Genomic DNA, 57,671 nt, shown 5'->3' with positions numbered 1-57,671 from the left:
AGCCGCGACGGCGACAAGGCGACGCCGCGCATGATCAAGGATCTGGATGGTCTGGCGCTGGTCTACCCGAAGGGTGAAACCGTGCAGTACTGGGGTGTCTGGGCGGATCATCAGGTGGGCAAGGTCGAGACCAACAGCCAGTGGCTGGGTCAGGCTGACCAGAAAGCCGACAAAGACGGGATCTACCCGGTGCAGTTGATCCGCAACAGCGAACGGTTCGGCACCAGCACGGCGCTCAGCTCGGTGACCAACGACCACAACCTCATCACCTTCCAGGATCAGCCGGTCATCGATCTGCAGGGCAAGGAGATCAAGCGCTGGGTTTTTGATTTCACCCGGACCGGCACCAAGTTCTCCGACAACTCCCCCATCTATTCCGGTTTCAGCGGTCATGTGGCGGTGACGGCCCTGACCACCAAAGCGGTGACCACGGCCAGCTGGAGTGCCACGGACAGCGATGGCTTCAGCAGCGACATGGTGGGCAAGGTGGATACCACCAACAACGGCGGCAAGCTGACGGTAGCGATCGAGTTTCCGGCGGCAGGTTGTACGCTGGTGGGCGAGGGGAGTGCCACTGCCGGGTTGAGCAAGCTGACCATGACCGGATTTGGCAAGTGCAACTTCAAGCAATCCGCTGCCGCCACGCCTATCGAAAACCTCTGGAATGCCGCTCTTGCCCGGGCGATGGATAACAGCGTTGCCTATGTCACCACCTTTACCGCGGATGCCAAAAAAGAGGCGCTGGTCATCGGCTTCCCCGACACCAATGGCTTGCTGATCACCGCTGACAAGCGATAAGCAACCCAACGGCAGGGGCGGGCAAACGCGCCTGAAACAACTAAGGGAGCCAGTGGCTCCCTTAGTTGTTTTCAACGCACGGTTTACAGCAGGAACAGGGTCGCCAGCCCGAGGAAGATAAAGAAGCCGCCGGTATCGGTGATGGCGGTGATCATCACGCTGGCACCGACTGCCGGGTCGCGGCCGAGGCGGGTCATGGTCATGGGGATAATCACCCCCATCAACGCCGCCACCAGCAGGTTGAGCATCATGGCCAGGGTCATCACCGCGCCGAGCGCCGCATCCTGATAGAGCAGGTAGGTGGCAATGCCCATGGTGCCGCCCCACACCAGCCCGTTGATAAAAGCGACGCCGAGTTCCCGCAGCAGCAGGAAGGAGAGGTTGCCCGCCTGAATGTGCTGCAGCGCCAGCGCCCGCACTATCATGGTGATGGTCTGGTTGCCGGTGTTGCCGCCGATCCCGGCGACGATGGGCATCAGCGCCGCCAGCGCCACCAGTTGGGAGATGGTGTGCTCGAACAGACCGATCACCCGCGAGGCGACAAAGGCGGTGCAGAGGTTGATGGCAAGCCAGGCCCAGCGGGTCTTGACCGCCTTGGAGACAGGGGCGAACACGTCTTCATCCTCGCTGATACCCCCCATCCGGCGCAGGTCGGTGTCACTCTCCTCATAGACCAGGTCCACTACCTCTTCGACGGTGAGGCGGCCCATCAGCTTGCCCTTGCCATCCACCACGGCGGCGGAGAGCAGGTCATCCCGCTCGAAGGTGCGGGCCGCCGCTTCGTCGTTATCCTCCGGATCGAAGGTGACCGGATCACGCTCCATCACGTCGCTCACCAGGGTGGCGGGCTTGTGCAGCAGTACAGTGGTGAGGGCCAGCTCCCCCAGCAGGTGGTTGCGCCGATCGATGACGAACAGCTTGTCGGTGTTGGCGGGGATCTTGCCGCGCAGCCGCAGATAGCGCTGCACCGTGGCCAGACTCACCTCGGGGCGGATGGTGATGATCTCGAAGTCCATCATGGCGCCGACGGTGTGCTTGCCGTAGCGGATCACCTCCCGCACCCGATCCCGGTCGGTGGGGGCCATGTAGGTGAGCAGCCGCCCCATCAGGTTGCGCGGCAGGTATTGGCCCAGATAGATCTGATCGTCGATATCCAGGGTGCGCAGGGCGTGCAGCAGCTCCTTGTCGCTCATCCCGCTGATGAGGCTGTCCCACACCGTCTCCGACGCTTCGACCAGGATCTGGCCGCGCTTCTCCTCCTCCACCAGTGCCCATAGGGCATGACGTTCATCGGGCGGCAGCGATTCCAGCGCATCGGCGACGTCGGCGGCGGGCAACCCGTTGACCAGCGTTGTGAGTTCGCTGGTCTGATCGCGTTGCTCGGCATCCTGCACCACCTGCGGATCGAGCAGGCTGTCGGTGAGGGCATCATCGCGCAGCAGCAGGGTGAGAATGCGGGATCTGTCATCCGCGCGCTGCCGGGCGCTGTTCTTGATGGGAAGAGACATGGGATGAATTCCTGAGATGGTAGCCAAGGGCTCAATGCCCATAGGATACCAGACTTAAAACAACAGGTTATGACCGTGATGGGAGAAGAGGGGGGTAAAAGTGAGGCCACCTGCTGGTGGCCTCATGGTGAGTTGCCGAGGATACCTCAGGCGAGGGCTCGCTGGCGCTGCGGGGCCTCGCCAAACCAGGCGAGCCGGTCGGCCAGGGTCACCACGGATCCCACCATGATGAGCGCCGGGCTTTCGACCCCCACCGCCAGTGCGGGCAGCTCATCGAGGGTGCCGCGAATGACCCGCTGGCAGGGCTGGGTGCCGCGCTCGATCAGCGCCACCGGGGTGTTGCCCGCCTTGCCGTGGGCCAGCAGCTGCTCGCGGATGGTGGCGCAGGATGAGAGCCCCATATAGAAGACCAGCGTCTGCCGATCTTTGGCCAGCAGCGGCCAGTCGAGATCCCGGGCGCCCCCCTTGCCGTGGGCGGTGACGAAACGGACGCTCTGGGCGTGATCGCGGTGGGTCAGCGGAATGCCGGCGTAGGCGGCGCAGCCGCTGGCCGCGGTGATCCCCGGCACCACCTGAAAGCCGATGCCTGTGCCGACCAGCGTCTCCAGCTCCTCGCCGCCACGGCCGAAGATAAAGGGGTCGCCCCCCTTCAGCCGCACCACCCGCTGGCCCTTCTGCGCCTCCTCCAGCAAGAGCTGGTTGATCCCCTCCTGCGGCACGCAGTGGTTGCCCGCCTGCTTACCGACGAAGATGCGCTTGGCATCCCGGCGCACCAGCGCCATCACTTCGTCAGAGACCAGTCGGTCATAGACCACCACGTCCGCCTGCTGCATCTGGCGCAGGGCGTGCAGGGTGAGCAGACCCGGATCGCCGGGGCCAGCTCCTACGAGCACCACCTCGCCAGCGCTCTGGTTCTCGTCGGCAAACAGGCTGTCGGCCAGCTGGTGGGCAGAGGCGCTATCGCCCCGCGCCAGCGCCTGCCCGAGCCGATCGGCCCCGAGCAGCCGCTCCCAGAAGCGGCGCCGCTCTCCCATGCTGGCGAATCGCGCCTTGACCCGCTCCCGCAGGCTGCCGGCAAAGGTCGCCACGGCCCCCAGATGTTGCGGCAGCAGGGCTTCGAGTTTTTCCCGCAGCAGTCGGGCCAGCACAGGCGCCTTGCCGCCGGAAGAGATGGCCACCATCAGCGGCGAGCGGTCGATGAGCGACGGCATGATGAAGCTGGAACGTTTCGGGTCATCCACCACGTTGGCAAAGATCCGCGCCTGATTGGCGCTCTGGTAGACCAGGGCGTTCACCTCGCGCCGATCGGTGGCGGCCACCACCAGCCACTTGCCAGCCAGTTGTTCCGGCACAAATTCACCGGCCAGCCACTCTATGCTCCCGTTGGCAGCCAGCTCCGCCAGCTCGGGGCCGAGCTCGGGCGCTACGACTGTAAGGTGGGCACCGGCATCCAGTAGCAGGCGCGCCTTGCGCTCCGCTACCTCGCCGCCGCCGACCAGCAGCACGGGTTTGTTGTCGAGTCGGCAAAAGATGGGCAAGTAGTCCATGGGGCCTCCGGATCAGGCGGTTCGGGTCTGGTTGGCGGTGCTGGTGGTCTCGCTCACTGCAACCGGGCGCTCAGCTTTCGGGGTGGCATACCAGTAGCCGAGGCCCATAAAGAGGACGCCGGAGACGGTGTTGCCCAGGGTTACCCACAGCAGGTTGTGGCCGATGCCGCCCAGGGTGTAAGCCTCCGAGTGGGCGCCAAACCAGGAGAGGGCGAACAGGGTCATGTTGGCGATGGAGTGCTCGTAGCCGGAGGCGATAAAGGCCAGCAGGCACCACCAGATGGCGATGAAGCGGGCGGCCCCTTCGGTGCGCAGCGCCATCCAGATGGCGAGGCAGACCAGCCAGTTGCAGAGGATCCCCTTCATAAACAGGGTCAGGGCCGGGGCCTGGGTCTTGGCGAGCGCCACCTTGTGGGCCAGACTGCCCGCGTCCGGCAGCAGGCTGCCGCCGTAGGAGTAGATCAGCGCCACCACAACGGAGCCAATCAGATTGCCCGCCCAGGTCTGCGGCAGGATGCGCAGCAGGTCGGCCATGGTGATCTTGCCCGTCTTCACCCCGAAGGTGAGGAACATGGTGTGGCCGGTAAACAGCTCGGAGCCGGCGATGATGACGAGCGTCAGGGCGATACCGAAGGTGGCCCCCATCACCAGCGGCCGGATGGCGGGATCCACCAGATTGCCGAGGGTGAAGATGAGGATGATGCCGAGGCCCACATAGGCCCCCGCCATGGCGGAGCTGAGCCAGAAGCCGAGCTTGTCGCTGCGCTCGAAGCGGTTGATGCGGGCCGCGTTGGCGGCGCACTTGTTGATGGTTTCCGTGTACATCTTGTGAGTCCTTGAAAGGGCTGCCCACAGGCAGCCCGAAAGAGAGTGAATTTGGCTTTAGACGGCGACCCAGATCTGCTGGTCGCGTACTTCAACGGGGTAGCTTTGAACCGACATCGCAGGGTTGTCGAAACAGTGGCCATCGCTCAGGCGAAAGCGCTGCTTCTTGAGCGGGCTGGCGACCCAGAGCTCGCCGTCGTGTTCGCAGATCAGGCCCCGCGACAGCACGTTGGCGGCGAAGAAGGGATCCCGGTTGTCGATGGCGAACACTTCGGCGGCCGCGCTCGGGCGGAACAGAGCGATCTGGCGACCTTCAATGAGGGCGCAGACACCGGTTCCCGGCAGGATGTCGTTGAGTTGGCAGGCAAGTTTCATCATTTGGTCTCCACCTCGATCTGGTAGACGGGGATGCGCTCGGCCGGGGTCGCCGGTCGGTGCTGGTCGCGCTCGGCGACGAACTGAACGTCCGGGTCGCGCTTGTCGCTGTTGATGAAGTGGCTGAATCGCTTGAGTGCCTCCTCTTCGTTGAGGGTGCGCGACCATTCGCACTCGTAGCTGTCGATAAGGGTCTGGATATCGCGCTCCAGCGTCTCGGCCAGCCCCAGCTTGTCGTCGACGATCACCTCGCGCAGGTAGTCGACGCCCCCTTCCAGATTGCCGAGCCAGACCGAGGTGCGCTGCAGTTTGTCGGCGCTGGTGACGTAGAACATCATAAAGCGGTCGATCAGCTTGATGAGGGTCTCGCGGTCGAGGTCAGACGCCAGCAGATCGGCGTGGCGCGGCTTCATGCCGCCGTTGCCGCCCACATAGAGGTTCCAGCCCGCGTCGGTGGCGATGATGCCAACGTCCTTGCCCTGCGCTTCCGCACATTCGCGGGTACAGCCGGAGACGCCGAACTTCATCTTGTGCGGGGTGCGAATCCCCTTGTAGCGGTTCTCGAGGAAGACCCCGAGGCCAACGCTGTCCTGCACGCCGAAGCGGCACCAGGTGCTGCCGACGCAGGTCTTGGCCATACGCAGCGCCTTGGCGTAGGCCTGACCTGTCTCGAATCCGGCTGCCAGCAGCTTGCGCCAGATGGCGGGCAGGTCATCCTTCTGAGCCCCGAACAGACCGATGCGCTGGGCGCCGGTGATCTTGGTGTAGAGCTTGTAGTCGCGGGCCACTTCGGCCACCGCCAGCAGCCCCTCCGGGGTCACTTCGCCACCGGCCATGCGCGGGATGACGGAGTAGCTGCCGTCCTTCTGCATGTTGCCGAGGAAGATGTCGTTGGTGTCCTGCAACGGGATGTTGCGCGGGCTCAGCACATGCTCGTTCCAGCAGGAGGCGAGGATGGAGCCGACGGTCGGTTTGCACACCTCGCAGCCATAGCCCTGACCGTGCTTGGCCAGCAGTTCGTCGAAGCTCTTGATCCCCTCCACCTTGACCAGATGGAACAGCTCCTGACGGGAGTGGGGGAAGTGGGCGCAGAGGTGGTTGTTGACCTCGATGCCCTGCTTCACCAGTTCGGCGTTGAGCACCTGACTGATGAGCGGCACACAGCCGCCGCAGCCGGTACCGGCCTTGGTGTGCTGCTTGATGGCTGCCAGCGTGGTGTGACCCTCGGCCACCGCCTTGGCGATGTCGCCCTTGGAGACGTCGAAGCAGGAGCAGATCTGGGCGCTTTCCGGCAGGGCATCCACCCCCAGCGTCGGCTTGGCACCGGCGTAGGCGGGCAGGATCAGGGTGTCCGGGTGGCTCGGTAGCGGCAGGGCGTTGAGCATCATCTGCAGCAGGTTGCCGTAATCTTCCACGTCACCCACCAGCACGGCGCCGAGCAATCGGCTGTTGTCCTCGCTCACCACGATCTTCTTGTAGACGCCAGCCTGATCGTCCTGAAACACATAGCTGTGGCTGCCCGGGGTGCGGCCGTGGGCATCACCGATGGAGCCGACGGAGACGCCGAGCAGTTTCAGCTTGGCGCTCATGTCTGCCCCTTCGAAGCGGCTGTCGCCGCCGAGCAGATGGTCGACGGTGATCTGGGCCATCTTGTAGCCCGGCGCCACCAGCCCGAAGAAGCGGCCCTGCCAGGCGGCGCACTCGCCGATGGCGTAGATGTCGGGGTCGGAGGTGAGGCAGTGATCGTCGATGACGATGCCGCCGCGCTCGGCGATGGCGAGATCACCGTAGCGGCCAAGGGTATCTTGCGGACGAATGCCGGTGGAGAAGACCACCACGTCCACTTCCAGCTGGCTGCCGTCGGCGAAGGCGAGGCGGTGTTTCGCCTGCTCGCCGCCATGCATCAGGATCTCGCTGGTGCTCTTGCTGGTGTGTACCTGCACCCCCATGGATTCAATCTTGCGGCGCAGCAGCTGGCCGCCCTGACCGTCGAGCTGTTCGGCCATCAGCACCGGGGCAAACTCCACCACGTGAGTCTCGAGACCCAGCGCCTTGAGGGCACCGGCGGCTTCGAGGCCAAGCAGGCCGCCACCGATCACCACCCCGCTCTTGCCGCTCCTGGCGGCGCTGCGGATGGCTTTCAGATCCTCGATGGTGCGATAGACAAAGCACTCGTGGTGCTGGCTGCCCGCAATGGGCGGTACCCAGGGGTAGGAGCCGGTGGCCAGCACCAGCTTGTCGTACCCGACCACGGTGCCCTTGTTGGAGTGCACTTCGCGGTTGGCCCTGTCGATTTTTTTCACCGCTTCGCCGAGCAGCAGGCGGATGCCGTGCTTGTCGTAGAAGCCGGGTTTGACGAGGGAGAGATCTTCGCTGGTGTGATGGGAGAAGTAGGAGGAGAGATGGACGCGATCGTAGGCGGGACGGGGTTCTGCACCGAAGACGGTGATCTCGTAGCGGCCCGGGTCGGCCCGCTCGATCAGCTCTTCGATGAAGCGGTGCCCCACCATGCCGTTGCCCACAACGACCAGTCTGACTTTGCTCATGATTGCCTCTAGTTTGGAGTAATAAAACATCATTCTGGGGCTAGGCTACCCAGTCAGTCGGGGCGGGCAATTGATGCAAATCAAGTGTCTATTTATATATCTCGTCAGGGGTAATTCGATAAAATTCAAAGATATACAAAAATAGGTATACCAGTTGATGATTTCTGTACTGGCTTTGGGTGAGGGATGGTGGAGAGCAAGAGCGCTTTAGCAAAAGCTGGGGAGTGAAAACTTCTGGCGGAAAAAGGCCGGCCTCGCGCTGGGCGAGACCGGCATCAGCCGAGCTAGGCTGCGGGTCAGGCGATATGGCGGCGGAACATGGCGAGCGCCAGCGACAGGGTGACGCCGGCGATGGCGAGCAGCGGCCAGAGCAGGGGCCAGGCGGCCGACCAGTCAAACCCCTTGAGGAAGACCCCCTTGAGCAGCACGATGAAGTGGGTGAGGGGGTCGATGGCCGCCAGCCACTGGAACACCTGCGGCATGTTCTCCACCGGCGAGATGTAACCCGAGAGGATCACCGCCGGTACTGTGAAGGAGAAGACTCCGAGAAAGGCCTGCTGCTGGGTCGAGCAGAACGAGGAGATGAAGAGCCCGATCCCGGCCAGTGCCAGCCCGTAGCAGACCATGCCCGCCATCAGCAGGCTGAGGCTGCCGGCAAAGGGGAGGTGAAAGACAAAACGGGCGGCCAGCGCGACTATGCACCCTTGTCCCACCGCCACCATGATGCCGGGCACCGCCTTGCCCGCCATGATCCAGCCTGCGGTGAGGGGCGAGACCAGCAGCTGATCGAAGGTGCCCTCTTCCCGCTCCCGCGCGACCGAGAGGGCGGTGACAATCAGACAGCCGGTGGTGGTGATGATGGCCACCAGCGCCGGCAGGATATGCCAGTGGAACTCGACGTTGGGGTTGTAGAGGTTACGTACCGCCAGCTCGGGTTGCCCCTTGCCCTCACTTTGCCAGCGGGCGATCACCTGACTGATGTAGCCCGCCGCCACCTGACCACCGTTGGAGCGGCGCCCGTCGATGATCAGCTGCACCTTGGCCGGTTCGCCCCGCGCCAGCCGGCGCGAGAAATCCCCCGGAATAATCAGCCCGAGCAGTGCCTGCTGTCCGGTGATGGCCTCGGTCATGCCCGCCTCGCCCTGCACCGGGATGATGGTGGTAAAGGCGGGCATATGGGTGAGGCGCTCCAGCAGCTCGCGGCTCTGGGCACCGCCATCCTGGTTGTAGATGGCCAGCGTGTTGCCGGTCACCTCCAGAGTGGCGGCGAACGGGAAGAGGGCGGTCTGCAGCAGCACCGGCATGATGAGCAGAAAGCGCCCCTGGGTATTGCCCATCAGGGCCTGCAGCTCTTTTCGGATCAGCCACCAGAGTCGGATCAGCATGGGTTACTCCAGAGTGCGCCGCGTCTTGCGGGCGGTCAGGGCCAGCCAGAAACCGGCCAGCAGCAGCAGACAGAAACCGTTGACCAGCAGGATCGAGAAGACACTGCCCGCCTGATAGAGGGTCTGCAGGGAGCTCGCGAAGTAGCGGGCCGGAATGAGGTGAGTGATGGCCCGAAGCCAAGGCGGCATGCTGGCGATCTCGAACACGAAGCCCGACAGCATCACGGCGGGCAAAAAGGCGGCGATCAGCGCCGCCTGCGCGGCGTTGAACTGGCTGCGCATCACGGTAGAGAGGAACAGCCCGAGCCCGAGGGCGCTGCCGAGAAAGACGCTGGTGACCAGAAAGAGCAGCAGCAAGGAGCCGCGCCATGGCACGCCCATCACCGCCACCGAGAAGAGCAGGCAGAGCAGCATGGCGATGATGCCGAGCCCATAGTAGGGCAGCAGTTTGGAGAGCAGCAGCTCCCCCTTGGTGACCGGGGTGGCGAGCAGCGCCTCCATGGTGCCGCGCTCCCACTCCCGTGCCACTACCAGCGAGGTGAGCAGGGCCCCTATGATCGTCATCACCACCGCAATGGAGCCCGGTACCAGAAAGTTGCGGCTCACCAGCGCCGGGTTGAACCAGGCGCGGCTCTCTATCGACACCGGCATGGCGACCCCTTCGCCCTCGAGCCACCCCTGCCAGATCCCCTGCACATAGTTGGTGACGAAGTTGGCGGTGTTGGGCTCGGAGCCGTCGGTCAGCAGCAGCGCCTGCGGCGTGCCATTGCCCTGACCGGCCAGCGCGCGGGAGAAGCCGTCGTCGATCACCAGCAGGCCGCGGATCTCGCCACGGGCAAGACTGGCGAGCAGGGACGCCTTGCTCGGGCCGCTGTGGATCTCCAGCGCGGTAGAGCCGCGCAGGGCCTGCTCCAGCCGCACCGCCGGGGCACCGCTGTCGGTACGCCAGATGCCGAGGCGCAGATGGTCCACATCCAGATTGATGGCGTAACCCATCACTACCAGCAGTACCACCGGCATGATGAAGGCGATGAGGATGCTGCTCGGGTCACGGACGATTTGCAGCGTCTCCTTGCGGCAGAGGGCCAGCAGTCGCCGACGGTTGATGCTCATGCGTCCTCCTCGCTGGCCCGCTCGACCAGGGTGATAAAGGCCTCTTCCATTGTTGGCAAAGAACAGGTCGGCAAGGAGCCGGTTGGCAAAGAGGTCGCCGCCTCTTTGGCGGCCAGCCCCTTGAGATCGTCCGGGGTGCCGAGCGCCAGCAGCTTGCCGCGATAGATGAGGGCGATGCGGTCGCAATACTCCGCCTCATCCATAAAGTGGGTGGTGACCAGCACGGTGACGCCGTGGTCGGCCAGCGCGTTGATGTGCGACCAGAACTCGCGCCGGGTCACCGGATCGACCCCGGAGGTGGGCTCGTCGAGAAACAGCAGCGGCGGCTCGTGCAGCAGGGCGCAGGCGAGTGAAAGACGCTGGCGCAGGCCGAGCGGTAGGGATTCCGCCTTCTGATCGAGCCAGGGGGTGAGGGCAAAAGCGGTCACCATGGCGTCGATCCGCGTCTGCTGGTGGCGGCCGAACAGGCCGTAAATACCGGCGAAGAAGGAGAGGTTCTGCGCCACGGTGAGCTGCTTGTAGAGGGAGAATTTCTGCGCCATGTAGCCGAGGCGCTGGCGCGCAGCCGACGGACTGTGGGCCAGATCGATGCCGGTTACCAGTGCCTGCCCCTCGCTCGGGCGCAGCAGGCCGCACTCCATCTTGAAGGTGGTGGACTTGCCCGCCCCGTTGGGGCCGAGCAGGCCGAAGATCTCGCCGCGGCGCACCGCAAAGCTGACATCATCGGTGGCGGCAAAATCGCCGAAGCGCTTGGTGAGGTGGCGCGCCTCGATCACCGCCTCGGGGGAGACCCCCTGCGGCAGTTCGGCTTCCCGCATCCCGGCCGCCAGACTCGACTCCCCGCCGGGGCCGCCGCCGAGCAGGTCGATAAAGGCATCCTCCAGCCGGGGCTGAGCCGGTTGAAAGGCGCCGTTGGTCAATTGCAGCTCCGCCAGCGGCGGGGGCGTCATGCCCGGGTGCAGCAGCAGGCGAACCCGCTCCCCCGCCACAGCGCCATCCATCACTGCCGGGTGAGCCAGTGCCCGGCGCAGCAGGGCGCGTCGCTCGCGGCCATCCAGTTGCCCCGCCTCCAGCAGCCAGCAGCGGCTGGCCATGGCCCCCATCAGATCGGCTGGCGTGCTGCTGGTGCGCACCTCGCCATCTGCCATCAGCAGCACGTGGTCGCACAGCTCTGCCTCGTCGAGATAGGCGGTACTCCAGAGCACCGTCATCCCCCCCTTGGCCAGCTCCCGCACCATCTGCCAGAGGGCGCGGCGGGAGATGGGATCGACCCCGACCCCGGGTTCGTCGAGCAGCAGCACATCCGGGGTGCCGAGCAGGGCGCAGGCCAGCCCGAGTTTCTGCTTCATCCCGCCAGAGAGCTTGCCGGCTGGCCGCGCGGTGAAGCGGGCAAGATCGGTGAAGGCGAGCAGCCGCGCGAAGGTGGGCGTGCGTTCGGGCTCCAGTACGCCGCGCAAGTCAGCGTAGAGGGTGAGGTTCTCCAGCACGCTGAGATCTTCGTAGAGGCCGAACTGCTGGGGCATGTAGCCGAGGCGCTGACGCAGCAGATCCCCCTCGCTCACCGGATCCAGCCCCAGCACCCGGATGGTGCCCGCTTCCGGGATCAGCAGACCGGCCAGCAGGCGTAGCAAAGTGCTCTTGCCGGCGCCGTCGGGGCCGACCAGCCCGGTGATGCCGCCAGCCGGAATGGTGGCCGAGATGGCGTTGAGGGCGACCCGATCGCCAAAGCGTTTGGTGAGCCCCTCGAGGGAGATGGCGCAGCTCATGGGGCCAGCCTGACGGTGACCGGCATCCCTTGGCGCAGGGCAGGGTCGGGATCCTGTACCACGATGCGCAGCCGGTAGACGAGGTGGGTGCGAAGATCGGGCGTTTCCACCGATTTCGGAGTGAACTCGGCGGTGGGCGAGACAAATCCCACTACTCCGTGATAGGGCTTGTCCGGCCGCGAGTCGGTGGTGAGGGTCACCTTGGCGCCGCTCGGGAAGTGGCCGAGCCAGGGCTCCTCCACATAGGCGCGCACCCAGACCGGCGCGGTCAGGGAGAGGTTGAAGGCGGTCGCTCCGCTCTGCACCATGCTGCCGTTCTCGATGGCGCGGCTGATGATGATGCCGTCGCTGGGGGCGGTCAGGCTGGCATCCGCCAGCGCCAGCTCGGCACTGGCGAGCGCCGCTTTGGCCCCTTCCAGCTGGGCATCGGACTGGGCAATCTCTTCCGGGCGGTAGCCGGTTTCGAGCTGGGCGAGCTGCTCGCGGGCGGAGCGTACCTGCGCCCGGGTCTGATCTCGCTGGGAGCGGGCGGTATCGAGCTGACCGCGGGAGATGGCGCCGGTGGCTGCCAATGCGCTCTGGCGGCGCCACTGCTGGTCGGCTTCCAGTGCAGCGGCTTCGGCGGCGGCCAGTGCGGCCCGGGCGCGGTCGGTCTCTTCGCTGCGATAGCCTTTGTGGATCAAGGCGTTGGCGGCAGTGAGCGCAGCCAGATTGGCGCGGGCGCTGTCGCGGCTGTGGGTGAGGGGAACCGGATCGAGGCGGGCCAGCAGTTGACCGGCTTTTACCCTATCCCCCTCATCAACCAGCACCTGATCGACGCGGCCGCCGACCCGAAAGGCCAGATTGACGTCGCGAATATCGACGTTGCCGTAGAGGATGGATCCGTCAGCCGGGCGCCCCTGCCACCAGAGGTAGCCACCGATAACGGTTAGCAGCAGGGCTACGATTGCAATGCGTTGCTTCATACCGCTTCTCCTTGAGGATGGCTCTGCAACCAGAGGTAACCACTGAGAACCGCCAGCAGCAGAGCTACCATCGCGATGCGTTGTTTCATGCCGCTTCTCCTTCTTTCATGTCGGTGGGGCGCAGGCCGCGCAGGGCCCATACCAGCCGCTGTCTGGCGGCCTCGGGGTTGTCTATCTGGCTGAGAAAGGGGGCGGCCTGTTCGGGCAGCCAGCCGAGCTGACGACCGCTGCCGGCGATCACCAGCGGCAGGCCGACCGACCCCATGATGAAGATCATCAGCTGGAGCGGGTGAGCCGCGACCAGCGACCCTTCTACCTGTGCCATCCGTACCTGCTCGATCAGCAGCAGGGGATGACGGCGCGGCAGGCTGAGCAGAAAGCGCTGGGCCGCCCCTTCGCCCGCCAGCGCATCGCCAAACAGGTGGTTGATAAAGCCGCGCTGGCGCGCCACCAGCCCGATCAGCGCCTCCATGGTGGCCTCGAACATGGCGATGGCAGAGGGGTAGGAGCCTTTGGCTGCCACCGCCTTGAGCTCGTCATAGAGGGGGGCGTACCAGAGCTCGACCAGCTCGTCGATAAAGGCATCGCGGTTGCCGAAGTGGTAGACGAAGGAGCCGAGGTTCACCTCGGCCGCCGCCGCCAGCTCGCGCACCGTCAGGCCGCGCAGCCCCTTCTCGGTGGCGATGGCGAGGCCGGTATCGAGCAGTTTCTGCCGGGTTGGATTCATCTTTCTGGTTCCTGCTGCACAGATTTTGATCTGATTTATACGTATGTATAAATCAGCCACCGAGAATAGGAAAGATCTTTTTTTGAGCAGATTTCAGCGGGGATGAAAAACGGCGGGCGTTCGCAAGGAGAGGTTTGGAAACGGTTTTGGATTGAACTGGTTGCCGTAGGTGTGGGCGCTGGTGGCGAGATGAAGGAGGCGATTGAGAAATAAAAACGCCTCCGCGAAGGGAGGCGTTTTTCATCGTGATGGCTGGGCGAGCTTACAGAATAAAGCGGCTCAGATCCTCATCCTCGACAAGCGCACCGAGATGGGCGTTGACGTAGTCGGTGTCGATGACAAAGGTCTCGCCGGACTTCTCGGAGGCGTCGTAGGAGATATCTTCCATCAGGCGTTCCATCACTGTGTGCAGGCGACGGGCACCGATATTCTCGGTACGCTCGTTGACCTGCCAGGCCGCTTCGGCCAGACGGCGGATGCCATCCTTGGTGAACTCGATGTTGACCCCTTCGGTGGCCATCAGCGCCTTGTACTGATCGGTCAGGGAGGCATTCGGTTCGGTCAGGATGCGCTCGAAGTCATCGGTGGTCAGCGCGGTCAGCTCGACCCGGATCGGCAGACGGCCCTGCAGCTCGGGGATGAGGTCAGACGGCTTGGCGATCTGGAAGGCGCCGGAGGCGACAAACAGGATGTGGTCGGTCTTGACCATGCCGTGCTTGGTGTTGACGGTGCAACCTTCAACCAGCGGCAGCAGGTCGCGCTGTACCCCTTCACGGGAGACATCGGGGCCCGAGCTCTCGCCGCGCTTGCAGATCTTGTCGATCTCGTCGAGGAAGACGATGCCGTTGTTCTCGACCGCGGCGATCGCTTTCTGCTTCAGCTCTTCCGGATTGACCAGACGGGCCGCTTCCTCTTCGATCAGCGCCTTCATCGCCTCTTTGACCTTGATCTTGCGCTTCTTCTTCTGGTTCTGGCCCAGATTCTGGAACAGCCCCTGCAGCTGGTTGGCCATCTCTTCCATGCCCGGCGGGGTCATGATTTCGACGCCCATCGGGGAGGCGGAGAGCTCCAGCTCGATCTCCTTGTCATCCAGCTGACCTTCCCGCAGTTTCTTGCGGAAGATCTGGCGGGTGTTGGAGTTGTCGGCTTTCTCTTCCTCACCCCAGGTGTTGCGCGGGTTGGGCAGCAGGGCGTCGAGAATGCGCTCTTCGGCGGCTTCCTCGGCGCGGTATTTCATCTTCTCCATCTCGGTTTCGCGCACCAGCTTGATGGCGGCATCGGTCAGATCGCGGATGATGCTGTCCACTTCCTTGCCGACATAGCCCACTTCGGTGAACTTGGTCGCTTCCACCTTGATGAAGGGGGCGTTGGCCAGCTTGGCCAGACGACGGGCGATCTCGGTCTTGCCGACACCGGTCGGGCCGATCATCAGGATGTTTTTCGGGGTCACTTCATGGCGCATCTCTTCGTTGAGCTGCATCCGGCGCCAGCGGTTGCGCAGGGCAACGGCAACGGCGCGCTTGGCATCGGCCTGACCAATGATGTGACGATCCAGCTCGTGGACGATTTCTCTCGGGGTCATCTCGGACATGATGGTGTTCCTGTATCCGGGGCGGGCAGTGCCCACCCCTTGGGAAATTGGGTTTGGCTGGCGGCCTTATTTGGCGGCGTAGTCCAGCACTTCGATGGTGTGGTTGCCGTTGGTGAAGACGCAGATGTCGCCCGCAATCTTGAGGGACTTCTCGACAATGCTCCTGGCATCCAGCTCCGTGTTTTCCAGCAGGGCGATGGCGGCGGACTGGGCGAAGTTGCCGCCGCTGCCGATGGCGATGAGATCGTGCTCCGGCTGGACCACGTCACCGTTGCCGGTGATGATGAAGGATTTGTGTTCGTCGGCCACGGCCAGCAGCGCTTCAAGGCGGCGCAGGGCGCGATCGGTGCGCCAATCTTTGGCCAGCGCCACGGCGGCGCGCTCCAGATTACCCTGATGGGCCTGCAGTTTTGCTTCGAAACGCTCGAGCAGGGTGAAGGCGTCGGCAGTACCGCCAGCAAAACCTGCCAGCACCTTGCCGTTATAGAGACGATGAACCTTGCGGGCGTTGCCCTTCATGACGGTGTTGCCAAGAGAGACCTGGCCATCGCCACCGATGACGACCTGACCGTTGCGGCGAACTGAAACTATGGTAGTCACTTTACTTACCTCGCTTGAGCCGAATAACGGCCTGACTGTGCATGGCAAGAAAGATGGGGATGGCAAACGGGCTTTTCAACCCTGCCTTTGGTCGGGATAAACGGGGTAGCAAACAGGGGGGGGCGAGTGGCACCAAAAGAACAGGGCCGGGTGTTGCCACCCGGCCTTGCGTCATCGGTATGCGGATTACCCTTTCTTGGGAATGCAGCCGCTGATGCCGGAGCTCTGCAGCTTGCCGTTGGCCGCGTCGGCGGCCGCCTTGCCGTTGAAGGGGCCCACCATCACCTTGTAGACGGTGCCGTTGGCCGTGTTGACCACCTGCAGGCTGGAAGAGAGACCGGCGGTGAAGGCGATACGTGCCTTGAGCGACTCTGCGGAATCCTGCGAGCGCAGAGCCGCGCACTGCATCATATAGCGACTGCTGTCGGCGGCTGCGGTCTGGGCTGGTGGGGTAGCCGCTTTGGCCTTGGCTGCTTCGGCCCGCTCCCGCTCCAGCTCGGCACGGATCTCCCGCTCCATCCGTTCCCGTTCGGCCTGGCGAGCGATCACCTGTTCCCGAGCGCTGGCAACGGGCGCACCGTTGTCAGGCGTTGTCGCCGGATTGGTCTGATAGGGTTTGGACTGGCCGATGGGCGTCCCCGGTTGGGGAATGTCGGTCGGTACCGGTTGCGGCAGCTTTTCCGGTTGCAGGGTCATGGTATCTGCCGGTGGTGGCAGCACACCCGGCTGGGGCGGTGGCTCGATAACATCGACCTGCTTGTTCTCAAGCCGTTCGATGTAGCTCCACTTCTCCTGTGGCAACCCGTTGTTCTGTGGTTTTGGCTTGTTGGCCTTTACCTGCTCTTCGATGGTGGGGGTGTCGCTGCCCTTGCCATTGATCATGTAAAGGAAGCCACCAAAGCCTGCCAGCAGTGCCACGACCAGCAGCACTGGAATAACAGGAAAGCGGCGAGGGGCCGCTTTCTTGCTGTTTCGACCACCCGCCCGACGTCGCGGGCGGCTGCCGACATAATCCCGGGTTGCCATCTATTACATGCGCTCCAGGGTATGGATGCCCAGTACGCCGAGGCCCAGTTTCAGCACCTTGGCGGTGGCGGCGCACAGCAGCAGACGGCTCTGACGGGTTGCTTCGTCCACGCCATCCTTGTTGATCGGGCAGGCTTCATAGAAGGTCATGAAGTTGCCGGACAACTCGTACAGGTAGGTACAGAGCAGGTGCGGCATGCCTTTGTCGGCCACGCCGTTGACAGCGTCGGAGAACTGGATCAGCTTCTGGGCCAGCACCTCTTCTGCTTCCTCGTTCAGGGTCACATTGCCGGTCAGGGTAGCGGCATCGACGCCAGCCTTGCGGAAGATGGACTGGATACGGGTGTAGGCATACTGCAGGTAAGGGGCGGTGTTGCCTTCAAACGACAGCATCAGATCCCAGTCGAAGATGTAGTCGGTAGTGCGGTTCTTGGAGAGATCCGCATACTTGACCGCGCCCATGGCGATGGCGTTGACCACCTGGGCTTTCTCTTCGGCAGAGAGGTCGCTGTTGCGGCTCTCCAGCAGCGCAGCGGCGCGCTCTTCCGCTTCGTTCAGCAGATCAACCAGCTTGACGGTACCACCGGAGCGGGTCTTGTAGGGACGACCATCCTTGCCCAGCATCATGCCGAAGGCGTGGTGCTCGAGCGGCACGGATTCCGGCACATAACCCGCCTTGCGGGTGATGGTCCAGGCCTGCATCAGGTGCTGGTGCTGACGGGAGTCGATGAAGTACATGACACGGTCGGCGCCCAGGGTTTCATAACGGTATTTGGCACAGGCGATGTCGGTGGTGGTGTAGAGGAAACCGCCATCGCTCTTCTGGATGATGACACCCATGGCCTCGCCATCCTTGTTCTTGAACTCGTCCAGGAAGACAACGGTGGCGCCTTCGCTCTCGACCGCCAGCCCCTTGGCTTTCAGGTCGGCAACGATCTCCGGCAGCATGTCGTTGTACATGGACTCGCCCATGATGTCCTTGTTGGTCAGGGAGACATTCAGGCGGTCGTAGTTGATCTGGTTCTGTTCCATGGTCATGTCGACCAGCTTCTTCCACATGGTACGGCAGTACTCGTCGCCGCCCTGCAGCTTGACCACGTAGTTACGGGCACGCTCGGCGAAGGCTTCATCTTCGTCGTAGCAACGCTTGGCCTGGGTATAGAAGGCTTCCAGATCCTTGAGTGCCATGTCGCTGGCGTGTTCGTTGGACATCTTCTCCAGATAGGCGATCAGCATGCCGAACTGGGTGCCCCAGTCGCCGATGTGGTTGGCACGGATCACTTTGTGGCCGAGGAATTCCAGCGCGCGCGCAGCTACGTCACCGAGTACGGTGGAGCGGATGTGGTGCACCGCCATCTCTTTGGCCACGTTGGGGGCGGAGTAGTCCACCACCACGGTTTGTGGCGCGGGCAACCGTACGTTGGCGTTGGCAGAGGTCACCATGGCCTCGACCTGACCGGCCAGCCAGCGCTGGTCGAAGAAGAAGTTGATGAAGCCGGGACCGGCGATCTCGACCTTGGCGATCAGGTCGGAGGCAGGCAGGTGCTCGATGATGGCCGCTGCCAGCTCACGGGGATTCTTGCGGGCCGGTTTGGCCAGCAGCATGGCCAGGTTGGTAGCCAGGTCGCCGTGAGCTTTTTCCTTGCATCGGTCTACTTGCACGCGGGCTTCCAGGTCTGCCGGCAGGACGCCTGCTGACTTGAGATTGGCTACCGTTTGTTCAAGTAGATGATGAATATGCTCTTTCATAACTGACCACCAAGGTTGCGCGTCGAAAAATGACTGATATATAAGGGCGTGAATTTTACCCGCATCGGCCCGAGAAAACTATAGGGATGACCCGCCGCTCGCTGTCGGACGGATATTTCACTGCGTTTGGCGCCATATTCCAGAATATTGGGCGGAAATTACGGTGCTTATCCATTTCTACTGCATATCGAAGCGGCTTGTCCAGGCTATTTTCCCCTGATTGTTAAGGGTTTTTCCTTTCCCGATGACGGGAATGATCTCCTCCCTCTGGCCCGGCGTATCAACAGAGGTTCCCAACCGAGGAGTTTGCGATGCGACTGGCGCTGTTTCCCCTATCTGCCCACCTGCTGCCCGGCGGTGTCATGCCGCTGCGGATCTTCGAACCGAGATACCAGCGGATGATCGCCGAGGCGGGGGAGTCCGGCTTTGCCCTCTGCATGGTGGACCCTCGCCAGCCCGACGCCCTGCGCAACATGCTGCCCATCGCCACCCGGGTCACCATCATCGATTTCGACCGGCTGCCGGACGGCATGCTGGGGATCACGGTGCAGGGGGTGGAGCGGGTGCAGATAAAGGATCTGTGGCAGGAGCAGGATGGCCTGCGTATCGGCGAGGTGACGCCGCTGACGGCCTGGCCGCCCCGCCGGCTCCATCCTGATCAGCAACCACTGGTTGATGCGCTGCGGGAGGTGTTTGCCGATTATCCCGACTATGCCGCCCTCTATCCCGCGCCCCGCTGGGATGATGGCAACTGGGTGGCCCAGCGCTGGCTGGAGGTGCTGCCTATCCCCCCTGAACAGAAACAACTGCTGCTGGCCGCCGCCGACAATCAGCCCGCTATCGCCCTGCTCAAGGGAGTGCTGGTGGCCAGTCACTGATTTTTTCTGACCCGCTGATCCGCCAGCGCCGCAGCGCCGTACCAGTCATCACCACAGCATGTTCGACAGCACACCAAAGGGATGGCGCAATGGCATATACTGGCCAACCACACTCGACCATACGCAGGACCTCGCCCGTGATGGATAACCCGGATGGCGACCTCAAATCTCTGCTGATCAGGGTGGCAGAGCAGGCCGACAAGGCTGCTTTTGCCCGCCTGTTCCAACACTTTGCGCCGCGCATTCGCAGCTACGGCCTGCGCCACCTCGGCAGCGAAGCCAACGCCATGGAGCTGGTGCAGGAGACCATGCTGCTGGTATGGCAAAAGGCGCGCCTCTACCACCCCGACAAGGGAGCGCCGACTACCTGGATCTACACCGTGATGCGCAACCAGTGCTTCGACATGCTGCGTCGTCGTCGTGCCAGCAAGGAGGATCTCTGTGCCGAGGAGCTGTGGCCCGTGCTGGAGTTTCAGGCCGAAGAGGAGCATCTGAGCGGCGGGGAAGATGCGGTGCTGACCCGTCAGATGGCCCACTATCTGGGCATCCTGCCGGAGCCGCAACAGCAGGTGGTGCGCGGCATCTATCTGCAGGAGTTCTCCCAGCAGGAGCTGGCGGAGCGCCTTGGCGTGCCGCTCGGTACCATCAAGTCCCGCCTCCGGCTGGCGTTACAGAAATTGAAAGAGCAAGTGGAGCAAGGCCATGATTAAAGCCCATCCGACCGACCCTATGCTGCGCGCCTTCGCCGCCGACGAGCTGCCTCTGCCGCTGGCGGTGGGGCTCTCCGCCCACTGTGAACTCTGCCCCGATTGCGCTGCCCGACTGAAAACATTCGAAGAGGAGCTGGCGCAGCAATATCTTGCCTCGCCAGCAGAGCCCGAGCTGGCCCCCCGCGATGACGTGGCGCTGGACGCAGGGTTTGATGCCATGCTGGCGGATATTCTGGCCCAGCCGCTGGCAGAGCCCCTGTCCGAGCCAACACATGACCAGCCCCGAGCCCAGTCCGGCGAGCTGGAGGTGGCCGGCCACGCCTACCGCTTGCCACGGGTGTTGGCCCGCTATCGTTCGCCCAAGTGGCGCCATATCGGGGCCATTCGTCAGCAGAGTCTGCCGCTGGACGAGATGGGGGCCCGCGCCAGCCTGCTCCATATCGAGGCGGGTGGCCGCATCCCCGAGCACACCCATCAGGGCTATGAGCTGACCCTGCTGTTGGCGGGCACTATCGAGGATGGCGACACCCTTTACAAGGCGGGAGATTTTATCTGGCGCGATGCCAGCCACTCCCACAGTCCGCACACGCCGGATGGCTGCCTCTGCTACACGGTGCAGGATGCGCCGGTGCAGTTCACCAAGGGGCTGTCGCGGCTGCTGAACGGCATCAGCCAGCACCTCTACTGAGCTCAACCTCTTCATAGATTCGCCATAGAAAAAGGGACCAAGTTGGTCCCTTTTGTCATTTCATTGCTGGCTGCCGGTCAGGCGACAAACACCAGATAGACGGCGAATGCCACGACAAAGCGGTAGATGGCGAACGGGATAAAGTCGATGCGGCGGATCAATGTCAGGAAGGTCTTGATCGCAAACATCGCTACCACGAAGGCGGTGATAAAGCCCACTGCAAACATCGGGAAGTCGGCCATCGAGAGGAAATCGCGGCTCTTGTAGAGATCAAGCCCGCTGGCCGCCACCATCATGGGCACTGCCATGATGAAAGAGAACTCGGCGGCGGCGTGACGGCTGATCCCCATCAACATGCCACCACTGATGGTGGCGCCGGAGCGGGAGAAGCCGGGCCACAGGGCCAGACACTGGAACAGACCGATACCGAACGCCTGCTTGTAGCTGATGTCATCCAGGGTTTCGGCTGTGACGGTCGGGCGGAACTTCTCGGCGATGATCAGCAGGATGCCCCCCGCGACCAGCGCGTACATGACGGTCTGTGGACCAAACAGGTTGGCCTTGATCCAGCTGTGGATGGCCAGACCGACCACGATGGCGGGCAGCATGCCGAGGATGACATGCACCAGCGACAGGGTTGCGTGATCCCGGGACGGCTTCTGGCCGAAGTGGATGCCAATCAGGCCAAACAGGCGGCGCCAGAAGACGGCGACCACGGCGAGGATTGAGCCAAGCTGGATCACCACTTCGAAGGTGGCGGCCTTGGGCCCTTCAAAGCCCAGCAGATGGCCGACGATAATCATGTGGCCGGTGGAGGAGACGGGGAGGAACTCGGTCAGCCCCTCGACGACGCCCAGAATAAAGGCGACCAGCAGGCTATAAGTGTCAGTCATCGAACAGAATCCTTGCTACGTTGATGCAAAAACGCCCCGGAAGGCTCTCGGGGCGGCTTATCTTGCTCGAATGTTGCTGGCGCTGCTACGGAAAAATTGTGAAACCTTTAAGTCAGTCGCGGATAAAACGGTAGCGGGTCTGATGGTGATAGCGCTCGCCCGGCAGCAGCCAGGGGTTGCCCAGCTCGGGGCGATTGGGGCTGTCCGGCAGCTGTTGTGCCTCAAGACAGAAGCCGTCGTGATCCCGATGCGCCAGACCCTGGCGATTCGGGGTATTGGCCAGCCAGTTGCCGGTGTAGAACTGCAGCGAGGGCTGGTTGGTGTAGACCTCCATCGCCAGCTGGCGATCCCCCGAGACCACCCGCGCCGCCCACTCGGCGCTCGGCCCGTTGAGCACGAAGGCGTGGTCATACCCCTTGGCCTGTTGCTGCTGAGGATGGCTCAGCCAATCTTGTCCGATCAGGCGCTGGTGGCGCAGATCGAATGGCCCTTCCACCGGAGTGATGGCGAGCGGCAAACCGCTCGGATCGGTCGGCAGGAAGTGGTCGGCATTGATGCTGATGAGGTGGTCACGCACATCGCCGCCATCGGCTGACCCATCGAGATTGAAGTAGGTGTGGCTGGTGAGGCTGACCGGGGTCGCTGCATCTGTGCTGGCGACAAAATCGATCACCAGATCGCTCTGCTCCAGCCGATACTCCAGGGTGACCCGCAGGTTGCCGGGAAAGCCTTGATCCCCTGCTCGGGAGAGCAATGCCAGCTTGACCCGATCTGCCTCCAGCTCCTTGATCTGCCACTGCTGGCGATGAAAGCCTGCCTGCCCGCCATGCAGGCAGTGGGGGGGCTGATTGGCATCCAGCGGCCAGTGCTGGCCATCGCGTAGCAGCTCGGCGCCGCCAATGCGGTTGGCAAAGCGGCCCGCTACCGCACCCAGCCACACCTGCTGGGTGGGATAGGCATCGTCGGCACAGCCCAGTAGCACTTCACGCCGTTTGCCCACTACCGGCAGGGTGAGGGAGGTGAGGGTGGCACCGAAATTGAGGCCACGCAGGCGCAGCCCCTCCTCGTTTTCCAGCTCGAAAGGGATCATGGCGCTGCTCATAACTTGCCTGCACCTGTGTTGCCGATCCGGCAAATGTAGCCGTCGGCCTTCATCATAAATGGGCTCATAGTTTTCCTGCCCCCGCACTGGCGCGGCAGACGTAGCAGTCGGCCTTGAGGCCGGAGAGGGCCGGATACTCTGCCTCGACCGCGGCAATCACCTCGGCCACTTTCTCCGGGCGCAGCAGGGCGACCACGCAGCCGCCGAAGCCGCCGCCGGTCATCCGCACGCCGCCATTTGTGCCGATTTTAGCCTTGATGATCTCCACCAGACCGTCGATGGCGGGCACGGTGATCTCGAAGTCATCGCGCATGGCGGCGTGCGACTCGGCCATCAGTTCGCCGAGCCGTGTCAGATCGTGGCTCGCCAGTGCATCGGCGGCCGCCAGGGTGCGGGCATTTTCACCGACGATGTGACGGGCACGGCGGTAGCAGGCCTCATCCAGCCCGGCCTTGCCCGCTTCCAGTCCAGTCAGATCGAGGTCGCGCAGCGCCTTGACCCCGTAGTGACGGGCGGCGGCTTCGCACTGCTGGCGACGAGTGTTGTATTCGCTGTCCACCAGACCGCGGCGCACGTTGGAGTTGACGATCAGCACCGCCAGATCCGCCGGCATGGGGATGAGGCGGGTCTCCAGCGAGCGGCAGTCGAGCAGCAGGGCGTGGTCGGTTTTGCCGCTGGCGGATATCATCTGATCCATGATGCCGCAGTTGCAGCCGACGAACTTGTTCTCCGCCTGCTGACCGTTGAGGGCGATCTCCGCCTGGCTGATATCGAGCCCCAGCGCCTCTTTGAAGGCCTGACCGATGGCCACTTCCAGCGAAGCGGAGGAGGAGAGCCCCGCCCCCTGCGGCACGTTGCCGGAGACCACCAGATCGAGGCCGCGCAGAGCATAACCGCGCTCCTGCAGATACTTCACCACGCCGCGGATGTAGTCGCTCCAGCGTTGGCTGGGGTGGTGCTCGATGGGCTGATCGAGGTCGAACTGGTCGCGCTGGTTGTCGTAGTCGGCGGCGATCACCTGCACTTGTCGGTCATCGCGCAGACCGATGGCGACGCAGGTCTCGTAGTCGATGGCGCAGGGCAGTACGAAGCCGTCGTTGTAGTCGGTATGTTCACCGATGAGGTTGACGCGGCCGGGGGCGCGCACCAGCAGATCGGGCGCTTTGGCAAATTGCTCGGCAAAAACGGTGCTGACGCGTTGGCTCGGGGTCATAGGGCCTCCTCATTGGCGTGGCTGGTCTGGTTGTAGTGAATGGGGCTCAGCGCGCGCAGCCGCTCGGCGGCCTGCTCCGGAGTCAGGTCGCGCTGGGTTTCGGCCAGCATCTCGAAGCCGACCATGAATTTGCGCACGGTGGCGGAGCGCAGCAGGGGCGGATAGAAGTGGGCATGCAGTTGCCACGCCTCGGGGCAATCCGATTTGGGTGGTGCAAAGTGCCAGCCCATGGAGTAGGGGAAGCTGCACTCGAACAGGTTGTCGTAACGGCTGGTGAGCTCCTTGAGCGCCACCGCCAGATCCTGTTGCTGGGCCTGGGTCAGGTTGAGCATGGAGGGGACGTGCGCCTTGGGCAGCAGCAGGGTTTCGAACGGCCAGGCGGCCCAGAAGGGAACTACGGCGAGCCAGTGCTCGGTCTCCACCACAATGCGCGAGCGATCCGCCAGCTCCCGCTCCACATACTCCAGCAGCATGGGACGGCCATGCTCGGCCAGCCAGTCACGCTGGTGCTGCTCTTCGCGGGCGATCTCGTTGGGCAGGAAGTCGCTGCCCCAGATCTGGCCGTGGGGGTGCGGGTTGGAGCAGCCCATGACGGCGCCTTTGTTTTCAAATACCTGCACCCATTCCCACTGGGCTGACAGCTCGGCGACCTGATCCATCCAGGTGGTGATCACCCCCTCGATGGCGGGCAGCGGCAGCTCGGGCAGGGTCTTGCCGTGATCCGGCGAGAAGCAGATGACCCGGCTGGTGCCGCGGGCGGCTTCCAGTTTCAGCAGGGGATCGCTGGCGCTATCGGCGGCCGGAGTATCCTGCATCAGGGCGGCGAAGTCGTTGGTAAAGACGAAGGTGCCCTTGTAGTCGGGGTTGATGTCGCCAGTGACCCGGGTGTTGCCCGCGCAGAGGAAGCAGTCGGGATCATGGGCCTGTTTGGGGGCCTGACTCACCTTCTCCACCTGTCCCTGCCAGGGGCGTTTGGCCCGGTGGGGGGAGACCAGCACATACTGGCCGGTCAGCGGGTTGAAGCGGCGATGGGGATGATCGACGGGGTTGAACATCATCTCTCCTGAATAATGTATTGAAAAATAAGGTTGTCTATTAACAGGGAGCAGGCAGGCCTACTCCTCGTAACCGTTCGGATTGGCGGATTGCCAGCGCCAGCTGTCGGCACACATAGCGTCGATGTCGCGGGTCGCCTGCCAGCCCAGCTCACGCTCGGCCTTGGCCGGATCGGCCCAGCAGGCGGCGATGTCGCCAGGGCGGCGCGGTTCGATGCGAAATGGCAGCGGCTTGCCACAGGCAGCGGAGAAGGCGGCGACCAGCTGCAACACGCTCTGGCCCTTGCCGGTGCCCAGGTTGTAGGTGTGCACGCCACCCTTGCCGGCGCAGTGCTGCAGCGCCTTGACGTGCCCCTCGGCGAGATCCATCACGTGGATGTAGTCGCGCACACCGGTGCCGTCCGGGGTGGGGTAATCGTTTCCAAAGACAGACAAGCAGTCGCGACGGCCGATGGCGACCTGGGTGATATAGGGCATCAAATTGTTGGGGATGCCTTGGGGATCTTCCCCCATGGTGCCCGATTCGTGGGCGCCGACCGGATTGAAATAGCGCAGCAGGGTCATGCTCCAGTGCGGCTCGGCCAGCTGCAGATCCTCGAGGATCTCCTCGATAATCAGCTTGGATCGCCCGTAGGGGTTGGTGGCGCTGCGGGGGAAATCCTCGCGGATCGGCAGGCTGGCGGGATCGCCGTAGACGGTAGCTGATGAGCTGAACACCAGATTGTGCACGCCAGCCCGCTTCATCGCCTGTAGCAGGGTGAGGGTGCCGCTCAGGTTGTTCTCGTAGTAATCCAGTGGAATGCGGGTCGACTCGCCGACCGCCTTGAGGGCGGCAAAGTGGATCACAGCATCGATCTGCTGTTCGGCGAAGATCCGGTCCAGCAGAGCCCCATCGCGAATATCCCCTTGATAGAACAAGGGTTGCTGGCCGTTGATGGCGGCGACTCGGGCCAGCACGCTGCGCTTGCTGTTGCCGAGGTTGTCGACCACCACGGGATTCATGCCTGCCGCTTGCAGGGCCAGACAGGTGTGGCTGCCGATATATCCGCAACCGCCGGTGACCAGAACATTCATCTTGCTCTCCACTGAAAAAGTGTCTGGAAGCAGTCTAGCCGAGGGTGTGGCGACCAAACTGTGAGCTTGCTTGCAAAATGGTGTAAACGATTACACTGTTTTTGTGATTATCCTGACGGCAGATATTTATTTCGCCCCTGTTTTCAATGGGTTTGCTGGGTATAATGGCGCTCTATTGCACAGTGAAAGAAGTGAAAACAGCATGAGCACCATCAAGGATGTCGCCCGTTTGGCCAATGTGTCGGTGGCAACGGTTTCACGGGTGATGAACAACTCCCCCAAGGCCAGCGCCGTGTCTCGCGAAGTGGTGCAGAAGGCCATGGCCGAACTGGGCTACACCCCCAACGCCAACGCGCGGGCACTGGTCAGCCAGACTTGCGACACCATGGGGGTGGTGGTCGGTGACGTGGCCGATCCCTTCTTCGGTGCGCTGGTGAAGGGGGTCTCCGGCATCGCCGTCGAGCAGAACCTTCACCTGCTGATGGGTAACGGTTTTCACAAGGCGCGTCAGGAGCGTGAGGCGATCGAGCTGCTGATCGGCAAGCGCTGCGAGGCGCTGGTGGTGCACAGCAAGGCGCTGAGCGACGAGGAATTGTGCGATTACGCCATGCGGGTGCCCGGTATGGTGCTGATCAACCGCGATATTCCGGCCCTCAGGGGGCGCTGCATCGCCCTCAACAACCGGCTGGGTGCCGCCACGGCGACCCGTCATCTGATCGAGCTGGGCCACCGCCATATCGCCTTTATCAGCTCGGATCACGCCATCGAGGATGCCACCTTGCGTCTGCAAGGTTATCAGGATGGGCTGATGGAAGCGGGTCTGGCAGCCGATCCCGAGCTTATCGAGAGCGGCACGCCGAACGAGGAGGGAGGCGAGCGCGCCATGCTTAATCTGCTGGCCAAGGGGCTCAAGGTGACCGCTGTGGTTGCCTATAACGATGCCATGGCGGCGGGCGCCATCTCCGTGCTGGCGGACAACGGCCTGCGAGTGCCGGAGGAGGTCTCGGTGGTGGGCTTCGATGACATCATCTATGCCAGATATCTGCGCCCCAAGCTCTCCACCATGCGCTATCCCATCGAGCTGATGGCGGCCCAGGCGGCCAAGCTGGCCATTCAGCTGGCGGCGGGGGAGAGTGACGCGACCCAGAGCCGGATCTATACCCCCACCCTGATCAATCGCCACTCGGTTGCACCGGTTCGGGCCGGATAACCCCCTTTTACGGCCCTGTTCGGGGCCGTTTATTGCACAGTTATTGTTTTACCTATTTTTAATCATTTTTACTCCGCTTTACTTAACAAATTAAGTGTAATCGTTTACATCTGTGTGAGCGAGATCGCCGTTCCCTGCGTCATACTTCTCTAGACTGAATACGTTTTCCAATCAGCAGGGAGAGAGTGAATGCTCAGGGAGATAGTGGCGCGTCAGGATTGGCAGACTCAGGCCGTTACGTCGGTAAACCGGCTGGCTGCCCATACCCCCATGTTCAGCTGGCGCAGCGAAGCGGATGCCAGAGGTGATTTGGCCTCTTCCTCCCGTCTCTTGCTTGATGGCGAGTGGCGCTTCTCCTTCTTTGCCGCTCCCGAGCGGGTGCCCGAGAGCTGGTTGGCGCAGGATCTGGTGGATGCCTGCCCCATCACGGTGCCGGGCAACTGGCAGCTGGATGCCGCCTATCCGGCTGCGCGGCCGTTCACCGATGGCCCCATCTACACCAATATCAAGTACCCCTTTCCCTGCGATCCGCCGCGGGTACCGGCAGAGAACCCCACCGGTTGCTACTCCCGCGAGTTCGAACTGCCCGCCGACTGGCTTGCCAGCGGCCAGAGCCGGATCATCTTTGACGGGGTGAGCAGTGCCTTCTATCTCTTCTGCAACGGCCGCTGGGTCGGCTACTCCCAGGACAGCCGGCTGCCCGCCGAATTCGATCTGACTCATTATCTGCAAGCCGGTCGCAACCGGCTGGCGGTGCTGGTGCTGCGGTGGTCAGATGGCTCCTATCTGGAAGATCAGGATATGTGGTGGCTGTCGGGAATCTTCCGTTCCGTCACTTTGCTGCACAAACCAACCCGTCATCTGATGGATATCCGGATCACCCCCGAGCTGGATGCCTGCTATCGGGATGGCCGTCTCAAGATTGCACTGCAGGCGGCTAATGCGGTTGGTCTGTCGGTGGAGGCCAATCTCTATGACGGCGGTGAGCAGGTTGCGACCCAGCGCCAACCGATCGGCACCCAAGCCATTGACGAAAAAGGGGCTTACGACGATCGCGCCGAGCTGTGGCTCGATGTTGCAGCGCCGCGCAAGTGGAACGCCGAGACGCCCCATCTTTATCGCTTGACCCTGACCCTGCTGGACGAGCAGGGCGAGCCTATCGAGAGCGAAGCCTATGATGTGGGCTTTCGGACAGTGGAGATCCGTGGCGGCCTGCTGCGGGTCAACGGTCAGTCGCTGCTTATTCGCGGTGCCAACCGTCATGAACACCATCCCGCCAAGGGTTATGCCATCGATCGCGCCACCATGGAGCGGGATCTGCTGCTGATGAAGCGCCACAACTTCAATGCGGTGCGCTGCTCCCACTATCCCAACCACCCCGACTTCTATCGCCTCTGCGATCGGCTCGGTCTCTATGTGGTGGATGAGGCGAACCTGGAGACCCACGGCATGACCCCGATGGGTCGGCTGGCGCGGGATCCCGCCTGGAGCAACGCTTTTCTGGAGCGGGCGACCCGCATGGTGGCACGGGATTTCAACCACCCTTCCATCATCATCTGGTCGCTCGGCAACGAGTCGGGTTACGGCCCGGCCCACGATGCCATGTATGGCTGGATCAAGCGCAGCGACCCGAGCCGTCCGGTGCAGTACGAGGGGGGCGGGGCCGATACCCCGGCGACCGACATTATCTGTCCCATGTATGCCAGAACCCATCAGGACCAGCCTTTCCCGGCGGTGCCAAAGTGGGCGCTGGCCAAGTGGATCGGCCTGCCCGGCGAGCACCGGCCGTTGATCCTCTGCGAATATGCCCACGCCATGGGCAACAGTCTGGGGGGCTACGCCCACTACTGGCAGGCGTTTCGCGATCATCCACGCCTGCAAGGCGGGTTTGTCTGGGATTGGGTCGATCAGGGGCTCGACAAATACACCGTCGATGGTCGCCACTACTGGGGCTACGGCGGCGACTTCGGTGATGTGCAAAACGATCGCCAGTTCTGCTGCAACGGTCTGCTGTTCCCGGATCGCACCCCCCATCCCACCCTGTTCGAGGCAAAACGTGCCCAGCAGCCGTTCCGCTTCACTCTGCTTGAGCACACCCCGCTGCGGGTGCGGATCGAGAGTGAATACCTGTTCCGCTCCACCGACAACGAGCGGCTTTGCTGGCAGCTGTGCGAGAACGGCCATGTGCAGCAGCAGGGGGAGTTCTCCCTTGAGCTGGCGCCACAGGGAGTGGTCGAGTTGACACTGAGCGAGACACTGCCCGCCTTTGCGGCAGGCTCACTGGCCTGGCTCGATCTTGCCATCGTTCAGCCACAGGCCACCCTCTGGTCGCAGGTGGATCACAAGGTCGCCCGTCAGCAGTTCACCCTGCCGACCCCCCTTGTTCTGCCAGCGCCGGTCGCTGCCGCCACCCTGAGCGAGCAGCCGGATGGCTGGCGGATCACCGCCGCAAACAGCCAGTGGTGGCTCGACAAGCTGAGCGGCCGCATCACCAGCTGGCAAAAGTCGGGGCAGGAGCAGTTGCTGGCGCCGATCATGGATCACTTCTACCGGGCGCCGCTCGACAACGACATTGGCACCAGCGAAGCGGATCACGCCGACCCCAACTCCTGGATTGCTCGCTGGCAGATGTGTGGTCTCGGTCAGTGGCAGCACCGCTGTCTGGGGATCGCGGTCGCCGGAGCGGATATCCGGGTCAGTCATGGCTACTTCCATCACGATGAGCTGCTGCTGGTGAGTCACTGGCATCATCGCTTTACCGACGATGGCGCCATGAGCCTGGAGATAGAGACCGAGCTGGCGCAGGTGCTGCCTTCGCTGCCGCGGATCGGTCTGCTGCTTCATCTGGCCGAGTTACCGGCGCGAGCAGAATGGCTGGGGCGTGGGCCGCACGAGAACTATCCGGATCGCCTGCTGGGCGCCGATCTCGGTCGCTGGAGCCTGCCGCTGGAGGCCATGCATACCCCTTACATCTTCCCGAGCGACAACGGCTTGCGCTGCGATACCCGCCAGTTGCAGTTGGGCAGCACGACGGTGAGCGGCAGCTTCCATTTCAGTGCCAGCCGCTTCAGTCAGCAACAGCTGGCCGCTGCTCGTCACCAGAGCGATCTGGTGGCCGAAGAGGGGCTGTGGGTCTGTCTCGATGGCGCCCACATGGGAGTGGGCGGTGATGACTCCTGGAGCCAGAGCGTGCGTCCCGAGTATCAACTGCTCGAGCATCGTTACCGTTGGGGCTGCACCCTTCGTTGAGCCATTTTGACAACAGGCCAGTAACGACTAGCCTCAATGCTGTGGAAATGATTGAGTCTCAAAACTGATTTTTATTCATATGCATTTGAAAAATAAAAACAAAGTTTCAATGTAACAGAGTGTAATCGTTTTCATTTTGTCGTCATGATCACAGAAGAAATGACAACAAACTGATTACATTGATTGGCGCTTGCTCAATTGCTCGCCACCCTACAACACAGATAGACACATCGGAGCACACATAATGAAAAAACTGACCACAGTTGCCGCCCTGCTGATGGGCATGATGGCTGGAGCCAATGCCCAGGCTGATACCCGTATCGGGGTGACCGTTTACAAATATGACGACAACTTCATGGCGGTCGTGCGCAAGGCCATCGAAAAGGAGGCTGCAGCCACTCCGGGGGTGGAGCTGCTGATGAACGACTCCCAGAACGACCAGTCCAAGCAGAACGACCAGATCGATGTGCTGCTGGCCAAAGGGGTGAAGGCGCTGGCCATCAACCTGGTTGACCCGGCGGCGGCGCCGGTGGTGATTGAGAAAGCCCGTGGTGAAGATATCCCGGTTGTCTTCTACAACAAGGAGCCGAGCGCTACCGATCTGGCCAGCTACGACAAGGCTTACTACGTGGGTACCGACTCCAAGGAGTCAGGGATCATCCAGGGTCAACTGATTGCCAAACACTGGAAAGCCCATCCGGAGTGGGATCTGAACAAGGATGGCGTGATCCAGTTTGTGTTGCTGAAAGGGGAGCCGGGCCATCCAGATGCCGAAGCACGTACCTCCTACGTGATCAAGACCCTGAACGACGGTGGCGTCAAGACTGAGCAGCTGCACATGGATACCGGTATGTGGGATACCGCCATGGCGAAAGACAAGATGGATGCCTGGATCTCCGGCCCCAATGCCAACAAGATCGAAGTGGTCATCGCCAACAACGACGGCATGGCAATGGGCGCAGTCGAATCACTGAAAGCCCAGGGCAAGACCGCCATTCCGGTGTTCGGCGTCGATGCGCTGCCGGAAGCGCTGGCCATGGTCAAGAGTGGTGCCATGGCGGGTACCGTGCTGAACGATGCGGCCAACCAGGCCAAAGCTACCTTCGAGCTGACCAAGAACCTGGCTGAAGGCAAACCGGCCGGTGAAGGCACCAAGTGGAATATCGTCGACAAGGTAGTACGTGTTGCCTACGTCGGTGTGGATAAAGACAACCTGTCCCAATTCGAGTAATTCCCTCCTCCAGGGCAAGGGAGATCCCCTTGCCCTTTTTTCAACCAGATGTGATGGCTGATATGACAACACAGCAACAATCAGAATGGCTGTTGGAGATGATTGACGTCAGTAAGAGCTTTCCCGGCGTCAAGGCACTCGATAATGTCAATTTACGGGTCCGTCCTCATTCTGTGCATGCGTTGATGGGCGAGAACGGAGCGGGAAAATCCACACTGCTCAAGTGCCTGTTCGGCATTTACGAGAAGGATCAGGGCAAGATCTTCTTCAAGGGGCAGGAGATCAACTTCACCTCCTCCAAAGAGGCGCTGGAGAATGGCGTCTCCATGGTGCATCAGGAGCTCAACCTGGTGCTGCAGCGTACCGTGATGGACAACATGTGGCTCGGCCGCTACCCCACCAAGGGGTGGTTTATCGACCACGGCAAGATGTATGACGACACCAAGCGCATCTTCGATGAGCTGGATATCGACATCGACCCCAAGGTCAAGGTCGCGACCCTGTCGGTCTCCCAGATGCAGATGATCGAGATCGCCAAGGCGTTCTCCTACGATGCCAAGATCGTCATCATGGACGAACCCACCTCCTCCCTGACCGAGAAAGAGGTGAACCACCTCTTCAAAATCATCAACAAGTTGAAGGAGAAGGGGTGCGGCATCGTCTACATCTCTCACAAGATGGAGGAGATCTTCCAGCTCTGTGATGAGATCACCATATTGCGGGATGGCCAGTGGGTGGCAACCCAGCCGCTCAAGGGCATGACCATGGATCAGATCATCGGCATGATGGTCGGCCGTGAACTGACCCAGCGTTTCCCGGAAAAAACCAACCAGCCGAAAGAGGTGATCCTCGAGATCGAACACCTGACGGCGAAAAACCAGCCCTCCATTCAGGATGTGACCTTCAACCTGCACAAGGGGGAGATCCTCGGTATCGCCGGACTGGTGGGGGCCAAGCGCACCGACATCGTCGAGACCCTGTTCGGTATTCGCGATCGCAGCCAGGGCAGCATCAAGCTGCACGGCAAAGAGGTAGCCAACCACAACGCCCACGAAGCGATTCGCAACGGCTTTGCGCTGGTGACGGAAGAGCGCCGATCCACCGGTATCTATTCCCGGCTCGATATCGCCTTCAACTCCCTGATCGCCAACATGGACAGCTACAAGGGCTCCATGGGGCTGCTCAGCGACAACAAGATGAAGAGCGATACCCAGTGGGTGATTGACTCCATGCGGGTCAAGACGCCGACCCAGCAGACCCAGATCGGTTCCCTCTCCGGGGGTAACCAGCAGAAGGTGATCATCGGTCGCTGGCTGCTGACCCAGCCGGAGATCCTGATGCTCGACGAGCCCACCCGCGGCATAGACGTCGGGGCCAAGTTCGAGATCTACCAGCTCATCCTGGAGCTGGCGAAGAAGGACAAGGGGATCATCATCATCTCGTCAGAGATGCCGGAATTGCTGGGGATCACCGACCGCATCATGGTGATGAGCAACGGCCGGGTCGCCGGGATCGTCAATACCAAAGAAACTGACCAGAGCGAGATACTGCGCCTGGCATCTCTGTACCTCTAGAGACAGGAAGACATTTATGGAGTCGGCTAAAAATTTCAATCTGATGCAGGCGCTCAAGGAAAACGCCATCTATCTGGTGCTGCTGGTGCTGCTCATGGTCATCGTGATCCAGGAGCCCTCCTTCCTGAGCCTCACCAACTTCAGCAACATCCTGACCCAGTCCTCGGTGCGGGTCATCATTGCGCTAGGGGTGGCGGGCATCATCATCACCCAGGGTACGGATCTCTCGGCCGGTCGTCAGGTCGGTCTGGCGGCACTCATCGCGGCCACCATGCTGCAGGCGCTGACCAACGTCAACAAGGTGTTCCCGACGCTGGGGGAGGTGCCCATTCCGGCGGTGATCCTGCTGGTGTGTGTGGTGGGGGCGCTGATCGGTCTGGTCAACGGTCTGATCGTGGCCTACCTGAACGTCACCCCGTTCATTACTACCCTGGGCACCATGATCATCGTCTACGGTATCAACTCCCTCTACTTTGACTCGGTAGGGGCGTCGCCGGTGGCCGGGTTTGACCCCCGCTTCTCCAGCTTTGCCCAAGGGTTTATCCGGATAGGAGGATTCAAGCTATCCTATCTCACCTTCTATGCGGCCATCGCCAGCGTCTTTGTCTGGGTACTGTGGAACAAGACTCGCTTTGGCAAGAACATCTTCGCTATCGGTGGCAACCCCGAGGCGGCCAAGGTCTCCGGTGTCAACGTAGCCGTCAATCTGGTGATGATCTATGCGCTGGCGGGGGTCTTCTACGCCTTCGGCGGCATGCTGGAAGCGGGCCGGATCGGCAGTGCCACCAACAACCTGGGCTTCATGTACGAGCTGGATGCTATCGCAGCGTGCGTGGTGGGTGGCGTGTCGTTTGCTGGCGGGGTGGGAACGGTTGCGGGTGTGATCACCGGCGTACTCATTTTCACTCTGATCAACTATGGTTTGACCTATATCGGGGTCAGCCCTTACTGGCAGTTCATCATCAAGGGCGGCATCATCATTCTGGCGGTGGCATTGGATTCCATGAAGTACGCCAAGAAGAAATAACGATTGGCAGAGAGGGTTGGCGTTGCCAGCCCTCTCTTCTGGAGGGAACCCATGCCATTCAAGGTCAAGATTTACCTCTTGCTGCTACTGGCCATTCTGGTCACCATCGGCACCGCCGGGCTCAGCGTCAACCACTTCATCAGTGGCTACATTCGCACTCAAGCCACCCACAACATCAACGAACAGATCACTCTGGTCAAAGAGAAGCTGGCCAGCGACATCAATCAGAAAATCCTGCTGGCCGCCAACCTCAACTTCGGGGTGACCAACGTCAAGAAGACCCTGCAAGAGACCGGCTTTCACAACATCGTCAAAGTGATCGGCGACATGGCATTCGACGTGAGCGGCGTCATCAACGACAGCGCCAGGGTCGATGCCCTGCGCAAGCTGATCCCCGCAGCCAACAACCAGATTACCGTCAGCCCGCTGCAACAGGTGGATGGCAAGCCGGTTATCACCATTCTGGTGCCGCGCGGCGCCGATTCCGCCTATCTCTACTACCTCGACATGAGCGAGTTCAAGAGCCTGCTGGCGAAGATGAGTGGCGAGGGGCGCTACTTCTCGCTGGCCGACAGTCAGGGCAACAGCCTATATGACAGCAAGCCGCAAGGGGAGAGCGAAGCGCGTCCCAACCAGCTGGATATTCGCGGTAACAGCTGGACGCTGACCGGCTACATCGATCTTGACTATATCCGTGCCATGACCCGGTCACTCAACGGCCAGATCATCATGGCGCTGTTTGGTGTGGCGATAGTGGTGATGGTGCTGGCAATGCTGGCACTCAACGTGGCTTATAGACCCATTGTTTCGTTACGGGATCTGGTGCTGGAGCTCTCTCGCGGCAGCGGCGATCTCACCTGCCGGTTGGCGGTGACCAGCAAGGATGACCTGGGCCAGATCTCGGCCGGGATCAACCGTTTTATCGAACGGTTGCAGGAGATGATGGGGGAGGTGCAACAGGCGAGCGGCCAGCTCAACAGCGGCATCGAGGGGCTGGCCAGCCAGACCGGCGCCGCCCAGTCCCTATTGGCGGACCACGTGCGCGAGACCGAGCAGGTGGTGACCGCCATCAATGAGATGAGTCGCACCGCGGTCTCCGTTTCTGAAAGTGCGGCCAGCACCGCCCAGCTCACCGGCCAGAGCCAGCAGCTGGCGAGCCAGTCCCGCCAGGTGGTGGATCAGGCCATGACCAGCGTGATGGCTCTGGTGGACGAAGTGGAAGCCACTGCCCGCTCCATCGAAGCCATGCAGCAGGATGTGCAGCAGATTGGCTCCGTGCTGGGGGTGATTGGCAGTATTGCCGAACAAACCAACCTGCTGGCCCTCAACGCCGCTATCGAGGCGGCTCGCGCCGGGGAACAGGGTCGTGGCTTTGCGGTGGTGGCGGATGAGGTACGCTCGCTTGCGGCCCGTACCCAGAAGAGCACTGCAGAGATCCAGACCATGCTGGCCAGCCTGCAGCGGGGCACCCGGACTGTGGTGGAGGCCATGGGCAACACCAAGCAGAGCTGTCAGGGGGCTGCCGAGAACACCACTAAAGTCAACGAGTCGCTGGATCTGATGGCGGGGGAAGTGGTGGAGATCAACGATCTCATCAGCCATATCGCCACGGCAGCGGAGCAGCAGAGTGCGGTTGCTGAAGAGATCAATCGCAACATGAGTGCCATTGCCGAAGTGATCCGCCAGCTGACCCACAATGGCGAAGCGACGGTTGCCAGTTCCGCCGCGATGCAGCAAACCTACGACCGGCTGCGGGAGATCGTGGGCCACTTCCGACTGGAGTGAGACCTGTGCTCAGTCAATAACAAAACAGGGCCATCCGGCCCTGTTGTTGTTTTCCTGTCTGCCTTAATCAATCGGCCTTGCGACGCAGATAGACCCCGGCTTCCATGTGATGGGTCCAGGGGAACTGGTCGAACAGGGCGAAACGGGCGATCTCGTGGGTCTCGCCCAGCACGGTCATGTTGGCCTGCAGGGTTTCGGGGTTGCAGGAGATGTAGAGGATGTTGTCGTACTCCTGTACCAGCTTGACGGTCGCATCGTCGAGACCGGCGCGGGGCGGGTCGACGAAGATGGTGTTGCACTGGTAGCTCTTGAGATCGACCCCCTTGAGGCGGTTGAACTCCCGCTCGCCACGCATCGCCATGGTGAACTCCTCGGCCGACATGCGCAGGATAATCAGGTTGTCGACGCCGTTGGCGGCGATGTTGAACTGGGCGGAGTCGACGCTCGGCTTGGCGATTTCGGTCGCCAGCACCTTGCGGAAGTTCTGCGCCAGCGCGATGGAAAAGTTGCCGTTGCCGCAGTAGAGCTCCAGCAGGTCCCCTTCGCTCCCCTTGGTCACATCCAGCGCCCAGGCCAGCATCTGCTCGTTGATGGTGGCGTTGGGCTGGGTGAAGCTGTTCTCCACCTGCTTGTAGATGAGCTGGCGACCCGCCACGTTGAGCTGTTCGATGACGAAGTCATCCCCCAGACAAATCTTCTGTTTGTGGGCGCGGCCAATCAGCTGCAGTTCGAACCCTTTGGCGCGCAGATCGGCCTGCAGCGCCTCGGCGGCTTGTTGCCATTCGGCCTCCAGCTTGCGGTGATAGAGCAGGCTGACAATGATCTGGCCGGACTGGGTGGAGAGGTAGTCGATCTGGAACAGCTTGCGGCGCAGCACTGGGTGCGGGCGCAGCCCCTCCAGCAGCAGCGGCATCAACTGGTTGATGAGGCGGCTGGCGGTAGGGAAGTGGTCTATCTTGATGATCTCTTTGGTCGCCGGGGCATACATGCAGTGGAAGAGGTCATCCCCTTCGTGCCAGATGCGAAATTCGGCGCGCATCCGGTAGTACTCTGCCGGTGAGCTGTGCACTTCCAGCACTGGAAGGGTGAAGCCGGCAAACAGCCCGGTGAGGCGAGCGCGCTTTTCGTCGAGTTGGGCCTGATAATCGGCAGGAGTTCGAGGCGCCGGAGCGTTCGCGGAAGGCTGTTGGGACTGGGTCATAAATACCTCACATGCACACCGGCCGGGCCGGGTCGAAATCGGGGGAAGGCAACAGGCCACCCAAAGGGGCCCGATTTTAAAAGCCAGCGGCAGATTGTCCAGTATTTTGTGGTCAAGAAGTGTTCAGTCAGGCCGATAGCTGATCTACAGGCATGGTGGGAGGACACATTATGCAGATCGAAGGCGTGGGCGCAGCCCAACCCAAGGGAGTGGGTGTTTCTCCCAAATCGCCCCAACAGGCGGAGCCGAAACAGGTCAAGAGCGAGGAAGAGGTCTCCTTGCACAAGCCGCCCAAGTGGGCGCAGGTGCTGATCCAGCAGGCGCTGCAGTTTTCGCTGGAGATTAACGGCCAGGGCTATCAGGCTCCCAAAATGAAGGAGCCCGAAGAGATCACTCCGGAGACCCTGTTCGACTTCCAGTCGGTGGCGGACAACGTGTTGCAGTTCGTGACCGGGCGGCTTGGTGCCGCGCGGGCCGATGGTAAATCCGATGACGACCTGACCGGGATGATGGAACAGGCCCGCAAGGGGATCGACAAGGGCTTTGGCGAGGCAAAAAAACAGCTCGGCAAGTGGGCGACCGACAACGAAGATATCAAGACCGGTATCGATCAGAGCTACAAGCTGATCCAGAAGGGGCTCGAGGAGTTCGAGAAGGAGTTCTTCGGCAAGGTCTCCCCGACCGACATGGGGCAGGCCGAGATGGCCAGCCGCCAGCAGGGCTATCTGGAAATCCAGACCAAGGATGGCGACAAGGTGGTGCTGCGCTTCAACGACAGCTGGCAGACCAAGTCCCAGAAGGATGAGAGCGGCAGTCAGTTCAGCCTCAAATCGAGTCAGAGCTTCAGCTTCTCACTGGAGGGGGATCTCAACAGCGACGAGATGGAGTCCATCGGTAAGCTGGTCAAGGGGATCGACGAGCTGGCGGGGAACTTCTTCTCCGGCAACTTCGAGGATCTGCTGGATAAGGCGAATGAACTGAAGCTGGACGATAGTCAGCTGGCCTCCTATTCCCTCAAACTCAAGCAGAGCGTCAAGTTGAGCCAGACCTATCAGGGGGCCAGCTCCCTGCAGGATCTGCTCAAGCCGTTTGCCGACTATCTGCCCAAGCTGGATCAGGTACAGAAGCAGGCAGATACCTTGCTGCCGGAGTCCCAGCAACAGGCGCTGACCCCGGCAGTGCTGGCCGCTCGCGGTCAGAGCGATCCGGCACAGATCAGCAGCTTCACCAACTTCAACCAGCGCATGCTGGAGGCGCTGCGGATGATCGGCCAGTTCCAGCCGTCCACCGAGCCCGCCAGTAAGAACGCCTGAGCCACAGCGCGTAACGCAAGTAATGAGCTGCCGTTTGCCAGCCCTTCCCGGGGCTGGCAAACTGGCCTTTTCTCCAATCCGGTTGCCCCATGAACCCCAAGAAGCCAAGAGACAAGCGCGAGCTCTGCTACCCCTTTATCTTTGAAAGCTCGCTCAAATGTGATTTTGAAATCGCCACCGACGAGCTCTGTTGTCAGGTTGGGGCCGTGCTGTCACACCTTGCGCCGGATGCGGATACCCGGCCCGTGATGGCGGATCTCGCGGCGTTGCAGCGGCTTATCTACAACCTCAACGGCTCGGTACGCGGCAAGCTGGGGATCTTCGAGGCAGACCTTGAGTGGCTCAAGGCCCGTTATGACTACTACAACGAGGCAAGTCGCGGTAGCGTCACCGGTTTTGTGCTGCCACAGGGGCCGCAGCCCATCCCCACCCTCCATCTTTGCCGCTGTGGCAGCAAGAAGGTGGTGCGGCTGCTGGTGCGGCTGGAAGAGAGCGAGGTGGCCTTCGATCCCATTCTCTATCGCTTCGCTAACCTGCTGGCCAACTTCTTCTTCGTGCTCACCGTCTACCTCAAGCAGCGCTGGCAGGTGCCGGAAGTACCCTACGTCAGCATCAATTACTGATGTCGGCAGGCAAAGAGCCAAACGCCATGGTGGATTGAACGGAATAAAAAACCGGAGCCTTGGGCTCCGGTTTTGTTTTTCAGCGCGTAAGTTGTTCGCTCAGCTGGAGATCAGTACCCGGGCCGAGTTGGCCGGGATGGTGAGCTGCAATTCGCCTTGTACTACTTCGAACTTTTCGCCGTTGAAGGCGTCTGTGAAGCGGCTGGCCGGGCTTGCGGTCTGCCACAGGGGCAGGCTGATGGTGCGCGGCTCGCTCGGGTGACGGTTGCAGGCCACCACCACCTGATCGCTTTGCAGGGTACGGGCGAACACATAGCTGTGGGGCCCGGCGTAGAGGGTCTGGATATCGCCACGGCGCAGGGAGGGGCGCTGGCGGCGGATCTGGATCAGCCGACGATAGTGGTCGTGCAGCACGTGATCCCAGTCTGTGGTATCCCACGGGAAGCAGCGGCGGCAGTCCGGGTCGTTGCCGCCGGATAGCCCCACTTCATCGCCGTAGTAGATGGAGGGTACACCGATATAGGTGAGCAGCAGGGTGGCGGCGAGACGCATCCGCTGCTTGTCCTCTCCCAGCAGATGGAGGAAACGGGCGGTATCGTGGCTGTCCAGCAGGTTGAACTGGGCCAGCTGGTTCTTGAACGGGATGTGGGCCCGCGCCAGCTTGAGCCAGCGATCCAGCTCTTCGGCGCTGATCTTGATGGGGTGGTAGGCGATATCTTTGCCGGCCAGGAAGGCGCGGACCGGATGGGCGAAGCCGTAGTAGTTCATGGCGCCGTCCTCCTGATCCCCCTGTAGCCACTGGCTCGCCTCGAAGAAGTGCTCGCCCAGCACGTAGGCGTCCGGGTTCTCCTGCTTCACCGCGCCGCGAATGGCGCGCACGTGGCCGCTGTTGCCCTCGGCGGTGCCGCGCTCCCCCAGCATGTGGATGACGTCAAAGCGCCAGCCGTCGATCTGGTAGGGGGCGCGCATCCAGTAGCGAAGGATGGCATCGTCAGCCCGATAGACGGCGTCCTGCACCTTCTCGCAGGAGAAATCGAGCTTGGGCAGGCTGCGAATGCCCTTCCAGCTGACGTAATCCCCTTCTTTATCAAAGGTGTAGAAGCTGCGCCACGGGGAGTCCGGGTTGCTGTTGGCCCCCAGCGGCGGACAGAACCAGGGGTGTTCGGTTGAGGTGTGGTTGACCACCGCATCGAGAATGATCTTCATGCCACGCTGGTGCAGATTGCGGGTCAGCTCGGCGAACTGTTCGTTGCTGCCGAGATGGGCATCCACCTTGAAGTAGTTCTGGGTGTCGTACTTGTGGTTGCTCGGTGAATCGAAGATGGGGTTGAGGTAGAGCGCCGTCACCCCGAGGGATTGCAGGTAGTGCAGCTTGGCATCGATCCCCGCCAGATCCCCACCATAGAATTCGCAGGCGCCGTGGCCCTCTTCGTGACGGCTGACCGGCTCGCCCCACGCCTTGCTGATCACAGCCTTGCCACGGTACTCGTACTCGTGATGCTTGACGCTGAGGGACGGATCACCGTTGCAGAAGCGGTCGGGAAAGATCTGGTAGAACACCTGATCCTGCACCCAGGCCGGTGGCTGGTGCAGGCTGTTGAAGCGAAAATGCTGCTCCCGTGGCGGCATGGATGCGCTGACACCCGCCCCGTGCAGCCACCACTGTTCCTCGTCGGTGAGGCACTTGAAGCTGTAGAGGTGGATATCCTGTCCTTTACTGAGCGGCAGTGTTCCTTGCCACACCTGTAGCCGGTCGCGAGTCGAGATCGCCGTCATCGGGATCAGGTACTCCTCGTTATCCGGCTCGTGGCGCAGCCACACCTCTCGGATTGGCGCATCCAGCTCGCTAAAGAGGGTCAATTGCAGTGCGTCGGCGCTCTCTTTGAACCAGGGCGCCACCTGGGGATGAAACAGAAACGGATGGGTCATGATGCTTATTGAGTCAGAAGGTCGGCAAGGGCATTACCCTGTTCATGCAGTGTTTCGAGCTGGCCTGCCAGCGACTTGGGATCCAGTCCCAACTGGTCGGCGAGCGGTTTTGGGAAGCGGGCGATGATGGCCTGGGCAGGCACGCCCGCGTTCCAGGCGAAGGAGATAAAGACCGCCAGACGGATCAGCACCGCCTCCTTGCTGACCGGATCGTGGGAGAGCGGGTCAAGCTGCTGGGAGATGGCATCGACGAAGGCCTCGGAGAGGTTCCAGCGCCGCGCCAGCTCGGCACCAAGCTGGGCATAGTCATAGCCCAGCATCTCCCGCTGGGCCTCGACCCGGCTGCTACCGTTCTGGATCGCCATGTTGATGAGCTCGGCCTCTTCCGGCAATGTGCTCTGGATAAGCAGCTCGCCGATGTTGTGGATCAACGCGCAGGTGAAGGCGGTCTCGGGGTCGAGCACCTTGGCCTCTTGGGCCAGGGTTCGGGCTATGGTGGCGACCTGAAAGGTCTCGGTCCAGAACTTGTTCTTGTCGAAGCTGGGCGGGGCCTTGAAGGTGCCGATGATGCCGGAGGCGACCACCACGGAGCGAAGCCGGTTGAAGCCGAGCCGGATCACCGCCTGTTCGATGGAGGTCACTTCGTTGCCCCGGCGCAGGGCGGCGGAGTTGGCCATTCGCAGCACCTTGACGCTGATCACCTGATCCATGGCGATCTTGGCCGCAATCTCGTCGATGCGGGCATTCTCGTCGTTGAAGCTCTGCATCAACTCGTGCAGCAGCTTGGGAATAGTGGGAAGTTGTTTGATCTTGTCAAACAGGCGATCCATCGACATGGCTGAGGCAGCCTCCATTGCGAACTCTGCCTCATATTGTGCCACAGCCGGACAACATGTTCCTGTTTGTGATGCGGCTTTGTGAGCGCTAGAACACCCAGTCGCGCAAGGTGTATTCCAAACGGTGCTGTTTGCCTTGCAGGGTCAGGCTCTGGCTGGTGCCGCTCAAGGTCGCCCCCTCGGTAAGGGTGGTCAGTACGGCCTGTTCTATGGTGTCCAGCGGCGGCATACAGGCCATTTCAGTACTGCCCAGACTGGTGACCCACAGCTTGTCATCTTCCAGATGGCCCTGACCGAAGTAGCGGTTGCAGCCAGCGATGCCGTTGACGGTGAAGTGTTCGCCGACCTCGAAATCGGGGGGATTGTCGCGGGGGGCCTCGATCGGTTCGCCATCCAGTTTGCTCAGAACCCAGTGGTGGTGTTGCAGATCTTGCTGAACAAAGGCGGTCGAGCTGCAGCCAGCGAGCAGTAACAGGGGGATCAGCAACAAAAAGGGCAATCTGGGCATGAGGGGGGCTCCGGTTGGGGGAGCGTCAAGAATACCCTTTTTGGGCAGTCGGGAGCAGGGCGGGGGAGGGGGCGACCGACCGCTTCTGTCGCCCTTTGTCCCGCACGACTGTCGCTTAATGGCAACACCTTGGTGATGTTGCCATCGATTTACGCGATCTCAGGGCTCAGTTGGCAAACAACCGCTCGGCATAACGGGCAAGACCCGCGGCCACCGAGCCGAAGTCATCGCCACCCTCAAGCGGGATGGTCGGCAGCTTCTGGCGGATAAAGCTGGCGATCAGCGGCGAGCGGGCGCTACCGCCGGTGACGAAGATGCGATCCGGCTGCACACCGGCGGCGGCAATCGCTTCGTCCATCAGCTCGCCAATCTTCTCCAGCAGCAGGGCCGAGGCGTTGGCCAGCTGTTCGCGGGTCAGCTCAGCTTCCAGCCCTTTTTCCAGCTCGGCCAGCGACTGGCGATTGAGTTCCTGCTCCGAGAGGGCGATCTTGCCCTGCTCGGCACGCCACACCAGCTGGTGGCTCAGCTTGTGGGCCCGCAGGTTGGCCAGACGCCCCAGCTTGCTGCCGGGTTGGCTGTCGAGCTGCAGATCCTGCAGCTGGCGGGCGGTGTCGAGGCTGTAGAAACGGCTCTGGGCGCTGACGTCGTTGATGGCTGCCGCATCCCAGAACAGCGGGTGGGGCAGCGGCTTGCCGGTCTTGAGGGTTTCGTGCATGCCGAGCAGCGGCATCATCCCCTCCACCGTCAGGCGGATATCGAAGTCGTTGCCGCCGATCCGCTGGCCGCTGTGGCCGAGCAAATCGCCGCTGCGATCCAGCTGATCGCGGTAGCTGGGGCCCATTCGCAGCATGGAGCAGTCGGTGGTACCGCCGCCGATATCCACCACCAGTACCACTGCGTCTTCGGTGAGGCGAGCTTCGAACTCAAACCCGGCGGCCACCGGTTCATAGAGGAACTCCACTTGCTCGAAACCGGCCAGACGGGCCGCCTCGGTCAGGATGGCGATAGCTTGCTGGTTGCTCTCCTCCCCCGCCAGACCCTGGAAGTTGACCGGCCGGCCGATCACCGCCTGACGGATCGGGGCGCCGAGCTGTTGCTCTGCCTGCTGGCGAACGTGGAGCATCATGGCGCAGACGATGTCTTCAAACAGGGCGATCTGGGGAGCCTTGAGGCCATAGGCACCGAGGAAGGATTTCGGTGACTTGATGTAGTAGCCCTCGTCCGGCTCTTCCAGATAGCGCTCCAGTGCAGCGCCACCAAAGCTCAGCTCGTCGATCAGTCCCTCTTCGCGCATCTGGCGGCGAACCATCTGGGCACGGGTGACCACGGGGCCACGCAGCTTGAGGTACTCCGCCTGCTGGGCGGGGGGCAGCCCTTCCGCCAACAGACCGGCGATAGCATCCCGGTGGGGGGCATGCAGGGTGGAGGGGAGATAGCGGGATGCGCCAAGATTCAGCAGCCTGGGGCTACCTTGTTCCATCACGGCCACGGCACAGTTGGAGGTGCCGTAATCAAATCCGATAAACATGGGCGCCAGACTCCTGAATAAAAAAGGGGGGCTAGCCTACCCGAAGGCGCCGGGTCTCACAACCCGGCACCCGGGATATTGAGGGCGCAGGGGAAAATACACAGGGGGGAGCATGTCGGTGTGGAAAGCAGAGGGAATGGCTCCCTCTGTCGTTCATGGCTACGGGGGCGAGAGGATTACTCCACTTCGTTGTCGCAGCGGCCCTGGCTCTCGATGGCGCGGATATTGCCGAGGGTGGTATCGGCGATGGCGTGCAGCGCCTCGCGGGTCAGGAACGCCTGATGACCGGTGAACAGCACGTTGTGGCAGGCGGACAGACGGCGGAACACGTCATCGGTGATCACTTCGTTGGACTTGTCGGAGAAGAAGAGATCCTCTTCCTCTTCGTAGACGTCCAGCCCCAGCGCGCCGATACGGGAGGTCTTGAGTGCCTCGATGGCGGCGTTGGAGTCGAGCAGGCCGCCACGACTGGTGTTGATGATCATCACCCCGTCCTTCATCTTGGCGAATGCCTCCTTGTTCAACAGGTGGTAGTTCTCTTTGAACAGCGGGCAGTGCAGGCTGATGATGTCGGATTGGCGGAACAGGGTATCGAGATCCACGTACTCGGCACCCAGCTCGATGGCTGCCGGATTCTGGTAAGGATCGTTGACCAGCAGGCGAACCCCGAACCCCTTGAGGATGCGCAGGGCGGCCAGACCGATCTTGCCGGTGCCGATGACGCCAACGGTCTTGCCATGCATGTTGAAGCCGACCAGCCCTTCCAGCGAGAAGTTGGCGTCGCGGGTGCGCTGATAAGCCTTATGGATGCGGCGGTTGAGGCACATCATCATGCCGACGGCGTGTTCTGCGGTCGCCTCGGGGGAGTAGGCGGGCACCCGCACCACTTTCAGCCCCAGCTCTTTGGCGGCGGCCAGATCCACGTTGTTGTAACCGGCGCAGCGCAGGGCGATCACCCGGGTACCGTTGGCTGCCAGTTCAGTCAATACCTCGCGGTCGGCATCGTCATTGACGAACAGACACACCACCGGGAAGCCGTGAGCCAGTCGGGCCGTTTTGGCCTCCAGCCGCACATCGAAAAACTCCAGGTCGAAGCCATACTGGCTGTTGGCCTGGTTGAAATGCTCTTTGTCATAGCTCTTGGTACTGAATACGGCGACTTTCATGGTGTGTGCTCCGTAGTATGTGTGTCGTCAAATTACAACAAAATGGATCGGCCATCACCGGACAAACCGACTGGTTATTGTCTCCACGGCATTATGGGAACGGCGCTGACTGCACTCTTGTACGAACCATCTACCAGTTTGGTGCTGTAGGTCAGGTAAACCAGCGCATTGCGTTTCTTGTCGTAAAAACGCACCACTTTCTGCTCCTTGAACACCAGCGAGGTGCTGACATCGAACACCTCTTCCCCTGCCTTCAGCTTCTCGGGCAGGGTGATGGGGCCGATCTGGTGGCACGACAGGGAGGCGTGGGAGGGATCTTCCGCCAGTCCCAGCCCGCCCTTGACGCCACCGGTTTTGGGGCGCGCGAGATAGCAGGCGACGCCGTTAATGCGCGGGTCGTCGAACGCCTCGACCAGGATCTTGTGGTTCGGGCCAAACAGCTTGAAGGCAGTGCTCACTTCACCGACCGGGTCGGCCTTGTCGGCCAGCGCCGGGCCGGCAAACAGGGCTCCCAGCAGCAGGGGCAGGGCGCGGCGAAGGGTGTTATTGCTCGTGTGGCGATGTGTCATGGTCTCTCCTGTTGGTCCTCCTCAGTAGGGAAGGCGCACGTGACGATAGAGGCTGGCAAGCACCCAGGCGGGGCCGATCAGCAGAAATTGCAGGTCGGCGAGGAAGGAGGGGCGCTTGCCCTCGATCTTGTGGCCGACAAACTGGGCTATCCAGAGCAGCACGAACCCTGCCACTGCGGGCCACAGCAGCGGCCCCTGCCACTGGTGGCAGAGCCACAGTCCCAGCGCGGTCAGCCCGGTCATCCCCGCGAACAGCGAAAACGACAGCTGCAGATAGAACAGCAACACCGGAATGGCTGCCACTGCCGCCCAGTTGAGGGGCTCTGGCAAGGGGCCGTGTGGCAGACACCAGAGCAGTGCCAGCGAGCAGAGATAGATGCCCGGTACCGCCAGCTTGTGGATGGCGACGTTGACCGGATGGCGATGGCTCTGGCCGTACTCCTCAAACCACTCCCGGATTCCCTTCATGGCAACTCCCTGGCGTACTGTGCTCACGCAGCCCGACCCTCATGGTCAGGCGCTCGGGATGCTTATCCCTGCGGTGGATAATCCCAATATTGGGCCGGAATGGATTTTAGCAACGGGGTCATGTCCGGATTGGGCAGGGCGATGGTGACCCGTTGATCGAGGTTGGCGCTGGCAAGCGCTTCACGGATCTTGGGGTTTTCATGGAAGAACTTCATAAAGCTACCATCGGCATAGGCCCGCTCCAGCCCGGTCTGAATCGCTTTGGCCAGCTTGGGGTATTCGGGGCTGACGAAGAAGAACTGGGCGAAGGGGTAGCGGATCAGCAGGTGCTGCTCTATGGCGAGGTTGGGATACTGCGCCACCAGCTCGCTGCGCTCGGCGAAGATCTCCACCATGGCGCGCGGGAAAAAGTCCAGCTTGTCGCCGTCGTTGATGAGGCGAAACAGATTGCTGTAGCGACCGGAGTAGGTCGGGATGCCGGCATTTTCGAGCACCTTGTTGTCGGCCCAGCCGACCCCTTGCGCCGCTTTCATTTTTTTCAGGTCAGCCAGGGTATTGATTTGGTTGAATTTCTCCTGAGCATCGGCGTGGATGAACGACAGCCGCAATCCTTCCAGCCCGCGAAACAGCGGAATGGGGATGGCAATCAGGGAGGATTCGAGTGCGCTGGAGGTGCCCATCCAGAAGACGTTGATGGTCTTGCCCTTGCTCAGCTGTTGCTGGAGGGTGAACTGGTTGAGGTCGAGTTCGACAGGCTGGATGCGAAAGGGTTGTCCGGAGCGGGTCAGCGCCAGTTCCAGCAGTTTGAGCTGGTACTCCTGATCAAGATTGTTGACGGGACGGCTGGGAACCTTGACCGTCAGAACCTGTGCTTGTGCCAGCAGTGGCAGGCACAAACACAGTTTGATGAGCCATTTCACTCTCTATTCTCCTGTAGATTCCGGAAGGTGTCCGGAGTCTAACAGAACTTGTCACCATCTTGCTGCGAGGCGTTGTGCAAGGTTTGAGCGCAGGCCCTGCCTTGGTGGCGTCTGTTGCACCAGAATGGTGACGGTTCTTCGAAGAATCAGGCGACGCGGCGGAACACGTGGGTATCGTTAAATTCCTTGGTGCTCTGGCATTCGACGCAGAAACGGGACTCGGGACGAGCTTGCAGCCGCTTGAGAGAGATCTCGTCACCGCAAGATTCACAGTAACCGAAATCTCCATCGTTCATTCGCTTCAATGCACCCCTCAGCTTGCGCAGGTGCAGCTTGTCGTGCTCGATGCGGTTCAGCTCCAGACGGCGGGCTTCCTCGATACTGGCACGGTCAATTTCATCGGCCATCTCGTTGGTGTCGGTGGCGATGGCCTGGCTGGCCTGGGAGTTCAGGCGCTCTTCGAGCTCGGCGATCTGCTGCTCGATCTGCCCCTTGTAAAAGGCCAGTTGGTCTTCAGTCATGAAATCACACATACGATTTACTACCAGTCAGTTTACTAACCCAATTATCCCTGTTTATGGGGGCTGTCTGCCTACAGACCAAGCCCTTCTCGTCTGATTTGCACCGTTTTCATGCAAGAGAGTGCAAATCAGGGCGGGCCTTGTACCAAAAAAATGCAGCCAAGCAAAGCAAATAGGATAAGGATTGTGCGTCCTTGCAAAAAAATGGCCCCGTCAGAAGGAGATCCGCCCCTTTTTTATCCGTTATTGGCATTGGCCTTGCAGAGGGTTGATTGGCACGTCGAGTGTTTAGTATTTGGTGCCGACTTGGTCATTATATGCGCCGTTATTTATAGTTTTTTAAACACCATAGCTTGACATTACCCCTGATAGCGGGCTTTCATGGTGGTGCTGATTACAATTTGATAACAAGGGTGTTCCATATATTAGACACCCTTGCCAATGGCAACCGTAGAGTCGGGGTTTAACATGGACAGTATCAAGGGCTGGATGGAGAGCAATCGCATCACGGAAGTGGAGTGCCTCTTCCCTGATTTCACCGGTAACGCCCGGGGCAAGATCATCCCAGCCAACAAGTTTTTGCGAGAAGGGGGCATGCGTCTGCCCGAGGTGATCTTCACCCAGACGGTGACCGGCGAATATCCGGATGACGACAGCATGATCGATCCGCTGGAGCGGGACATGCAGCTCTATCCCGACCCCAACACCATTCGTTTTGTCCCCTGGGCGCTGGAGCCAACCGCTCAGGTTATCCACGACTGTTACGACGTCAACGGCAAGCTGATCGACATCGCTCCGCGCTCCGTGCTGCGTCGGGTTCTGTCATTTTACGAGGCGCAGGGCTGGAAGCCGGTGGTGGCTCCCGAGCTGGAGTTTTATCTGGTTACCCGCAACGAAGACCCCGACTATCCGCTGATGCCGCCGGTCGGTCGCAACGGCCGCCCTGAGACCGCCCGCCAGTCGTTCAGTATCGATGCGGTCAACGAATTCGACCCCATCTTCGAGGACATGTATGACTACTGTGAAGCGCAGGAGCTGGAGGTGGATACCCTGATCCACGAGTCGGGTGCTGCCCAGATGGAGATCAACTTCCTGCACGGGGATGCCATCGATCTGGCGGATCAGGTGTTCCTGTTCAAGCGCACCATGCGTGAGGCGGCTCATCGCCACGGTATTTATGCCACCTTTATGGCCAAACCGATGAGCAACGAGCCGGGCTCCGCCATGCACATCCACCAGAGTCTGGAAGATATGAATGGCCGCAACCTGTTTGGTACCCCGGATGGCGGCAACTCCGAACTCTTCATGCATTTCATCGCTGGTCTGCAGAAGTACACCCCGGCGGTGACCGCCCTGCTGGCACCCAACGTCAACTCCTATCGCCGCCTCACCTTCGGCGAGAGTGCGCCACGAAACGTCCAGTGGGGTGTCGAGAACCGCACCTGTGGTCTGCGGGTCCCCTTCTCCGACCCGAGTGCCCGCAGGGTGGAGAACCGCTTCGCCGGTGCCGATGCCAACCCTTATCTTGCTCTGGCCGCCACCCTGGCGTGTGGCTACCTCGGCATGATGGAGAAGCTGGAGCCCATGCAGGAGATGAAATCCAGCGCCTACGATCTGCCCTACAGTCTGCCCCGTTCACTCGAGGAGGCGCTCAGCCATCTCGAACAGTGCGAGCCCATCAAGGAGATGCTGGGGGAGCGCTTCACCCGCGCCTTTGTCGCGGTCAAGCGCAAGGAGTACGAGACCTACTTCGGGGTGATCAGCCGCTGGGAGCGTGAGTTCCTGCTGCTGAACGTCTGACCCGGATGCGTGCCAGCCACGCATCGTCCGACCCGGGGAGGCTGGCTGCCTCCCCAGCCTGTACAACCGGTGAGACGGGATGGGGATGCCCTGCCCGCGACCGCTTGCGGGTGCAAGGGGTGGTCGCCGTCCCGGTTGAAGGGGACGACCATTTTTCGCTTTAGTAGAAGAAACCGGGGAGCAAGCCTTGCCGCAGACCGCCCGAGAGTGGCTGTGAGCATGTCGGACATTCCCCACTAATTGATAAAAATCCTGCCAAATCGAAGGAACCGAGGAGCAACAAATGCAGCAGACTACCCGTGAGTGGCAGCAACTGGATGCCAGCCACCACCTGCACCCCTTTAGCGATTTTCAGGCCCTGAACAAGAAGGGCAGTCGTATCATCACCAAGGCCAGCGGCGTCTATCTGGAAGACTCCGAGGGCAAGCGCATCCTTGATGGCATGGCGGGCTTGTGGTGCGTCAACATGGGCTATGGCCGTCAGGAGCTGGTGGATGCCGCCACCCGTCAGATGCAGCAGTTGCCCTATTACAACCTCTTTTTCCAGACTGCTCACCCGCCGGTGATCGAGCTGGCGACCCTGCTGGCCGAGGTGACGCCAGCCCATCTGAATCATGTCTTCTTCACCGGTTCCGGCTCCGAGTGCAACGATACCGTGTTGCGGATGGTACGCCACTACTGGGCCAGCAAGGGGCAGCCTGACAAACAGGTGATCATCAGCCGTCACAATGCCTATCACGGCTCCACCGTGGCAGGGGCGAGTCTGGGCGGCATGAAGGGGATGCATGCCCAGGGTGGCCTGCCCATTCCCGGCATAGTCCATATCGACCAGCCCTATCACTTCGGTGAGGGGCAGGGGATGAGCGCCCATGAGTTCGGTCTGGAGCGGGCTCGCCAGCTGGAGCAGAAGATTCTGGAGCTGGGAGTAGACAAGGTGGCTGCCTTTATCGGCGAGCCGATCCAGGGGGCGGGCGGCGTCATCATTCCGCCTGACAGCTACTGGCCGGAGATCCAGCGCATCTGCGATCAATACGGCATCCTGCTCATTGCCGACGAGGTGATCTGCGGGTTTGGCCGCACCGGTCACTGGTTCGCCAGCGAAGGGTTTGGTATCAAGCCTGATCTGATGTGTCTGGCCAAGGGGATCACCTCTGGCTATCTGCCACTTGGTGCCGTCATGGTAAGCGACCGGGTCGCCAAGGTACTGGTGGAGGAGGGGGGCGAGTTCAACCACGGCTTCACCTACTCGGGCCATCCGGTCTCCTGCGCCGTCGCGGTGGCTAATATCCAGCTTATGCAGAAAGAGAGCATAGTTAAGCGAGTGCATGATAGTATCGGCCCCTATTTGCAGCGCCGCTGGGCGGAGCTGGCCGATCATCCGCTGGTGGGGGAAACCCGTGGCCGCGGGCTGGTGGCCGCGCTGGAAATCGTTGAGGACAAGCAGACCAACCGGCGTTTTCCGGCTCAGGCGAATGCGGGGATGACTTGCCGGGAGTTCTGCTTTAACAATGGCTTGGTGATGAGGGCGGTAGGCGATACCATGATCATATCGCCCCCCTTGGTCATCACCGAGGAACAGGTTGATGAATTGGTCGATCTGGCCAGGCGCAGTCTGGACCTGACAGCCGAAAAGCTGAAGGGTTGAGGTGGGTCGGGCAGGTTGGCATGCGCATACAATTTGCTTAGGAGACAAGGATGATGTCTTTCAAAACAGGAGTGATCGCTGCCTCTGTGGCTCTGGTCATGGCAAGTGCCGGAGCAATGGCTGAAGAGAAGGTGCTGCACGTCTACAACTGGAGCGACTACATAGCGCCGGATACCCTGGATAATTTCCAGAAGGAGACGGGGATCAAGGTGGTCTATGACGTGTTCGACAGTAACGAGGTACTGGAAGCCAAGTTGCTGGCGGGTAGTTCGGGCTACGACATCGTGGTGCCATCCAACCCCTTCCTGGCCAAGCAGATCAAGGCGGGCGTGTTCCAGAAACTGGACAAGTCCAAGCTCTCCAACTGGCAAAACATGGATGTCGACTTGCTCAAGGCGCTCGAGCCGAGCGATCCGGGCAACCAGTACTCCATCCCCTATCTGTGGGGCACCATCGGCTATGCCTACAACGCCGAGAAGGTGAAAGCCGTGCTGGGGGCCGATGCCCCGGTCAACTCCTGGGATCTGGTGTTCAAGCCGGAGAACATGGCCAAGTTGAAAGAGTGTGGCGTCTCCTTCCTCGATTCACCGACCGAAATGCTGCCGGCTGCCCTGCAATATCTGGGCTTCAAACCGGATAGCCAGAAACCGGCCGAGCTGAAGAAGGCTGAGGAGCTGTTCCTCTCCATCCGTCCCTATACCGCCTATTTCCACTCCTCCAAGTACATCTCGGATCTGGCCAATGGCAACCTCTGCGTCGCGGTCGGTTACTCCGGTGACTTGCAGCAGTCCAAGGCGCGGGCAGCCGAGGCCAAGAATGGCGTAGCGCTCACCTACACCATTCCGAAAGAGGGGGCAGGCAGCTTCTTTGACATGATCGCCATTCCGGCGGATGCCAAGAACGTCGAGGCGGCCCACACCTTCATCAACTATCTGATGAAGCCCGAGGTGATCGCCAACATCACCAACGTGGTGCAGTTCCCGAACGGCAACAAGGCTGCGACCCCGCTGGTGGATGAGGCGATCCGCACCGATCCGGGTATCTACCCCGATGCGGCGACCCTGCAGAAGATCTACACCTTCCCGGATCTTCCGGCCAAGGTGCAGCGTCTGATGACCCGCAGCTGGACCAAGATCAAGTCCGGCAAGTAAGTAACGAATGCCCCTCCCGGTCCGCAGTTCGGCCGGGAGGGTAGTGATGCCATCCATCCGGATGGGCCGCGCGAATGGATGCGCAGACGGTCAACCACTGAAACAGGAGAACTGACACCGTGAATACAACCAGATTGCTAACCATAGCGCTGACCATGGGATTGGCGAATGTGGCCCAGGCTGCCCCTGTGCTGCACTTCTATAACTGGTCTGACTATATCGGCGAGACCACCCTCAGCGATTTCCAGCAGGCGACCGGGATCAAGACCGTCTATGACGTGTTTGACTCCAACGAGACCCTGGAGGGCAAGCTGTTGACGGGGCGGACCGGTTACGATTTGGTGGTGCCCTCCAATAATTTCCTGGCCAAGCAGATAAAGGCGGGAGCGTTCCAGAAGCTGGATAAATCCCTGCTGCCCAATCTGGCCAACCTGGATCCCGTGCTGCTCAAGCAGCTAGAGAAGGTGGATCCGGGCCATCAGTATGCGGTGCCCTATCTCTGGGGAACCAACGGCATCGGCTACAACGTCGACAAAATCAAGGCGGTGCTGGGAGTCGACAAGATTGACTCCTGGGCCACCATCTTCGAACCGGAAAACATGGAGAAACTCTCTCGCTGCGGCGTCGCCTTCCTCGACTCTGCCGATGAGATGATCCCCGCTGCCCTCAACTACCTCGGTCTCGATCCCAACAGTCATGCGACGGGGGATATCAAGCAGGCCGAGGCGTTGCTGCTCAAGGTGCGGCCCTATGTCGCCTACTTCCACTCCTCCAAGTACATCGGCGATCTCGCCAATGGCGACATCTGCGTGGCGGCCGGTTTTTCCGGCGACATCCTGCAAGCCGCTGCCCGCGCCGATGAAGCTGGCAAGGGGGTGAAAATTGCCTACAGCATTCCGAAAGAGGGGGGCAATCTCTGGTTCGACATGATGGCGATCCCGTCCGATGCCACCAATGTCAAAGAGGCGCACGCCCTCATCAACTACGTCCTGCAGCCCGAAGTGATCGCCAAGGTCAGCGACTATGTGGGCTACGCGAATCCCAACTCAAGGGCGGGCGAGTTTATGGATGAGGCGGTGCGCAACAATGAGGAGGTTTATCCCCCTCAGGCCGTGCTGGAGCGACTCTATGTGCAGGAAGCACATCCCCGCTCGGTACAGCGTCTAATCACCCGGAGTTGGACCAAGATCAAGTCCGGTACCTAACCTTGGTGCCCGTTCGGGGGCGCCAAATCGCTTTTATGGATCGGCCGCAAGGCCGGTATCACGTTGGGGAGTTTGGTAATGGCGATAGCCTCCAGTGCCTACAAGAAAGCCCTCGAGGGCAGTCAGCAGCGCAAAGAAGTGCTGGTGAAAATTGATCGGGTAAGCAAGCAGTTCGACGAAACGCTGGCGGTCGATAACGTATCTCTCAATATTCACAAGGGGGAGATTTTCGCCCTGCTCGGCGGGTCCGGTTCCGGCAAATCGACCTTGCTGCGGATGCTGGCCGGTTTCGAGCGCCCGACCGAGGGGCGGCTGTTCCTCGACGGAGTGGATATCACCGACATGCCGCCGTACGAGCGCCCCATCAACATGATGTTTCAGTCCTATGCCCTGTTTCCCCATATGACGGTGGCGCAAAATATCGCGTTCGGTCTCAAGCAGGATGGCCTGCCCAGGGCCGAGATCGATGCCCGGGTCGAGGAGATGCTCAAGCTGGTGCAGATGAACCAGTACGCCCGCCGCAAACCGCACCAGCTTTCCGGTGGCCAGCGCCAGCGGGTGGCGCTGGCACGTTCCTTGGCCAAGCGCCCCAAGTTGCTGCTGCTCGATGAGCCGATGGGTGCGCTCGACAAGAAGCTGCGTTCCAAGATGCAGCTGGAGCTGGTGGAGATCATCGAGCGGGTCGGGGTGACCTGCGTCATGGTGACCCACGATCAGGAAGAGGCCATGACCATGGCGGAGCGGATCGCCATCATGCATCACGGTTGCATCGAGCAGATCGGCAGCCCGATGGATATCTACGAGACCCCTGCCAGTCGGCTGGTGTGCGAGTTCATCGGCAACGTCAACCTGTTTGACGGCTTGCTGGTGGAGGATGAGCAGGACCACGCAATCATCGCCTGTGCCGATCTGGAGCAGCCCATCTATGTGGGTCACGGCATCAGCTCCCGTGCCGAGAACAAGAAAGTGACCTACGCCCTGCGGCCGGAAAAACTGCTGATGAGTCTGCAAAAGCCTGACGAGATCGAGCATCCCGACTTCAACTGGAGCAAAGGTGAGGTCTATGACATCGCCTATCTGGGCGGTCACTCGGTTTATCACATCCAGCTGCCTTCGGGTAAAATCGTTCAGGCTTTCATCGCCAATGCCGAACGCCACGGCAAGCGGCCAACCTGGGATGACCAGGTGTTCCTCTACTGGGAAGATGACAGCGGCGTGGTGCTGCAATCATGAAGATCTTGCAACGACTGAAGCGGGGCGGGGGGCGCCGGCTGGTGATCGGTATCCCCTTCTTCTGGCTGTTCCTCTTCTTCCTGCTGCCCTTTGTCATTGTGATAAAGATCAGTTTTGCGGAAGCGGATGTGGCGATCCCGCCCTATACCGATGTGGTTAGCTGGGCCGACAATCAGCTCACCATCTTGCTTAATATGGGCAACTACCTGTTGCTGCAGGAGGATGAGCTCTATATCGCGGCCTATCTGGGATCCCTCAAAATGGCCTTCATCAGCACCCTGCTCTGTTTGCTGATTGGCTATCCGATGGCCTACTCCATCGCCCGAGCCAATAAGGAGACCCAGACCGTTCTGCTGCTGCTTATCATGATGCCGACCTGGACCGCCATTCTGATCCGGGTCTATGCGTGGATGGGGATCCTTAGCAACAACGGACTGCTCAACAGCGTCTTGCTGGGGATCGGGCTGATCGACGAGCCGTTGCAGATCCTCAACACCAACCTGGCGGTCTATATCGGTATCGTTTACTCCTATCTGCCCTTCATGGTATTGCCGCTCTACGCCAATCTGGTCAAGCACGACCAGAGCCTGCTGGAGGCCGCTTCCGATCTGGGGGCTCGCAACCTGACCCGCTTCTGGCAGATTACTGTCCCCCTCTCCAAGAACGGCATTATCGCCGGCTGCATGCTGGTATTCATTCCGGTGGTGGGGGAGTTCGTGATACCGGAAATGCTGGGCGGCCCGGAGACTCTGATGATAGGCAAGGTGTTGTGGCAGGAGTTCTTCAACAACCGCGATTGGCCGGTCGCCTCCGCCCTGGCGGTGGTGATGCTGGCGGTGCTGATCATTCCGATCATCCTCTTCAACCGTAACCAGGCCAAAGAGCTGGAGGGCAAGGCATGATGAGACGTTTCGGTTTTGCCAAGCTGATGCTCTGGCTGGGGCTGTTGTTTATCTACCTGCCCATGATCATCATGGTGATCTACTCCTTCAACGCCTCCAAGCTGGTGACGGTGTGGGGCGGTTGGTCGCTCAAGTGGTACTTCGGCCTGCTCGACAACAAGCAGCTGATCGGGTCTGTGTTCCGCTCGCTGGAGATCGCCTTCTACACCGCGATCGCCGCGGTGGCGCTGGGGACGGTGGCAGCCTTCGTGCTGACCCGCATTCCCCACTTCCGTGGTCGCACCCTGTTCGGTGGCATGGTGACGGCGCCGCTGGTGATGCCCGAGGTGATCACCGGTCTGTCGCTGTTGTTGCTGTTCGTGGCGATGGCCCAGTTGGTGGGTTGGCCCGCAGAGCGGGGCATGTTGACCATCTGGATTGCGCACACCACCTTCTGTACTGCCTACGTGGCGATCGTGGTGTCGGCGCGGTTGCGGGAGCTGGATCTCTCCATCGAGGAGGCGGCGATGGATCTCGGCGCCAAGCCATGGAAGGTGTTCTTCCTGATCACCATCCCGATGATCGCCCCCTCGCTGGCGGCAGGCGGCATGATGTCGTTCGCCCTGTCGCTGGATGATCTGGTGCTGGCGAGCTTCGTCTCCGGCCCGGGTTCTACCACGCTGCCGATGGAGGTCTTCTCGGCGGTGCGGCTCGGTGTGAAACCCGAGATCAACGCGGTGGCCAGCTTGATCCTGCTGTCGGTATCGCTCTTTACCTTCGGCAGCTGGTATCTGATGGCCAAGGCGGAGAAGCGCCGTCGCGCCGAAATCGCCATGACTACCCAGATGCAGGCAGTGCTCTGACGTCATGATAAGATCCGCATACTCTCGTCAACCTGGAGGATGAGTATGCGGATCTCCCTTTTTGGCGGTCGTGGTACCGAGCTGGTGCCCGGCCTCACCAGCGCCATTCACAAGCAACCGATCTCTGCGCCAGTTCGCTGTACCTTTGCCGGTCTGGAAGGGGATGAGCAGTGTGACTTGCGCCACCACGGCGGCCCAGATCGGGCGCTCCACTACTATCCTGCCGAGCACTACCTCTGGTGGCAGACCTGGCAAACCGCGCTGGGTCTTCCAGCACCACGCACCCCCTGGCAGCCGGCAGCTTTTGGCGAGAACCTCTCCGGTATCGGGCTGACTGAGGTGCAAGCCTGCATCGGCGATGTCTATCGACTCGGTGAGGCGCTTATTCAGATTAGCCAGCCGAGATCCCCCTGCTTCAAGCTCAATCAGCGTTTTGGCTATGGCCAGATGTCGCAGTTGATGCAGCTGGGTGGCCGTTGTGGCTGGCTGCTACGGGTGCTGGAGGAGGGAATGGTCGCGCCCGACGCGACCATGGAGCTGGTAGACAGGCCTTACCCGGAGCTGACGGTAAAGCGTACTGCCGATATCCTGTTCAATCAGGTTCGTAACGAAGCGGATCTGTTGTTGCTGCTGGAGAATCCGGCCCTCTCGCCCAACTGGCGCCAGCATGCAGCTGACTGGTTGGAGCACGGTTCGGTTGCTGATTGGCAGCGCCGTCTGCTGGGGCCCGAGTCACTGCGCTTACCCTGAGGCAGAGTTAGCGGAATGTCACCATCTGGCTGCATTTCGGTAAACGAGGGTCAAGGATGTTGAATAGTTGAGCAAACGGCCCTTTTTTTCTATTTAAATGCAAAAAAGGCTTGTGTCTGATCGGGGCTTTCGGTAAATTCCCGTCCCGCAGACATCGGTGTGTAGCGCAGCTTGGTAGCGCACTTCGTTCGGGACGAAGGGGTCGGAGGTTCGAATCCTCTCACACCGACCAAATTTGAAAAGGCCGCTCAATAGAGCGGCCTTTTTGCATTTATTGTCCCGTCCTGAATATGGTTTACACCTTTCCTCCCAATAAATGGAGAACCGGATGGGACAAGGTGTGAAACGGAC

49 protein-coding genes and 1 tRNA gene (1 of these 50 running past the window's edge) are annotated in these 57,671 nt (G+C 61.3%); 21 read left to right on the top strand and 29 right to left on the bottom strand.

Translation table 11 applies throughout. The annotated features are described in order from the left end of the window. Positions 1–798, top strand: partial view of a hypothetical protein gene (locus G5149_RS18070; protein WP_421213224.1) — the 3' portion only. It extends 144 nt beyond the left edge of the window; only the last 798 of its 942 coding nucleotides appear in the window; the start codon falls outside the window, past its left edge; its stop codon occupies positions 796–798. Positions 799–881: 83 nt separating this feature from the next. Here G5149_RS18070 and mgtE read toward each other — a convergent pair whose 3' ends face one another. The 14 genes from mgtE to argS all read right to left on the bottom strand — a co-directional run bounded on the left by mgtE (position 882) and on the right by argS (position 18,521). Beyond that, positions 882–2,306: a magnesium transporter gene (gene mgtE, locus G5149_RS18065; protein WP_421213222.1), complete on the bottom strand. Its 1,425-nt coding sequence runs from the start codon at positions 2,304–2,306 to the stop codon at positions 882–884. Positions 2,307–2,452: 146 nt separating this feature from the next. Then, entirely contained in the window at positions 2,453–3,853 is a 1,401-nt protein-coding gene (gene cysG, locus G5149_RS18060; protein ID WP_421213220.1) for a siroheme synthase CysG, read from the bottom strand. Positions 3,854–3,865: 12 nt separating this feature from the next. Then, the gene (gene nirC / locus G5149_RS18055) at positions 3,866–4,678 is read right to left on the bottom strand and encodes a nitrite transporter NirC (protein ID WP_005340778.1); all 813 of its coding nucleotides are present in this window, start codon (positions 4,676–4,678) and stop codon (positions 3,866–3,868) included. Positions 4,679–4,735: 57 nt separating this feature from the next. Further along, the gene (gene nirD, locus G5149_RS18050; RefSeq protein ID WP_005342540.1) at positions 4,736–5,053 is read right to left on the bottom strand and encodes a nitrite reductase small subunit NirD; all 318 of its coding nucleotides are present in this window, start codon (positions 5,051–5,053) and stop codon (positions 4,736–4,738) included. Continuing rightward, positions 5,053–7,599 carry a nitrite reductase large subunit NirB gene (gene nirB, locus G5149_RS18045; protein WP_201962885.1) on the bottom strand — a complete coding sequence of 849 codons (2,547 nt, stop codon included), beginning with the start codon at positions 7,597–7,599 and terminating at the stop codon, positions 5,053–5,055. The genes nirD and nirB overlap by 1 nt, the downstream gene beginning before the upstream one ends. Before the next feature lie 296 nt (positions 7,600–7,895). Then, complete coding sequence (locus tag G5149_RS18040; RefSeq protein WP_005355575.1) at positions 7,896–8,984, bottom strand: ABC transporter permease; 1,089 nt, start codon at positions 8,982–8,984, stop codon at positions 7,896–7,898. Positions 8,985–8,987: 3 nt separating this feature from the next. Continuing rightward, entirely contained in the window at positions 8,988–10,097 is a 1,110-nt protein-coding gene (locus G5149_RS18035; protein ID WP_258721976.1) for an ABC transporter permease, read from the bottom strand. Further along, entirely contained in the window at positions 10,094–11,863 is a 1,770-nt protein-coding gene (locus G5149_RS18030; protein ID WP_421213218.1) for an ATP-binding cassette domain-containing protein, read from the bottom strand. Before G5149_RS18030 ends, G5149_RS18035 begins: the two co-directional genes overlap by 4 nt. Next, on the bottom strand, positions 11,860–12,828 hold the full coding sequence (hlyD, locus tag G5149_RS18025) for a secretion protein HlyD (RefSeq protein ID WP_421213217.1): 969 nt from the start codon (positions 12,826–12,828) through the stop codon (positions 11,860–11,862). Before hlyD ends, G5149_RS18030 begins: the two co-directional genes overlap by 4 nt. 85 nt (positions 12,829–12,913) lie before the next feature. Beyond that, entirely contained in the window at positions 12,914–13,555 is a 642-nt protein-coding gene (locus G5149_RS18020) for a TetR/AcrR family transcriptional regulator (RefSeq protein ID WP_421213215.1), read from the bottom strand. A 262-nt stretch (positions 13,556–13,817) separates the two neighbouring features. Beyond that, complete coding sequence (gene hslU, locus G5149_RS18015) at positions 13,818–15,146, bottom strand: HslU--HslV peptidase ATPase subunit (protein WP_005340773.1); 1,329 nt, start codon at positions 15,144–15,146, stop codon at positions 13,818–13,820. 66 nt (positions 15,147–15,212) lie between these two features. Next, positions 15,213–15,746: an ATP-dependent protease subunit HslV gene (gene hslV, locus G5149_RS18010; protein ID WP_042018387.1), complete on the bottom strand. Its 534-nt coding sequence runs from the start codon at positions 15,744–15,746 to the stop codon at positions 15,213–15,215. A gap of 186 nt (positions 15,747–15,932) precedes the next feature. Further along, complete coding sequence (locus tag G5149_RS18005) at positions 15,933–16,772, bottom strand: SPOR domain-containing protein (RefSeq protein WP_421213213.1); 840 nt, start codon at positions 16,770–16,772, stop codon at positions 15,933–15,935. 3 nt (positions 16,773–16,775) lie between these two features. Continuing rightward, entirely contained in the window at positions 16,776–18,521 is a 1,746-nt protein-coding gene (gene argS, locus G5149_RS18000; RefSeq protein WP_005342559.1) for an arginine--tRNA ligase, read from the bottom strand. A 311-nt stretch (positions 18,522–18,832) separates the two neighbouring features. Here argS and G5149_RS17995 point away from each other — a divergent pair, with 311 nt between their 5' ends. From G5149_RS17995 to G5149_RS17985, 3 genes are all read left to right on the top strand, one after another. Beyond that, positions 18,833–19,399: an LON peptidase substrate-binding domain-containing protein gene (locus tag G5149_RS17995; protein WP_005342560.1), complete on the top strand. Its 567-nt coding sequence runs from the start codon at positions 18,833–18,835 to the stop codon at positions 19,397–19,399. 140 nt (positions 19,400–19,539) lie between these two features. Continuing rightward, entirely contained in the window at positions 19,540–20,109 is a 570-nt protein-coding gene (locus G5149_RS17990) for a sigma-70 family RNA polymerase sigma factor (protein ID WP_421213248.1), read from the top strand. Continuing rightward, on the top strand, positions 20,102–20,797 hold the full coding sequence (locus G5149_RS17985; RefSeq protein ID WP_005342562.1) for a ChrR family anti-sigma-E factor: 696 nt from the start codon (positions 20,102–20,104) through the stop codon (positions 20,795–20,797). The genes G5149_RS17990 and G5149_RS17985 overlap by 8 nt, the downstream gene beginning before the upstream one ends. A 77-nt stretch (positions 20,798–20,874) precedes the next feature. Here G5149_RS17985 and bacA read toward each other — a convergent pair whose 3' ends face one another. The 5 genes from bacA to galE all read right to left on the bottom strand — a co-directional run bounded on the left by bacA (position 20,875) and on the right by galE (position 26,134). Beyond that, on the bottom strand, positions 20,875–21,690 hold the full coding sequence (gene bacA, locus G5149_RS17980) for an undecaprenyl-diphosphate phosphatase (protein WP_005342563.1): 816 nt from the start codon (positions 21,688–21,690) through the stop codon (positions 20,875–20,877). A gap of 112 nt (positions 21,691–21,802) precedes the next feature. Then, positions 21,803–22,792 carry a galactose-1-epimerase gene (galM, locus tag G5149_RS17975; RefSeq protein WP_421213210.1) on the bottom strand — a complete coding sequence of 330 codons (990 nt, stop codon included), beginning with the start codon at positions 22,790–22,792 and terminating at the stop codon, positions 21,803–21,805. A gap of 64 nt (positions 22,793–22,856) precedes the next feature. Continuing rightward, the gene (gene galK / locus G5149_RS17970) at positions 22,857–24,005 is read right to left on the bottom strand and encodes a galactokinase (RefSeq protein ID WP_421213209.1); all 1,149 of its coding nucleotides are present in this window, start codon (positions 24,003–24,005) and stop codon (positions 22,857–22,859) included. Continuing rightward, on the bottom strand, positions 24,002–25,060 hold the full coding sequence (locus tag G5149_RS17965; RefSeq protein ID WP_421213246.1) for a UDP-glucose--hexose-1-phosphate uridylyltransferase: 1,059 nt from the start codon (positions 25,058–25,060) through the stop codon (positions 24,002–24,004). Before G5149_RS17965 ends, galK begins: the two co-directional genes overlap by 4 nt. A 60-nt stretch (positions 25,061–25,120) precedes the next feature. Further along, positions 25,121–26,134, bottom strand: coding sequence for a UDP-glucose 4-epimerase GalE (gene galE, locus G5149_RS17960; RefSeq protein ID WP_421213207.1), 1,014 nt, complete (start codon positions 26,132–26,134; stop codon positions 25,121–25,123). A gap of 202 nt (positions 26,135–26,336) precedes the next feature. Here galE and G5149_RS17955 point away from each other — a divergent pair, with 202 nt between their 5' ends. The 6 genes from G5149_RS17955 (at position 26,337) to G5149_RS17930 (ending at position 36,210) form a co-directional block, all read left to right on the top strand. Continuing rightward, the gene (locus G5149_RS17955; RefSeq protein WP_236348562.1) at positions 26,337–27,344 is read left to right on the top strand and encodes a substrate-binding domain-containing protein; all 1,008 of its coding nucleotides are present in this window, start codon (positions 26,337–26,339) and stop codon (positions 27,342–27,344) included. A 189-nt stretch (positions 27,345–27,533) separates the two neighbouring features. Next, on the top strand, positions 27,534–30,593 hold the full coding sequence (locus G5149_RS17950; RefSeq protein WP_236348563.1) for a beta-galactosidase: 3,060 nt from the start codon (positions 27,534–27,536) through the stop codon (positions 30,591–30,593). Between the two features lie 244 nt (positions 30,594–30,837). Beyond that, complete coding sequence (gene mglB / locus G5149_RS17945; protein WP_139473043.1) at positions 30,838–31,824, top strand: galactose/glucose ABC transporter substrate-binding protein MglB; 987 nt, start codon at positions 30,838–30,840, stop codon at positions 31,822–31,824. A gap of 53 nt (positions 31,825–31,877) precedes the next feature. Next, positions 31,878–33,398: a galactose/methyl galactoside ABC transporter ATP-binding protein MglA gene (gene mglA, locus G5149_RS17940; protein WP_041234376.1), complete on the top strand. Its 1,521-nt coding sequence runs from the start codon at positions 31,878–31,880 to the stop codon at positions 33,396–33,398. Between the two features lie 16 nt (positions 33,399–33,414). Continuing rightward, entirely contained in the window at positions 33,415–34,425 is a 1,011-nt protein-coding gene (gene mglC, locus G5149_RS17935; protein ID WP_005342585.1) for a galactose/methyl galactoside ABC transporter permease MglC, read from the top strand. 51 nt (positions 34,426–34,476) lie between these two features. Next, a complete protein-coding gene (locus G5149_RS17930) occupies positions 34,477–36,210 on the top strand; it encodes a methyl-accepting chemotaxis protein (protein ID WP_421213204.1) in 1,734 nt (577 codons plus the stop codon). Positions 36,211–36,277: 67 nt separating this feature from the next. Here the strand turns inward: G5149_RS17930 and trmA are convergent, their stop codons facing one another. Next, positions 36,278–37,411 (bottom strand): tRNA (uridine(54)-C5)-methyltransferase TrmA, encoded by a 1,134-nt coding sequence (gene trmA, locus G5149_RS17925; RefSeq protein ID WP_421213202.1) that lies wholly within the window; start codon positions 37,409–37,411, stop codon positions 36,278–36,280. 170 nt (positions 37,412–37,581) lie between these two features. Here trmA and G5149_RS17920 point away from each other — a divergent pair, with 170 nt between their 5' ends. Together G5149_RS17920 and G5149_RS17915 are read left to right on the top strand one after the other, a co-directional pair. Then, positions 37,582–38,724, top strand: coding sequence for a DUF5610 domain-containing protein (locus G5149_RS17920; protein ID WP_005342592.1), 1,143 nt, complete (start codon positions 37,582–37,584; stop codon positions 38,722–38,724). 89 nt (positions 38,725–38,813) lie between these two features. Next, entirely contained in the window at positions 38,814–39,347 is a 534-nt protein-coding gene (locus G5149_RS17915) for an ATP--cob(I)alamin adenosyltransferase (protein WP_005342593.1), read from the top strand. 99 nt (positions 39,348–39,446) lie between these two features. Here G5149_RS17915 and malZ read toward each other — a convergent pair whose 3' ends face one another. From malZ to G5149_RS17870, 9 genes are all read right to left on the bottom strand, one after another. Continuing rightward, positions 39,447–41,276, bottom strand: a complete 1,830-nt coding sequence (gene malZ, locus G5149_RS17910; RefSeq protein ID WP_421213200.1) for a maltodextrin glucosidase — start codon at positions 41,274–41,276, stop codon at positions 39,447–39,449. 5 nt (positions 41,277–41,281) lie between these two features. Then, positions 41,282–42,130, bottom strand: coding sequence for an HDOD domain-containing protein (locus G5149_RS17905; protein ID WP_005342597.1), 849 nt, complete (start codon positions 42,128–42,130; stop codon positions 41,282–41,284). A gap of 70 nt (positions 42,131–42,200) precedes the next feature. Further along, positions 42,201–42,620 carry an META domain-containing protein gene (locus tag G5149_RS17900; protein ID WP_421213198.1) on the bottom strand — a complete coding sequence of 140 codons (420 nt, stop codon included), beginning with the start codon at positions 42,618–42,620 and terminating at the stop codon, positions 42,201–42,203. A gap of 166 nt (positions 42,621–42,786) precedes the next feature. Next, positions 42,787–44,148, bottom strand: a complete 1,362-nt coding sequence (gene yegD, locus G5149_RS17895; protein ID WP_421213196.1) for a molecular chaperone — start codon at positions 44,146–44,148, stop codon at positions 42,787–42,789. A gap of 176 nt (positions 44,149–44,324) precedes the next feature. Continuing rightward, positions 44,325–45,314 (bottom strand): 2-hydroxyacid dehydrogenase, encoded by a 990-nt coding sequence (locus G5149_RS17890; protein WP_139473049.1) that lies wholly within the window; start codon positions 45,312–45,314, stop codon positions 44,325–44,327. Between the two features lie 74 nt (positions 45,315–45,388). Next, positions 45,389–45,883 (bottom strand): CreA family protein, encoded by a 495-nt coding sequence (locus tag G5149_RS17885; RefSeq protein WP_421213194.1) that lies wholly within the window; start codon positions 45,881–45,883, stop codon positions 45,389–45,391. A 21-nt stretch (positions 45,884–45,904) separates the two neighbouring features. After that, the gene (locus G5149_RS17880) at positions 45,905–46,351 is read right to left on the bottom strand and encodes a DUF962 domain-containing protein (protein ID WP_421213192.1); all 447 of its coding nucleotides are present in this window, start codon (positions 46,349–46,351) and stop codon (positions 45,905–45,907) included. A gap of 62 nt (positions 46,352–46,413) precedes the next feature. Beyond that, positions 46,414–47,271, bottom strand: a complete 858-nt coding sequence (locus G5149_RS17875; protein WP_421213191.1) for a hypothetical protein — start codon at positions 47,269–47,271, stop codon at positions 46,414–46,416. Positions 47,272–47,417: 146 nt separating this feature from the next. Beyond that, positions 47,418–47,804, bottom strand: coding sequence for a TraR/DksA family transcriptional regulator (locus G5149_RS17870; protein WP_005342611.1), 387 nt, complete (start codon positions 47,802–47,804; stop codon positions 47,418–47,420). A 456-nt stretch (positions 47,805–48,260) separates the two neighbouring features. On the opposite strand from G5149_RS17870, the gene G5149_RS17865 reads away from it, so the two are divergent. The 9 genes from G5149_RS17865 to G5149_RS17825 all read left to right on the top strand — a co-directional run bounded on the left by G5149_RS17865 (position 48,261) and on the right by G5149_RS17825 (position 57,552). Continuing rightward, complete coding sequence (locus G5149_RS17865; RefSeq protein ID WP_005342613.1) at positions 48,261–49,592, top strand: glutamine synthetase family protein; 1,332 nt, start codon at positions 48,261–48,263, stop codon at positions 49,590–49,592. Between the two features lie 283 nt (positions 49,593–49,875). After that, on the top strand, positions 49,876–51,237 hold the full coding sequence (locus G5149_RS17860) for an aspartate aminotransferase family protein (RefSeq protein WP_421213188.1): 1,362 nt from the start codon (positions 49,876–49,878) through the stop codon (positions 51,235–51,237). Between the two features lie 53 nt (positions 51,238–51,290). Beyond that, complete coding sequence (locus tag G5149_RS17855; protein ID WP_005340709.1) at positions 51,291–52,388, top strand: extracellular solute-binding protein; 1,098 nt, start codon at positions 51,291–51,293, stop codon at positions 52,386–52,388. Between the two features lie 119 nt (positions 52,389–52,507). Next, positions 52,508–53,593: a polyamine ABC transporter substrate-binding protein gene (locus G5149_RS17850; RefSeq protein ID WP_288729820.1), complete on the top strand. Its 1,086-nt coding sequence runs from the start codon at positions 52,508–52,510 to the stop codon at positions 53,591–53,593. Between the two features lie 78 nt (positions 53,594–53,671). Then, on the top strand, positions 53,672–54,826 hold the full coding sequence (gene potA, locus G5149_RS17845) for a polyamine ABC transporter ATP-binding protein (RefSeq protein WP_421213187.1): 1,155 nt from the start codon (positions 53,672–53,674) through the stop codon (positions 54,824–54,826). After that, entirely contained in the window at positions 54,823–55,728 is a 906-nt protein-coding gene (locus G5149_RS17840; protein WP_005342623.1) for an ABC transporter permease subunit, read from the top strand. Before potA ends, G5149_RS17840 begins: the two co-directional genes overlap by 4 nt. Next, positions 55,725–56,570: an ABC transporter permease subunit gene (locus G5149_RS17835; RefSeq protein WP_005342625.1), complete on the top strand. Its 846-nt coding sequence runs from the start codon at positions 55,725–55,727 to the stop codon at positions 56,568–56,570. The genes G5149_RS17840 and G5149_RS17835 overlap by 4 nt, the downstream gene beginning before the upstream one ends. A 45-nt stretch (positions 56,571–56,615) precedes the next feature. Next, a complete protein-coding gene (locus G5149_RS17830) occupies positions 56,616–57,320 on the top strand; it encodes an MOSC domain-containing protein (protein ID WP_268011192.1) in 705 nt (234 codons plus the stop codon). A 155-nt stretch (positions 57,321–57,475) separates the two neighbouring features. Beyond that, a tRNA-Pro gene (locus G5149_RS17825) sits at positions 57,476–57,552 on the top strand. Positions 57,553–57,671 lie beyond the last annotated feature (119 nt).

The organism is Aeromonas sp. 600479, from assembly GCF_049175515.1.
GTDB classification, from domain to species: domain Bacteria; phylum Pseudomonadota; class Gammaproteobacteria; order Enterobacterales; family Aeromonadaceae; genus Aeromonas; species Aeromonas veronii_A.
Note: the sequence above shows the minus strand (reverse complement) of the source record. Positions and strands in the feature narration are given on the sequence as shown.

Coding starts and splice junctions, on each gene's coding strand:
- G5149_RS17860 (WP_421213188.1), top strand. CDS start 49,876: ATGCAGCAGACTACCCGTGAGTGGCAGCAACTGGATGCCAGCCACCAC.
- G5149_RS17840 (WP_005342623.1), top strand. CDS start 54,823: ATGAAGATCTTGCAACGACTGAAGCGGGGCGGGGGGCGCCGGCTGGTG.
- G5149_RS17835 (WP_005342625.1), top strand. CDS start 55,725: ATGATGAGACGTTTCGGTTTTGCCAAGCTGATGCTCTGGCTGGGGCTG.
- G5149_RS17995 (WP_005342560.1), top strand. CDS start 18,833: ATGCGACTGGCGCTGTTTCCCCTATCTGCCCACCTGCTGCCCGGCGGT.
- hslU (WP_005340773.1), bottom strand. CDS start 15,146: ATGTCCGAGATGACCCCGAGAGAAATCGTCCACGAGCTGGATCGTCAC.
- G5149_RS17990 (WP_421213248.1), top strand. CDS start 19,540: ATGGATAACCCGGATGGCGACCTCAAATCTCTGCTGATCAGGGTGGCA.
- mgtE (WP_421213222.1), bottom strand. CDS start 2,306: ATGTCTCTTCCCATCAAGAACAGCGCCCGGCAGCGCGCGGATGACAGA.
- argS (WP_005342559.1), bottom strand. CDS start 18,521: ATGAAAGAGCATATTCATCATCTACTTGAACAAACGGTAGCCAATCTC.
- G5149_RS17880 (WP_421213192.1), bottom strand. CDS start 46,351: ATGAAGGGAATCCGGGAGTGGTTTGAGGAGTACGGCCAGAGCCATCGC.
- G5149_RS17955 (WP_236348562.1), top strand. CDS start 26,337: ATGAGCACCATCAAGGATGTCGCCCGTTTGGCCAATGTGTCGGTGGCA.
- galM (WP_421213210.1), bottom strand. CDS start 22,792: ATGAGCAGCGCCATGATCCCTTTCGAGCTGGAAAACGAGGAGGGGCTG.
- galK (WP_421213209.1), bottom strand. CDS start 24,005: ATGACCCCGAGCCAACGCGTCAGCACCGTTTTTGCCGAGCAATTTGCC.
- cysG (WP_421213220.1), bottom strand. CDS start 3,853: ATGGACTACTTGCCCATCTTTTGCCGACTCGACAACAAACCCGTGCTG.
- G5149_RS18005 (WP_421213213.1), bottom strand. CDS start 16,772: ATGGCAACCCGGGATTATGTCGGCAGCCGCCCGCGACGTCGGGCGGGT.
- G5149_RS17920 (WP_005342592.1), top strand. CDS start 37,582: ATGCAGATCGAAGGCGTGGGCGCAGCCCAACCCAAGGGAGTGGGTGTT.
- nirC (WP_005340778.1), bottom strand. CDS start 4,678: ATGTACACGGAAACCATCAACAAGTGCGCCGCCAACGCGGCCCGCATC.
- G5149_RS17865 (WP_005342613.1), top strand. CDS start 48,261: ATGGACAGTATCAAGGGCTGGATGGAGAGCAATCGCATCACGGAAGTG.
- G5149_RS18030 (WP_421213218.1), bottom strand. CDS start 11,863: ATGAGCTGCGCCATCTCCCTCGAGGGGCTCACCAAACGCTTTGGCGAT.
- G5149_RS17950 (WP_236348563.1), top strand. CDS start 27,534: ATGCTCAGGGAGATAGTGGCGCGTCAGGATTGGCAGACTCAGGCCGTT.
- G5149_RS18020 (WP_421213215.1), bottom strand. CDS start 13,555: ATGAATCCAACCCGGCAGAAACTGCTCGATACCGGCCTCGCCATCGCC.
- G5149_RS17965 (WP_421213246.1), bottom strand. CDS start 25,060: ATGTTCAACCCCGTCGATCATCCCCATCGCCGCTTCAACCCGCTGACC.
- hlyD (WP_421213217.1), bottom strand. CDS start 12,828: ATGAAGCAACGCATTGCAATCGTAGCCCTGCTGCTAACCGTTATCGGT.
- G5149_RS17885 (WP_421213194.1), bottom strand. CDS start 45,883: ATGACACATCGCCACACGAGCAATAACACCCTTCGCCGCGCCCTGCCC.
- G5149_RS18040 (WP_005355575.1), bottom strand. CDS start 8,984: ATGCTGATCCGACTCTGGTGGCTGATCCGAAAAGAGCTGCAGGCCCTG.
- G5149_RS17870 (WP_005342611.1), bottom strand. CDS start 47,804: ATGTGTGATTTCATGACTGAAGACCAACTGGCCTTTTACAAGGGGCAG.
- mglB (WP_139473043.1), top strand. CDS start 30,838: ATGAAAAAACTGACCACAGTTGCCGCCCTGCTGATGGGCATGATGGCT.
- G5149_RS17930 (WP_421213204.1), top strand. CDS start 34,477: ATGCCATTCAAGGTCAAGATTTACCTCTTGCTGCTACTGGCCATTCTG.
- G5149_RS17985 (WP_005342562.1), top strand. CDS start 20,102: ATGATTAAAGCCCATCCGACCGACCCTATGCTGCGCGCCTTCGCCGCC.
- G5149_RS17905 (WP_005342597.1), bottom strand. CDS start 42,130: ATGGAGGCTGCCTCAGCCATGTCGATGGATCGCCTGTTTGACAAGATC.
- bacA (WP_005342563.1), bottom strand. CDS start 21,690: ATGACTGACACTTATAGCCTGCTGGTCGCCTTTATTCTGGGCGTCGTC.
- trmA (WP_421213202.1), bottom strand. CDS start 37,411: ATGACCCAGTCCCAACAGCCTTCCGCGAACGCTCCGGCGCCTCGAACT.
- potA (WP_421213187.1), top strand. CDS start 53,672: ATGGCGATAGCCTCCAGTGCCTACAAGAAAGCCCTCGAGGGCAGTCAG.
- G5149_RS17900 (WP_421213198.1), bottom strand. CDS start 42,620: ATGCCCAGATTGCCCTTTTTGTTGCTGATCCCCCTGTTACTGCTCGCT.
- nirD (WP_005342540.1), bottom strand. CDS start 5,053: ATGAAACTTGCCTGCCAACTCAACGACATCCTGCCGGGAACCGGTGTC.
- G5149_RS17830 (WP_268011192.1), top strand. CDS start 56,616: ATGCGGATCTCCCTTTTTGGCGGTCGTGGTACCGAGCTGGTGCCCGGC.
- G5149_RS18035 (WP_258721976.1), bottom strand. CDS start 10,097: ATGAGCATCAACCGTCGGCGACTGCTGGCCCTCTGCCGCAAGGAGACG.
- G5149_RS17855 (WP_005340709.1), top strand. CDS start 51,291: ATGTCTTTCAAAACAGGAGTGATCGCTGCCTCTGTGGCTCTGGTCATG.
- yegD (WP_421213196.1), bottom strand. CDS start 44,148: ATGTTTATCGGATTTGATTACGGCACCTCCAACTGTGCCGTGGCCGTG.
- malZ (WP_421213200.1), bottom strand. CDS start 41,276: ATGACCCATCCGTTTCTGTTTCATCCCCAGGTGGCGCCCTGGTTCAAA.
- galE (WP_421213207.1), bottom strand. CDS start 26,134: ATGAATGTTCTGGTCACCGGCGGTTGCGGATATATCGGCAGCCACACC.
- G5149_RS17915 (WP_005342593.1), top strand. CDS start 38,814: ATGAACCCCAAGAAGCCAAGAGACAAGCGCGAGCTCTGCTACCCCTTT.
- nirB (WP_201962885.1), bottom strand. CDS start 7,599: ATGAGCAAAGTCAGACTGGTCGTTGTGGGCAACGGCATGGTGGGGCAC.
- mglC (WP_005342585.1), top strand. CDS start 33,415: ATGGAGTCGGCTAAAAATTTCAATCTGATGCAGGCGCTCAAGGAAAAC.
- G5149_RS17890 (WP_139473049.1), bottom strand. CDS start 45,314: ATGAAAGTCGCCGTATTCAGTACCAAGAGCTATGACAAAGAGCATTTC.
- mglA (WP_041234376.1), top strand. CDS start 31,878: ATGGCTGATATGACAACACAGCAACAATCAGAATGGCTGTTGGAGATG.